Genomic DNA, 56,379 nt, shown 5'->3' with positions numbered 1-56,379 from the left:
CAGTACCAGCCGGCGTACTCGTTGAAGCTGGCCAGGTCGAGCTTGTCGGCCAGCGGATCTTCGACCACCACTTCCTTGCCCTCGCGGTGCACCTCGAGCGCGGCGGCCACCAGCCGGGTGTCGTCCAGCTTGCGCACCGTGTCGGCCAGCCGGCCCATGAAGAGGTTGCGCGGCTCGCTCACCGGCGTCTCGTTACCGATCGACCACACGATCACGCTGGCGCGGTTCTTGTCGCGCACCACCAGGTCGGTGAGCTGCGCGCTGGCGTTGCGGTAGGTGTCCGGATTGGTCCACGAGATGGTCCAGTAGACCGGCACCTCGGCCCAGACCAGCAGGCCCATCTCGTCGGCCAGGCGCACCATCCGCTCGCTGTGCGGGTAGTGGGCCAGGCGCACGTAGTTGGCGTTCAGTTCCTTGGCCCATTGCAGCATCATGCGCATGTCGCCTTCGCCGCGCAGGCGGCCCGCGATCAAGGGGTTCTCGTCGTGCAGCGAGATCCCGCGCAGGAAGATCGACTTCCCGTTCAGCAGGATGTCCTTGCCGCGGGTCTCGATGGTGCGAAAGCCCACTTTGTCGTCCACGCTGTCCGGGCCGGCCGCGATCCGCACGCCGTAGAGCTTGGGGTCGTCCGGCGACCAGTAGCGCAGCGTCGACACCGGAATGCTGATCGCGGCGCGCCCGCCGGCGTCGGTCCTGACCGTGGTGCTGATCTTCGCTTCCGGGATCGTCACGCTCACGCTTTGCTGGGGCTGGGCGCCGGCCAGCTGGACGTAGCCCTCGATGCGCTTGAGGTCTCCCTTGGCGAGCTGCAGCTTGTAGTCGGCGATGTAGGTCGCCGGCAGCTCGGCCAGCAGCACGTCGCGCGTGATGCCGCCGTAGTTCCACCAGTCGGTGTTCACGGTCGGGATCTCGTCCTGCCTGCGGGTGTTGTCGGCCTTGACCACGACGAAGTTGCGGCCCTTGTTCAACTTGCCGGTGACGTCGAACTGGAAAGGCGTGAAGCCGCCCTTGTGCACGCCCAGCTTCTTGCCGTTCAGGTAGACGTGGGCCTCGTAGTTGACGGCGCCGAAGTAGAGGATGTAATTGCTGCCCGCCTTGGGCTCGGCCTGGAAGACCTGGCGCATCCACACCGTGCCCTCGTAGAAGGAAAGCCTCTCGGCCTGGGAGTTCCAGTCACCCGGCACCTGGAGCGTGGGCGAGAGGTCGAAGTCGTACTCCACCCATTCGCTCTTGTTCCTGGGCTTGAGATCCTCGTAGAAGCCGCCCTTGCCGCTCGGGGACTTGTCGAAGGGCTCGCGCCGGTAGTCGTAGAAGCCGGTCTCGTAGGGGTCGATGATGTAGTTCCAGCGGCCGTTGAGGCTCAGGTGCTGGCGGCCATGGACGTTTTGCAGCAACGGCATGCCCGGCGCAGGCGCGGCCTGCGCCGCAGGGGCGGCTTGAGCGCCGGACTGCTGCGCCGCCGCCGGCGGGCACCAGGACAAGGCCGCCACGCACAATGCACCAAGCGCACCACCTAGCGCACCACCGAGCGCCCCACCGAGCGCCTTCCCGAACAGCTCCATTCTCGTCTCCTTGTGCCGGTGCCAGCCGACGCGGGCAAGCGCTTGGTACCGGTATCATTATCGAGCGTTCATGCTAGACCGAGCTTATCTGCTTGTCAATCCGGCCTGCATGCGCCCCAAGGGGCGATGGATCAGCTGAACCAGGCTTCCGAGGCGAAGGTGATGGCGACGATCATCACCAGCGCCGCAGCCAGCACGATCAGGAGCCGGCCGAACTTGGGAGCGTCATCGCCGCCGGACGGCGGCGGCCCCTCGTCTCCGCGGGTGTCCCTCATGGCAGCAGCACCGTCGAACCGGTGGTGCGGCGCGCTTCGAGGGCGCGATGGGCTTCGGCCACCTGGGCCAGCGGGAAGGTCTGGCGCACCTCGACCTTGATCTTGCCGCTGCCGACCATGTCGAACAGGTCGGCAGCCATGGCTTCCAGCTCCTCGCGGGTGGATGCGTAGGCGCCCAGGGTCGGCCGGGTCAGGTAGAGCGAGCCGCGCTTGGCCAGTTCGTTGGGCGCGAAGGGCTCGACCGCGCCCGAGGAATTGCCGAAGCTGACCATCAGGCCGCGCGGCCGCAGGCAGTCGAGCGAGCGGAAGAAGGTGTCCTTGCCCACCGAGTCGTAGACCACCGGCACGCCGGCGCCGCCGGTCAGCTCGCGCACGCGGGCCACGATGTCTTCCTCGTTGTAGTTGATGACGTGGGATGCCCCGTGCGCCAGCGCCAGCTCGCCCTTTTCCTTCGAGCCCACGGTGCCGATCAGGTTCACGCCGAGGGCGCGCGCCCACTGGCAGGCGATCAGGCCGACGCCGCCGGCCGCCGCGTGGAACAGGATGGTCTCGCCGCCCTTGAGCGGGTAGGTGCTGCGGAACAGGTATTGCACGGTCAGGCCCTGCAGCAGCATGGCGGCGGCGGTCTCGAAGGACACCGCATCCGGCAGCTTGACCAGCTGCCCGGCCGGCACATTGCGCAGCTCGGCGTAGGCGCCCGGCGCCCCGCCCGCATAGGCCACACGGTCGCCCGGCCGCAGGTGGCCGACGCCCTCGCCCACCGCCTCGACCACGCCGGCCGCTTCCTGGCCCAGCCCGCCCGGCAGCGGCTGCGGATACAGGCCGGTGCGGAAGTACACGTCGATGTAGTTCAGGCCGATCGCGTGCTGGCGCACCAGGGCTTCGCCCGGCGCCGGCTGGCCCACCTCGACGTCGACATATTCCATCACTTCGGGGCCGCCGTGGGCGGCGATCCGAATCGCTTTGGCGCGCATGAGGGCCTCCTTATTGCTGAGCGTTGGACGCATGGGTGCGCCGGAGTTCCGACAGCACCAGGCGCGCGGTCGAGACGTTGGTGGCGCAGGCGACGTTGTGCACGTCGCAGGCGCGCACCAGGGCATTGATGTCGGGCTCGTGGGGCTGGGGCGTCATCGGGTCGCGCAGGAAGATCACGCAGTCGATCTCGCCGTCGACCAGCTGGGCGCCGATCTGCAGGTCGCCGCCCACCGGGCCGGAGTGCTTGCGCTCGACGGTGAGTCCGAGCTCGTTGGCGAGGCGCCCGCCGGTGGTGCCGGTGGCCGACAGGATGCAGGTCTCCAGGAACTCGCGGAACTCGCCCGCGAGCGTGATCATGTCGTCTTTCTTCTTGTCGTGCGCGATGAGCGCGATTCTGGGTGCGTTCTGTGCTGCGTTGGTCAGGGTCGGTTTCGTCATTTTTTTAGCGACAGCAGATAAATCCCCACAAGCACGAGCGCGGTGCCGGCCAGCTGCACCGCCGTGATCGGCTCCCCGAGGATGAGGGCGCCGAGGAAGAGCGTCGACACCGGCCCGATCATGCCTGCCTGCGAGGCGGTCGCCGCGCCGATGCGCTGCACCGCGACCATGGTCATAAACACGGGGAAGATGGTACAGAATACCGCATTCACGAGCGAGAGCCAGTAAACGGGCGCCGGCTGCACCAGCATCGAGGCCGGGCGCAGCAGGAAGAACTGCAGGATGCAGGCCGCGCTCGACACGCACATCGCATACGCGACCAGGCGCAGCGAGCCGATGCGGCGCACCATCTCGCCCGAGCCGAGCAGGTAGATCGCATACGAGACCGCCGAGCCCAGCACGCACAGGGAACCGAGCACCGTGCTGCCGGAGCCGCCCTCCAGGTCGTGCACGAAGACCAGCACGATGCCGCAATAGGCCAGCAGCAGCGCCGCCCACTCGACCGGCGCGATGCGGCGCTTGAAGAAGATGGCGTTGATGGCCAGGACGAAGGTCGGCGTCAGGAACAGGATCAGGCGCTCGAGGCCGGCCGTGATGTGCTGCAGGCCGAGGAAGTCGAGATAGCTCGACAGGTAGTAGCCGACCAGGCCCAGGCCCGCCAGGCGCCAGCGGTCGCCGGGCGAGAGCGCCGGCCCGGTGCGCATCTTCCACAGCGCGACCGCGGCGAACACGGGCAGCGAGAACAGCATCCTGAACGCGATCAGGGTGACCGCGTCGATGTGGTACCTGTAGAGCAGCTTGGCGACGATGGCCTTGGTGGAAAACAGGATCGCGCCGCCGATCGCGATCGACAGGCCGGCGATCAGGACCGGGCGTGGCAGGGAAGAGGCGGAATGGGGGGCGGCGCTTTGGTTCATCCGTCGATTGTAGAACGGCTGGGCGAAGCGCGCTGACGGGGCCGCCGAACGTCGGCCGCGCTTCCTGGTCGAACTGTCGAGATCAACGACAGGAGCCCGCCATCATGCCTTCCCTTAGCTTGGTCTTCGCCCTGTGGGCCGGCATCTGCACCGCCGTGATGCTGCCGCTGTCGAGCCGCGCCACCCTGGTGTTCGCGCGCATGCTGCAGCGGCGCGCCCTCGACTGGCGCGGCCTGCGCACCCTGCTGTTCGTGCTCGGCCACGTGCTGGTGTGCGCGGCCTTCGCCGGCTCGCTCGCGCTGCTGCACTGGTCCCTGCACCGCGCCGGCCTGCTCGACGATGCGCTCGCCCTCGACCACCCCGCCGCGGTCGGCCTGGCCCTGGTGGTGGCCGGGGTCTACCAGTGGCTGCCGGCCAAGCATGCCTGCCTCGAGCACTGCCGCGCGCCGATGCCGGGCCTGCTGGCCGGCTGGCGCGACGGCTTTCTGGGCGCGCTCGGCCGGGGCATGCTGCACGCGCGCCTCAGCCTGGGCTGCTTCGGCCTGCTGATGCTGCTGCCGCTGGCTGCGGGCCCCGCCAACCCGGTGGCGCTGGCCGCGATCCTGCTGCTGGCGCCGGTCGAACTGCGCGCCGACAGCGGGCACTGGATCGCCTGCGCGGGCGGGCTCGCGCTGCTGGCCTGGGGCACCCGTTTGTTGTTTCCGTGAGTCGGCTCCGCCATTTTGGGGAGGGGGGCCTATGTTAGAATGTCGGCCATTCTTGCAATCCCTCTAAGGAATTCTCGACATGGCTGGACACAGCAAATGGGCCAACATCAAGCATAAGAAGGCCGCCACCGACGCCAAGCGCGGCAAGATCTGGACGCGCCTGATCAAGGAAATCACCGTGGCCGCGCGCATGGGCGGCGGCGACGTCAACGCCAACCCGCGCCTGCGCCTGGCGGTGGAAAAGGCGGCCGATGCGAATATGCCGAAGGATAACGTCAACCGTGCGATCCAGCGCGGTTCGGGCGGCCTCGAAGGCGCCAACTACGAGGAAGTGCGCTACGAAGGCTACGGCATCGGCGGCGCGGCGATCATCGTCGACTGCATGACCGACAACCGCGTGCGCACCGTGGCCGAAGTGCGCCACGCCTTCAGCAAATACGGCGGCAACATGGGCACCGAAGGCTCGGTGGCCTTCATGTTCAAGCACACCGGCCAGTTCCTGTTCGCCCCCGGCGTCGAAGAGGACAAGCTGATGGAAGCCGCGCTCGAAGCCGGCGCCGACGATGTGGTGCAGGACGAAGAAGGCGGCTTTGAAGTGCTGTGCGACCCGCACGCCTTCGCCGGCGTGAAGGAAGCGCTGGAAAAGGCCGGCTTCAAGGCCGAGGTGGCCGAAGTCATCATGAAGCCGGCGACCGAGACCGTGTTCACCGGCGAAGACGCGCTCAAGATGCAGAAGCTGCTCGACGCGCTGGAGAACCTGGACGACGTCCAGGAGGTGTACACCAACGCCGTGATCGAAGAATAACCCGGACCACCCCATGAAAATCCTCGTCATCGGCTCGGGCGGCCGCGAACACGCCCTGGCCTGGAAACTGGCCCAATCGGAACGCGTCCAGACCGTGTTCGTCGCGCCGGGCAACGGCGGCACCGCGGTCGACCCGCGCCTGGTGAACATCGAGATCACCGATCCCGCCGCCCTTGCCGACTTCGTGGTGGCCGAGAACGTGGGCCTGACCCTGGTCGGCCCGGAAGCCCCGCTGGCGGCCGGCATCGTCAACCTGTTCCGCGCGCGCGGCCTGAAGATCTTCGGCCCGACCCGCGAAGCGGCCCAGCTGGAGAGCTCGAAGGACTTCGCCAAGGCCTTCATGCAGCGCCACGGGATCCCGACCGCCAAGTACCAGAGCTTCTCGGACGCCGCCCAGGCCCACGCCTACGTCGACGCCAACGGCGCGCCGATCGTGATCAAGGCCGACGGCCTGGCCGCCGGCAAGGGCGTGGTGGTGGCGATGACGCTGGAAGAAGCGCATGCCGCGGTCGACCACATGCTGTCGGATAACGCCTTCGGCGACGCCGGCGCGCGCATCGTGATCGAGGAATTCCTGGCCGGCGAAGAAGCCAGCTTCATCGTCATGTGCGACGGCAAGAACGTGCTGGCCCTGGCGACCAGCCAGGACCACAAGCGCCTGAAGGACCATGACCAGGGCCCGAACACGGGCGGCATGGGCGCCTACTCCCCTGCCCCGATCGTGACCCCGTCGATGCACGCGCGCGTGATGCGCGAGATCATCCACCCGACCATCCAGGGCATGGCCAAGGACGGCATCAACTACACCGGCTTCCTGTACGCCGGCCTGATGATCGACGCCGAGGGCAACCCGAAGACGCTGGAATTCAACTGCCGCATGGGCGACCCGGAGACCCAGCCGATCATGGCGCGCCTGAAGAGCGACTTCCTGAGCGTGGTCGACCACGCCTGCAGCGGCACCCTGGACGCGGTGGAGCTCGAATGGGACCGCCGCACCGCCGTGGGCGTGGTGATGGCGGCCGAAGGCTACCCGAACAACCCGCGCAAGGGCGACATCATCGACGGCATCCCAGCCGAGACGCCGGAGTGCGTGACCTTCCATGCGGGCACCCGCCTGGTGGGAGGCACCCTGCAGACCAACGGCGGGCGCGTGCTGTGCGTGGTGGGGCTGGGCGACAGCGTCAAGATGGCGCAGAAGCAGGCGTACGAGTCCGTGGAGAAGATTCACTTCAATGGGGCGCAGTATCGGCGGGATATTGGGTGGCGTGGGGTGAAGTAAGTTTGCTGGCGGCGCTGCTGCGGGACGCGGTGGCGGTGTGCATGCAAACTTGGGTTCCGGCCTGCGCCGGAACGACGGTTTTGAGGCAGTTGGTGAGAAATCGGTATCAATGATCTCGGCCTCGTTCTTCAACCCGTCGTTCCGGCGCAGGCCGGAACCCAAGTTCTACGACCCACCACCAACGCAAAACCCCGCACCAATAGTTACCCCAACCCACCCGCAGGTGTACAATCTGCCCACTTTTTCCGCTTCCCGACCCAGATCCGCATGTCCACACCCTCCCCAGCCGCCGTCAAAGCCTGGCTGCTCGACCTCCAATCCCGCATCGTGCAAGCCCTCGAAGAAGTCGACGGCAAGCCCTTCCTGCGCGATACCTGGGAGCGTCCGGAAGGCGGCGGCGGCATTTCGCGCCTGATCGAGGAAGGCAATGTGATCGAGCGCGGCGGGGTGAACTTCTCGCACGTGATGGGCGCCAGCCTCCCGCCCTCGGCCATGGCCGCGCGCCCGGAACTGGCGGGCCGGGCCTGGGAAGCGATGGGCGTATCGCTGGTGCTGCACCCGCGTAACCCCTACGCCCCGACCGTGCACATGAACGTGCGCTTCTTCGAGGCGACCGCGGAAGGCAAGGACCCGGTCTGGTGGTTCGGCGGCGGCATGGACCTGACGCCCTACTACGGCAACGCGGACGACGCGCGCCACTTCCACCAGGTCTGCCACGACGCCCTGGCGCCTTTCGGAAGCAGCCTGCACCAGCGCTTCAAGACCTGGTGCGACGAGTACTTCTATCTCAAGCACCGCAAGGAGCCGCGCGGCGTGGGCGGCATCTTCTTCGACGACTTCAACGAAGCGGGCTTCGAGCAGTCGTTCGCGATGGTGCGCAGCGTGGGCGACGGCTTCCTCGACGCCTACCTGCCTATCCTGAAGGCGCGCAAGGACCAGCCCTACGGCGAACGCGAGCGCGACTTCCAGGCCTACCGGCGCGGACGCTACGTCGAGTTCAACCTGGTGTGGGACCGCGGCACCCTGTTCGGCCTGCAATCGGGCGGGCGCACCGAAGCGATCCTGATGTCGATGCCACCGATCGTGAAATGGCGCTACGACTGGCATCCGGAACCCGGCAGCGCGGAAGCCGCGCTGACCACCGACTTCCTGGTCCACAAGGACTGGCTGGCGCCGTGACCATCTGCGTCGCCTTGCTGGGAGGGAGTTTCGACCCAGTGCATGTCGGCCACGTCGCACTGGCCGAGCTGTTCGTCCATTTGCTGCACCCGGACCAGTTGCGCATCCTGCCCGCCCGCCCCTGGCAAAAGGGTGCGCTGCAGGCCAGCGACGCCGACCGCATCGCCATGCTCGACCTTGCCTTCGCCGGCAAGCCCTTCCAGGTGATCATCGACCTGCAAGAGATCGAGCGCGGCACGCCGACCTATACGGTCGACACCCTGCGCGGCCTGCGCGCCGAGCTTGGCGAGGAGGCTTCGATCGTGTTCCTGATGGGCGCCGACCAGTTGCAGAAACTCGACACTTGGCGCGACTGGCGCGAGCTGTTCACCCTGGCCAACCTCGGGGTCGCGGCGCGCCCCGGCTATGCGCTGGCCAGCGACCAGCTGCCGGAAGCGGTCGCCAAAGAATTGTCCGCGCGGCTTGCAACGCCGGACGCAGTGCGGAATACGCCGCACGGAAAAGTTTGTCTCGCACACACGCTGGCGGTCGACGTATCGGCCACGCAAATCCGCGATGCCCTGCGCAGCAGCCTAGATGCGGGCGCAGACGCAGGCGCGCTGGTGGTGCCGCAAGTGCTAGACTATATTCAACAACACAACCTGTATAAAACTTAATGGATATCAAGAAACTGCAAACGGTCGTCGTGGACGCCCTCGAAGACGTCAAGGGCCAGGACATCGTCCTGTTCGACACGACCCACCTGACCAGCCTGTTCGATCGCATCGCCGTGGCTTCGGGTACCTCGAATCGCCAGACCAAGGCGCTGGCCGCCTCGGTGCGCGACAAGGTCAAGGAAGCAGGCGGCGAAGTGGTCGGCCTGGAAGGAGAAGACACCGGCGAATGGGTGCTGGTGGACCTGGGCGACATGATCGTCCACATCATGCAGCCGGCGATCCGCCAGTACTACCGCCTGGAAGAAATCTGGGGCGACAAACCGGTGAAGCTGGGCGCGGCCAAGCGCAAGTCGACGCCGGAAGCGGCGGAAGCGGCCGAGCCGAAGACCAAATCGAAGCACCTGGCCGCCAACCAGGAGCAGCCGGAAGCCAAGCCGGTGCGCGAGCGCAAGCCGGCGGCCAAGAAGGCTGACGCCGCCGCTCCCGCCAAGAAGGCCGCGGCCAAGAAGGCCCCGGTCGGCAAAACCGTGAAGGTGGCGCCGTCCAAGAGCGAAACCGCAGCCGTCGAAGCGACCAAGGCCAAGCCGAAGCGCGCGGTGAAGGCCGCCGCCCCGGCCGACGCCGCACCGGTCAAGAAGGTGATCCGCCGCATCAAGAAGGACACCGAGTAATCCTCGATGCAGCTGCTCATTGTCGCGGTCGGGCACAAGATGCCGGCCTGGATCGAAACCGGCTACGCCGAGTACGTCAAGCGCATGCCGCCCGAGCTGCGCATCGTGCTCAAGGAAGTCAAGCCGGTCGAGCGTTCCGGCAGCAAGACCGCGGCCACCGCGATGGCGCTCGAACGCGAGCGCATCGAAGCGGTGCTGCCGAAAAGCGTGCGCATCATCGCGCTGGACGAGCGCGGCAAGGACCTGACCAGCGTCGGCCTGTCGCAGCAGCTCGAGTCCTGGCAGCAGGACGGGCGCGACACCGCCTTCCTGATCGGCGGGGCCGACGGGCTCGATCCGGCCCTGAAGGCGCGCGCCGAAGGCCTGATCCGCATCTCCAGCATGACGCTGCCGCACGGAATCGTGCGCGTCATGCTGGCCGAACAGTTGTACCGTGCCTGGACCATCACCCAGAACCATCCGTACCACCGCGTCTGACCGCCATGTTCACGAGACCCAACGACAAGAAGATCTATCTCGCTTCAAAGAGCCCGCGCCGCCGCGAACTGCTGCGTCAGATCGGCGTCGATTTCGAACTGCTGGCATTGCGCAACGACCCGGTGCGCGGCATCGACGTCAGCGAAGAGGTGCTGCCGGGCGAGGACCCGATGGACTACGTGGCCCGCGTGGCGCGCGAAAAAGGCGCCTGCGGCTGGAAGATGCTGCTCTCGCGCCGCCAGCCGCTGCGTCCCGTGCTGTCGGCCGACACCACCGTCACCATCGATGGCGAGATCCTCGGCAAGCCGGCCAGCAACCGCGAGGCGGTGGCCATGCTCGAACGCCTGTCGGGCCGCACCCACCAGGTGCTGACCTCGATCGCCGTGCACGGCCTCGACATCGCCGAGCAGATCACCCAGGTCTCGCACGTGCGCTTCGCCACCCTCAGCCCCGAGCAGATCCGCGCCTACTGCGCCAGCCAGGAGCCCTACGACAAGGCGGGCGGCTACGGCATCCAGGGCGCGGCGGCGGTCTTCATCGAGCACATCGAGGGCAGCCATTCCGGCATCATGGGCCTGCCGCTGTTCGAGACCGCCACCCTGCTGCGCAAGGCCGGGTTCCCGATCTAGGCCCCTCAGGCGCTCAAGCCGCCGTCCACCGTCAACTCGACGCCGCCCACGAAGCGGCTTTCCTCGCTGGCCAGGAACAGGGCCGCATCCGCCACCTCCTCCGGCCGCGCGAAGCGCTTGAGCGGCGAGCGCGCCGCCATCGTCTCGCGCACGTCAAGGCTCACGGCGTCGAACATCGGCGTGTCGGTCGGACCCGGGCTCAGGGTGTTGACGCGGATGCCGCGCGGCGCCAGCTCCACCGTCCAGGTGCGCGCATACGAACGCACCGCCGCCTTGGTGGCGGAATAGGTGCCATAGCCCGGATTGGCCATCGATCCGGCGATCGAGCCGACCAGCACGATAGCCCCGCCCTCCCGCATGAACGGCAGCGCGCCGGTCACGGTCTGCACCATGCCGAACACGTTCAGGCCGAAGCTGCGCGCGAGGTGCTCGTCGGTGGTGTCGGCCAGGTGGGAGAACTCGGCCACGCCGGCCGAATACACGAGGATGTCGAGCCGGCCGACGATATCCCCGAGCGTCGCGATCATGCGCTCGACGTCGGCCTTGCGGGTCAGGTCGGCGGCGATCGCGGTGGCCGCCGGGCCGATCCCGGCCACGGCCGCGTCGAGCTGGGCCTGGCGGCGTCCGGTGATGACGACGCGCGCGCCTTCGGCCGCGAAGCGGCGCGCGATCGCCAGGCCGATGCCGCTGTTCCCGCCCGTGACCAGGGCGGTCTTGCCTTCAAGTTTCAACATGGGGTGTCCTTTCAGATGAATGGACGGCTGATGATACATTTTGTATACTTGGTGTCAATTACGCACCAAGTCTAGACTAGATATCTAAAAGGAAACCACATGGCTGTCGATCTCGAGACCGTCCTCACCGAAATCAACGGCACCCGCCCGGTGCTGGAGCAGATCGCCAACAAGTGGTCGGTGCTGATCCTGGCCGTGCTGTGCACCCACCCCTTGCGCTTCAACGCGATCAAGCGCCGTCTCGATCCGATCACGCAAAAGGCGCTGACCGAAGCCTTGCGGCGCCTGGAGCGCAATGGGCTGGTGCGGCGGCACGTGATCTCTTCCTCGCCGATCGCGGTCGAGTATTCGATCACGCCGCTGGGCGAAACCCTGCGTGATCCCTTCACCGTCCTGATCGCGTGGGCCAAGGCGCACGGCCAGGAAGTCGGGCGTGCGCAGGCGGCCTTCGACGCGCTTGCGCCGGAGGTGGCGCAGGACGAAGCGCGGCGCAGCGCGGCGGCTTGAAAACGGCGGCGCTACGGTCCCTCCGCCCGCCTGACCACCGTGTATGATGTCGCTCTGAACATCACTGCACGGCTGGCCATGAACGAAGACATCCTCATCAACATCACACCGCAGGAGACGCGCGTCGCGCTGGTCCTGCAGGGCGCGGTACAGGAGCTGCACATCGAGCGCACGCTCACGCGCGGGTTGGCGGGGAATATCTACCTGGGCAAGGTGGTGCGGGTGCTGCCGGGCATGCAGTCGGCCTTCATCGACATCGGCCTGGAGCGGGCGGCCTTCCTGCACGTGGCCGACATCTGGGAGGCGCGCAGCCACGAAGGCAACGGCACGCCGCCCACGCCCATCGAGAAGCTGCTGTTCGACGGCCAGGTGCTGACCGTGCAGGTAATAAAGGACCCGATCGGCACCAAGGGCGCGCGCCTGTCGACCCAGATCTCGATCGCCGGGCGCATGCTGGTCTACCTGCCCCAGGACAACCACATCGGCATCTCGCAGAAGATCGAGAAGGAAGCCGACCGCGAACTGCTGCGCACCCGCATGCAGAACCTGCTGCCGGCCGACGAGAAAGGCGGCTACATCGTGCGCACCCAGGCCGAGGAAGCCTCGGACGAGGACCTGAAGGCCGACATCGACTACCTGCGCAAGACCTGGGGCGCGATCCAGCAGGGCGCACGCACGCGCCCGCCGACCACCCTGCTCTACCAGGACCTGAGCCTGGCCCAGCGCGTGCTGCGCGACTTCGTGCACGAGGAAACCGCCACCATCCAGGTCGACTCGCGCGAGAACTACCTGAGGTTGGTCGACTTCGCGCAGGTGTACACGCCGAGCGTGCTGTCGCGCCTGACGCACTACACCGGCGAGCGTCCGCTGTTCGACCTGTACGGCGTGGAAGAAGAGATCCTGCGCGCGCTGGGGCGGCGGGTCGACTTGAAATCGGGCGGCTACCTGATCGTCGACCAGACCGAGGCGATGACCACCATCGACGTCAATACGGGCGGCTTCGTCGGCGGGCGCAACTTCGCCGACACCATCTTCAAGACCAACCTGGAGGCGGCGCACGCGATCGCACGCCAGCTACGGCTGAGAAACCTGGGCGGCATCATCATCCTCGACTTCATCGACATGGAGAACAACGAGCACCGCAACGCGGTGCTGGCCGAGCTGAAGAAGACCCTGGCGCGCGACCGCACCAAGGTCTCGGTGAGCGGCTTCTCGGCGCTCGGCCTGGTCGAGATGACCAGGAAGCGCACGCGCGAATCGCTGGCCCACATCCTGTGCGAGCCCTGCCCGGCCTGCAGCGGCAAGGGCCAGGTCAAGACCTCGCGCACGATCTGCTACGAGATCCTGCGCGAGCTGCTGCGCGAAGCCAAGCAGTTCAACCCGCGAGAATTCCGCATCGTCGCCTCGCAGGAGGTGGTGGACCTGTTCCTGGAAGAGGAATCCCAGCACCTGGCGATGCTGGGCGACTTCATCGGCAAGCGCATCTCGCTGCAGGTCGAGAAGGGCTACCACCAGGAGCAGTACGACGTGATCCTGATGTGATGGACGTGCTGGCGGCGCACTGGAATGCAAGCTGGAAGCGGCTCGGATCGAGCGCCCCGGCCGGCCTGCTCGAGGCGCTGCTGGCCGCCTACCGCGAACCGCAGCGGCACTACCACACGCTGCAGCATCTGGAAGAATGCCTGCGGCTTGCCGATGAGTACGCGGAACAGGCCGAGCACCCGGCCGAGCCGGAGCTCGCCCTGTGGTTCCACGACGCCGTCTACGAGGTCCGCGCCCACGACAACGAGGAACGCTCGGCCCAGTGGGCCGTAAGCTCCCTGCGCGAGGCTGGCCTCGCCGCGGAGGCCTGCGAGCGCATCCACGCCCTGATCATGGCGACCCGCCACAACGCCCTGCCCGCCACGCTCGACGCCGCCCTGCTGACCGACATCGACCTGGCGATACTGGGCGCCCCGCCAGCGCGCTTTGCCGAATACGAGCGCCAGATCCGCGCCGAATACGCCTGGGTCCCGCCCGAGGTCTATGCCGACAAGCGCCGCAGCGTGCTGCTCGCTTTCTTCCAGCGCGAGCACATCTACGCCACACCTTCGCTGCGCGCCCGCTTCGAAGCCCCCGCCCGCGCCAACCTCCAGCGCGCCACCACCTCCTGATCCCCCTCGCTTTCCGTCCCCAAGAAAACTGGGGTCGGAGTCGAATTCTTTGACAACTTTGAGGAATTGCCCAAAAAGTCGACTCCGACCCTATTTTTTTGCTGTCCAAGCGGAAAATGAAAAGCGGTGAGCCTGACGGTAGATCAAGTCGAGTTTTCTTGCATCCGTCGAGTCCTGTGCTTCGGCGAACTCAGCAAGGTCAGAAAAAATAGGGTCGGAGTCGAATTGTTTGACAACTTTGGGGAATTGCCCAAAAAGTCGACTCTGACCCTAGTTGTATGCCTTGGGAGAATGGAGTGTTTAGTGGGCGGAGGGAAAGAACAATTGTTCGCCGGTGGGTTTGAAGGCGGCGATTCGGGATTGGCCTTCGGGGGAGGTGAGCCAGTCGATAAGCTGCTTCGCGCCCTTGTAGTTCGCTTTTGGGTGTTTTGCCGGGTTCACGGCGATGATGCCGTAGGGGTTGAACATGCGCTTGTCGCCCTCGACGACGATCGCCAGGCCGGTCCTGGCCTTGTAGGAGCCGTAGGTGGCGCGGTCGGTCAGGGTATAGGCGCGCATTTCGGCGGCCATGTTCAGGACCTCGCCCATGCCCAGGCCGGCGGAGACGTAGTTGGCACCGGCCGGCTTCACGCCGGCTTGCTGCCAGTAGCTTCTCTCCATGACGTCGGTGCCGGAGTTGTCGCCGCGCGAGATGAACTTCACGCCGGCGGCCGCGATGCGCTTGAAGGCGGCGATCACGTCCTTCGTGCCCTTCAGCTTCGCCGGGTCGCTGTCCGGACCGACCACGATGAAATCGTTGTACATCACGTCGCGGCGGTCGATGCCCCAGCCCTCGGCGACGAACTGGTCTTCCTGTTTGCGCGCATGGATTAGGGTCAGGTCGACGTCGCCATTCTTCGCCAGCTCGAGCGCCTTGCCGGTGCCGACCGAGATCACGTGGACTTTCGTCCCTGTCTTCGCCTCGAAGGCCGGCAGCAGCGCCTTGAGCAGGCCCGAGTTCTCGGTGCTGGTGGTGGTCGACAGGCGGATCACGTCCTGGGCGAGCGCCAGCGGCGCGGCCAGGACGGTGGACATCAACATCGCGAACAGGCTGCGGCGGCGCATGGCTACTCCTTGAGGCTTATCGGTGTTCGAGGTGGCCGTCGCGCAGCTTCAGGCGCTGCACGCCCGGCAGGCCGATCAGGTCGCGGTCGTGGCAGGCCATGATCACGCTGCCGCCCTCTTCCAGCAGGGTCGGGATCAGCGCGATCACCTGCTCGCGCGCGGGGCCGTCCAGGTTGGCGGTCGGTTCGTCCAGCAGCAGCAGGCGCGGGCGCAGCACCCGGGCGCGCGCCAGCGCCACGCGCTGCTTCTCGCCGCCCGACAGGCGTGTGGGGTCGGCGTCGCACAAATGGGCCACGCCGGCCCAGGCCATCGCCTCTTGCACCAGGCCGCGCACCTTGCGCCGGTCCTCGCCGCGCGCCAGCAGGCCGTAGGCGATGTTGTGCCCGACGCTGGGCGAGAACAGGATCGGATGCTGGTGCACGTAGACGATGGCTTCCCGCAGCGCCGTCGGATACGGATACAGCTTTAGCCGCCGCCCCTCGACCTCCACCGAGCAGGCGTCGCAGCGCTCCAGCCCGCCCAGCATGCGCAGCAGGGTGCTCTTGCCCGCCCCGTTCACGCCGGTCAGCACGTAGGCGCTGGCGGCCGCGATGTCGAGCCGGTCGATGTCGAACAGGACGCGCTCGCCATGCCGCCGGCGCAGGTCGTGCACGCTCAGGAGCAGCGTCATGCCCGCACTCCCGGCATGCGCGCCTCTCCCTGCAGCAGCACCAGCGCGCCGTTCATCAGGAGGGCCAAGGCCACCAGCACGATGCCCAGCGCGATCCCCTGCGCGAACTCGCCCTTGCTGGTCTCCAGCGCGATCGCGGTGGTGATGGTGCGCGTCTCGCCCTCGATGTTCCCGCCCACCATGAGGGCGCAGCCGACTTCCGAGATCACCCGCCCGAAGCCGCTGATCACGGCCGCCATCACGCCGTAGCGCGCCTCGTGCAGCACCGTGGTCATGACCTTGAAGCGCGAGGCGCCATGCGCAATCGCGGTCTCCGCATAGCGCGGATCGAGCGCCTGCACCGCCGCCAGCGTGAAGGCTAGCAGCACCGGCAACCCGATCACGAACTGCCCGAGCACCACGCCGGTCTGGGTGAACAGCCATTCCAGGTCGCCCATCGGGCCGCGGCGCGACAGCATCAAATAGAGCAGCAGGCCGATCAGCACCGTGGGCAGCGAGAGCGCGGCCTGGGCCAGCCAGATGGCGATGCGGCGGCCCGGGAAGCGGTGCATGGCGATGGCGTAGCCGAGCAGCACGGCCGGCGGCGTGGCCAGCAGCAGGCCGAGCATACTGGTCTTGACCGAGACCCAGACGATGCGCCACAACGCCGGGTCGCCGCTGAGCAGCAGCGAGAAGGCGTGCGAGGTGGCGTCCAGCAGGGACATCAGGCCAGGCGCGGCGCGCCGAGTGGTTCCAGCAGGTCCGGCTCGAACACCAGCCGATCCTGCCCTGCCAGCAGCAGGAAGTGCTTGCCGGTGCAGCGCGCCAGCAGCGACATGCCGACCCGCTCGGCCACCATGTGCCCCATCTGGGTGGTGCCGGAACGCGACAGCAGGAAGGGAATGCCCATCTGTGCGCCCTTGATCACCATTTCGGAGGTCAGGCGCCCGGTGGTGTAGAACACCTTGTCGGCCCCTTCCATCCCGTCCAGCCACATCAGCCCGGCGATGGCGTCCACGGCATTGTGGCGGCCCACGTCCTCCACGAAATAGAGCAGCTCGCCGGTGTTCGAGAACAGCGCGCACCCGTGCACCGAACCGGCCTGCTTGTAGATCGACTGCTGGGTGCGGATGGTTTCGACGATGCGGTAGACGACCGATTGCGGCAGGCGCGCGTCCGGCGGCAGGGCGATCCGGTCGACCTCGTCCATCAGCCCGCCGAACACCGAGCCCTGGCCGCAGCCGGTGGTCACCACCTTCTTGGCGGTGCGCTCCTCGACGTCGGCGATGCCGCTCCTGGTCACCACCGCCACCGCGTCCACCGACCAGTCCACCTGCACCGAGACGATGTCCTCGAGCGTACGCACCAGGCGCTGGTTGCGCAGATAGCCCAGGGTCAGGGCCTCGGGAGCGCCGCCCAGGGTCATCAGGGTGACCAGCTCGCGCTTGTCGACGTAGACCGTGAGCGGGCGCTCGGCCGGAATCGAGATCGTCGAACGCCGGCCGCGCTCGTCCAGCGCCGTCACCTCCTGGGTCAGGCTGGCGGCGGCGCTGGAGAGCTCTGGACGGTAGCGGGCTGGTTCAAGACGGTTCATGCTGGCAATTGTGCCATGCCGGCCAGGATTTGGCCGCCACCGTAACTCCCCTGCGGTGCCGGCACGCCGCCCGGCGCCACCTTCACCGCGCAGTACTTGAACTCCGGGATCTTGCCGAAGGGGTCGAGCGCGGCATTGGTGAGGCGGTTGATCGCCGCTTCGTAGTAGCAGAAGGCGACGAACACCGCGCCCACCGGCGAGCTGTCGTCGGCGCGCGCGTACAGCACCACTTCGCCGCGGCGCGAGGCGATCGTGATGGGCTGGCCGGGCTGGATGCTAAGGCGTTCCATGTCGAGCGGGTGCACCAGCGCCACCGGGTCGGGCTCGATGGCGTCCAGCACCGTCGCGCGCCGGGTCATGCTGCCGGTATGCCAGTGCTCGAGCTGGCGGCCGGTGATCAGGACCATCGGGTACTCGGCGTCGGGACGCTCGTCGGCCGGGATGATGTCGGCCGGGACGAAGCGCGCCTTGCCGCCCTCGCGCGGGAACAGCTCGGTGAACACCACCGGCTGGCCGACGTCGCCCTCGTTCATGCAGGGGTAGACCACGGCGCCGTGGCGCTCCAGTCGATCCCAGGTGATGCCGCCGATGCTGGCCATGTTGCGGCGCATCTCGTCGAACACTTCCGACACGTGCCCGTAGTTCCACGGCAGGCCAAGGCGGTTCGCCATCTGCTGGATGATCCACAGGTCCTGCTTCGCCTCGCCCGGCGGGTCGATGGCTTGGCGGCCCAGCTGGACCAGGCGGTCGGTGTTGGTGAAGGTGCCGGTCTTCTCGGGGAAGGCGGAAGCCGGCAGGATGACGTCGGCCAGGTAGGCGGTCTCGGTCAGGAAGATGTCCTGCACCACCAGGTGCTCGAGCGCGGCCAGCGCGGCGCGCGCGTGGTTGACGTCGGGGTCGGACATGGCCGGGTTCTCGCCCATGATGTACATGCCGCGGATCTGGCCGGCGTCGATGGCGTGCATGATCTCGACCACGGTCAGGCCGGGCTTGGGATCGAGGGTCGCGCCCCAGGCCTGCTCGAAGCGGGCGCGCGCGGCCGGGTTGTCGACCCGCTGGTAGTCCGGCAGCATCATCGGGATCAGGCCGGCGTCGGAAGCGCCCTGCACGTTGTTCTGCCCGCGCAGCGGATGCAGGCCGGTGCCGGGGCGGCCGATCTGGCCTGTCATGAGGCTGAGCGCGATCAGGCAGCGCGCGTTGTCGGTGCCGTGCACGTGCTGGGACACGCCCATGCCCCACAGGATCATCGAGGCGCGCGAGCTGGCGTACAGGCGCGCCACGTAGCGGATGGTGTCGGCGTCGATGCCGCAGATCGGGGCCATGGCTTCCGGGCTGTACTCGGCCACGTTGGCTTCCAGCTCGGCATAGCCGACCGTGCGGCCGGCGATGAAGTCGGCGTCCACCAGCTTCTCGTGCACGATCACGTGCATCATGGCGTTGAGCAGGGCAACGTCGGTGTCGGGCTTGAACTGCAGGTAGCGGTGGGCGTGGCGCGCCAGGTCGGAGCGGCGCGGGTCCATCAGGACCAGCTTGGTGCCGCCCTTGACCGCGTTCTTGATCCAGGTGGCGGCCACCGGGTGGTTCACGGTCGGGTTGGCGCCGATCACGATGACGACTTCGGCGCGGGTCACGTCCATCACCGGGTTCGACACCGCGCCCGAACCGATGCCTTCCAGCAGGGCCGAGACCGAGGAGGCGTGGCACAGGCGGGTGCAGTGGTCGACGTTGTTGGTGCCGAAGCCGGTGCGCACCAGCTTCTGGAACAGGTAGGCTTCCTCGTTGCTGCCCTTGGCCGAGCCGAAGCCCGCCAGCGCCTTGCCGCCGTGCTGGTCGCGGATCTGCGCCAGCTTGCCGCCGGCCAGGGCCAGCGCCTCTTCCCAGCTCGCCTCGCGGAACACTTCCATCACGCGGCTTGGGTCCATGGTGAAGTCGCCGCTCTTGGGCGCGCCCTCGCGCCGGATCAGCGGCTTGGTCAGGCGGTGCGGGTGGTGGGCGTAGTCGAAGCCGTAGCGGCCCTTGACGCACAGGCGGCCCAGGTTGGCCGGGCCCTGGCGTCCTTCGACGAACAGGATCTTGTTGTCCTTGACGTTGTAGGTCAGCTGGCAGCCAACGCCGCAATACGGGCAAACCGAGTCGACCTGCTTGTCCGGCGCCTGCAGCGCCACCTCACGCGCCGGCATCAGGGCGCCGGTCGGGCAGGCCTGCACGCATTCGCCGCAGGCCACGCAGGTGGAGCCGCCCATCGGGTCGTCCTGGTCGAACACGATCTTGGCGTCCTGGCCGCGGAAGGCCAGGCCGATCACGTCGTTGACCTGCTCGTCGCGGCAGGCGCGCACGCAGCGCGTGCACTGGATGCAGGCGTCGAGGTTGACCGTGATCGCGGCGTGGGTGGCGTCGCGCGCTGGCTGGGCGCGGGTGGCGGCGAAGCGCGGCTTGCCGACGCCGAGCTTGCCGGCCCAGTCATCGACTTCGTTCTTGCGGGTGTAGCCGGTCTCGGGCATGTCCGACAGCAGCAGCTCGAGCACCATCTTCTGGGCGGCGACCGCGCGCGGGCTGTCGGTGCTGACCTTCATGCCGGCGGAAGGGTGGCGGCAGCACGAGGGGGCGAGCACGCGCTCGCCGTCGATCTCGACCATGCAGGAGCGGCAGTTGCCGACGGCCTCCATGCCTTCCATGTAGCACAGGCGCGGGACCTCGATGCCCTCGCGCTGGGCGACCTCGATCAGGGTCTCGCTCGGCAGCGCCTCGACCTGGCGGCCGTTCAGTTCAAAGGATACGGTGGGGAGCGGCGCATTCATGATTTCACCACGCTGTTCGTGAGTTCGTCCGGGAAGTACTTGATGACGCAGTCGATCGGGTTGGGCGCGGCCTGGCCCAGGCCGCAGATCGAGGCGTCGCGCATCACCTGCGAGAGCTCGGCCAGCAGGCCGGTGTCCCAGGCCGGTTGGCGGATCAGGTCGAGCGCCTTGGCGGTGCCGTTGCGGCAGGGCGTGCACTGGCCGCAGGACTCGTCCTTGAAGAAGGCCAGGGTGTTGCGCGCGGCGGCCACGGCGCTGTCCTGGTCGGACAGGATCACCACGGCGGCCGAGCCGATGAAGCAGCCGTAGGGCTGCAGGGTGTCGAAGTCGAGCGGGATGTCGCCCATGGAGGCCGGCAGGATGCCGCCCGAGGCGCCGCCCGGCAGGTAGGCGTAGAAGGCGTGGCCGTCCTGCATGCCGCCGCAGTATTCGTCGATCAGTTCGCGCACCGTGATGCCGGCCGGGGCCAGCTTGACGCCCGGCTCGCGCACCCGGCCCGAGACCGAGAACGAGCGCAGCCCGCGCCGGCCGTGACGGCCCTGGGAGGCGAACCAGTCGGCGCCGCGCTCGAGGATCTCGCGCACCCAGTGCAGCGATTCGAAGTTGTGCTCGAGGGTCGGGCGGCCGAACAGGCCGACCTGGGCCACGTAGGGCGGACGCAGGCGCGGCATGCCGCGCTTGCCCTCGATCGATTCGATCATGGCCGATTCCTCGCCGCAGATGTAGGCGCCGGCGCCGCGGCGCAGGTGGATCGGCGGCATGCCCTGCACCGGCGGGTCGGCGCGCAGTTTTTCCAGTTCGGCTTCCAGCATGGCGCGGCAGCCGTGGTATTCGTCGCGCAGGTAAATGTAGATGGCCTCGATGCCGACCGCCCAGGCGGCGATCAGCGCGCCTTCCAGGAAGCGGTGCGGGTCGCGCTCGAGGTAGACGCGGTCCTTGAAGGTGCCCGGCTCGCCTTCGTCGATGTTGATCGCCATTAGGCGCGGGCCAGCCTCGGCGCGCACCAGGCGCCATTTGCGGCCGAGCGGGAAGCCCGCCCCGCCCAGGCCGCGCAGGCCGGAGGCTTCCAGCGTCGTGATGACCTGTTCCGCATCGTGCTTGCCGGCCACGCAGTCGCGCAGCAGCGCGTAGCCGCCGGCGGCGCGGTAGGCCGCGTAATCGGCGTGGCCGCTGACGCTGTCGGTGGTCTGGCCGCTGCTGGCCAGCGCCAGCACCTGTTCGGCGCGCGCCACCGGCACCGGACGCTGGCCGACCACGGCGACCGGGGCCTGCTCGCAACGTCCCACGCAGGGCGCTTCCAGCACCCGGACCTCGCGCCCGAGCAGGGCCGGCAGCTTGTCCAGCAGCTCGCGCGCGCCCGCCATCTCGCAGGACAGGCCGGCGCACACGCGCACCGTGAGCGCGGCGGGCGCCGCCTCCCCTTCCTTCACCACGTCGAAGTGGTGGTAGAAGGTGGCGACTTCGTAGACCTCGGCCTGGGCCAGGCGCATTTCCTGCGCCAGCGCAGCCAGGTGGCGGCTGGACAGGCAGCCGAAATGGTCCTGGATCTTGTGCAGGTGCTCGATCAGGAGGTCGCGCTGGCGCGAGGCCGCGCCCAGCAGGGCCTGCACCTCGGCCAGCGCCTGCGGCTCGACGCGGCGGCCCTTTGGGGCTTCGCGCTTGCGCTGGCGGCTGGCGCCGGCGACGGCAATCGGGATGGTCGGATGGTTCATGATGGGTCCGAGTGTGAGTCCGTGTGCAATGGGTCTGAATCGCGTTGACCGCGCGGACGGCTTTGCCATCCGCGCGGCCGGGGGCTTACTGGAACAGCACCACCGCCTTCTGCAGCGTGATCCACACGCCGATCAGGAGGGGGATGCCGACCGCGGCCCAGGCGAAGGCGGCCATGGCCGGGTTGCCGGCGACGGCCGCGCCGCCGCCGCTGCGTCCCACGCTGGCGGAAGCGACGTCCTTTTCCTGGGCCAGCTTCTTCTCGGCCGCCAGTTCGGCGTCGGTCATGAAGTGCTTGTCGGCCAGCGGACGGATCATCGAGTTGAGCACGATGCCGATCACCACCAGCCCAGCCAGCACGTACATGGTCACGTCGTAGGCCTGGGCCTTCGGCACGCCATTGGCGATCTGGTATTCGCGGATGTAGTTGATCAGGATCGGGCCGAGCACGCCGGCGGCGGCCCAGGCGGTCAGCAGGCGGCCGTGGATCGCGCCCACCATCTGGGTGCCGAACAGGTCGGCCAGGTAGGCCGGCACGGTGGCGAAGCCGCCGCCGTACATCGACAGGATGATGCAGATGAAGGCGACGAACAGCGCCAGCTGGCCCGAGTGCGCCAGCGACGGAATCGAGGCGTAGAGCACGAAGCCGAGGATCAGGAACACGAAATAGGTCGCCTTGCGGCCGATATAGTCCGAGCACGAGGCCCAGGCGAAGCGGCCGCCGATGTTGAACAGCGACAGCAGGCCGGTGAAGCCGGCGGCGATGGCCGCGATCTGGCCCTTCTGGGCCGCGTCAAGCTCGTTGAAGCCGAGGTCCACGCCGATCAGGCGGCCACCGAAGACTTCCTGCAGCAGGGGCGAAGCCATGCCCAGGATGCCGATGCCGGCCGAGACGTTCAGGAACAGCACGCCCCAGATCAGCCAGAACTGGGGAATGCCCCAGACGCGGCTGGCATGCACGTGGCGCGCGGTGATCATGGTGTTGGCGGCCTTGGCCGGGGGGTTCCAGCCTTCCGGTTTCCAGCCGGTGGCCGGCACGCGGTAGGTCAGCGCGCCCGCGACCATGAACACGAAGTAGATCGCGGCCAGGGCCAGGAAGGTTTCCCACACGCCGACCGAGGTCGGGGTGGCGAAGTGCTTCATCAGGCGGTCGGCCAGCGGCGCGCCGATCATGGCGCCGCCGCCGAAGCCCATGATGGCCATGCCGGTCGCCATGCCGCGCCGGTCGGGGAACCACTTGATGAGCGTGGACACCGGCGAGATATAGCCGAGCCCCAGGCCGATGCCGCCGATGACGCCCGAGCCGAGCCACATCAGCCAGATCTGGTGGGTGTAGATGCCCAGTGCCGAGATCACCAGGCCGCCGCACCAGCACAGGGCGGACACCAGGCCGGCCTTGCGCGGGCCGGCGTGCTCGAGCCAGCCGCCAAACAGCCAGGCGGCCAGGCCGAGGAAGACGAAGAACAGGGTGTACATCCAGCCCAGCATCGAGATCTTCCAGTCGCAGGTGGTGGCGAACACCTGGGCCATGAAGCTCATGTCGGCCGGGCAGGCCAGCGATTCGGTGATGCCGATCGCTTTCGACAGCGGCAGCCAGAACACCGAGAATCCATAGGCCATGCCGATGCAAAGGTGGATGGCGAGGGCCGCCGGCGGCACCAGCCAGCGGTTGAAGCCCGCCCCGGCGATGGTGTGTTCCTTATCCAAAAAACTGAGTAGTGCCATGTCTCCTCCATGAATCGTCAGGTTTATAATATGCTTTAAAAAGCATATTGTTTTATCTATTTTTCTTGTTTCGCGGAGCGTAACATGGACTTTTCTGGCTAGAAATAGGCTATTTTTAGCATATGCTCAAAGTCCATATTCGCCCCCACTGGGAAATCAGCATCAAGGGACAGGAACCGCTCGACACCGCGGACCTGCTCGGTTTGCTGCTCGCGATCCAGGACACGGGCTCGATCGCCCAGGCCGCGAAATCGGTCAAGCTGTCCTACCGTTATGCCTGGGGCTTGCTGCGCACGGCCGAAGGCCTGTTCGGCCAGCAGCTGCTGCAGACCGGGCGCGGACGCGGCACCCAGCTCACGCCGCTGGCGCAAAAGCTGGTGTGGGCCGACCGCCGCATCGCCGCGCGCCTCTCGCCTACCCTGCAGAGCCTCGCTTCGGAGCTGGAGGTGGAGCTGGAAAGGATCACGGCCGGTCACGCGCGCCGGCTGCGTCTGGACGCCAGCCACGGCTTCGCGGTGGCGGCGCTGATGGGCTACATCGACCGCGACGCCCTGCCGGTCGATTCACGCTACCGCACCAGCACCGACGCCGTGGTGGCGCTGGCGCGGCGCGAGTGCGACCTGGCGGGCTTTCACATTCCGCTCGGGCGCTTCCAGGCCCAGACCGCGGCCTGGTACCTGCGCTGGCTCGATCCGCAGCAGCATTGCCTGGTGAAGGTCGCGGGGCGCGAGCAGGGCCTGATCACGGCGCGCGGCAACCCGCTCGGCCTGCGCAGCCTGGCCGACCTGGCCTCGCCCGGCGTGCGCTTCGTGAACCGGCAGGCGGGATCGGGCACGCGCATGCTGCTCGAGATGATGCTGGAGGCGGACGGGCCGGGCTTCGAGAGCATCAACGGTTTTCACAGCGCGGAGTTCACGCATTCGGCGGTGGCGGCCTACATCGCCAGCGGCATGGCCGACGCCGGCTTCGGGATGCGCGCGGCGGCGGCGCAGTTCAAGCTCGATTTCACGCCGCTGGTGCGCGAGGTGTACTACTTCGCGCTGCGCCGCGAGGCCCTCGAGGAGCCGGCCATGGGGCAGTTGCTGGCCTTGATGCGCACGCCGGCCTACCGGCAGCTGGTGGCGGGGCTGCCGGGGTATGACGCGGACGGGACGGGAGACGTGGTGGGGATCGAGGAAGCGTTCACGCCGGCGGGGTGACCTTCGGCCTGCGGCGCCAGCACGTCGCACCGGCGAAGGCCGGTGCCCAAGTTCGTGGAGCAGCCGCATGCTCGCAAAGCCAGCCGCATGCTCGCAAAGCCAGCCGCATGCTCGCAAAGCCAGCCGCAAGCTCGCAAAGCCAGTACGTCGCACCGGCGAAGGCCGGTGCCCAAGTTCGTAGAGCAGCCGCATGCTCGCGAAGCTAGTACGTCGCACCGGCGAAGGCCGGTGCCCAAGTTGGTTCAGCAGGTGGTGTGCGTGCAAACTTGGGTTCCGGCCTGCGCCGGAAGTCGTTGCCGACAGTGTCGGGAACGACGGTTTGAGGGCTAACAAATATGGGGGCGATACAGGCGGCACCATTCACCAGCAGCCCTCATCTGCGCCGCTTCTTCCAGTTGTAATCCGGCCCCGTCACATCCACACCCGGATGCCCCACCACGTCCGGGTGCTCCGAGCACATCGTGATGAAGCGCACGCCTTCCCCTGCGCGCTGGCGCCGGCGCAGCTCCTCCATGAACTGCATCGCGGCCACCATCTCGCTCGTGTCGAACGGCTTCGACTCCGGATAGGCCCCGTCCTTCTCGACCTCGGTCCAGTACACCATGTACATCACGCTCTCCTGCATATAGCTGCTCCCGATTGTCCACGGATCGTCCCTCCGCCGGCGCACACGCGCCCCGGCACAAGGTGTATGTCCGCAGGTTGGCCGGAATTAGCTCCTGAACGGTGAAAAATGCTTACAGAAAGTAGGAATTGTCCGAAAAACAGCTTTTATGTGGGCTACTTCACACAAGCGCCAAAAGTGCGCCTATAGGCTGGAGCCTGTCTTCACAAAGCAGGTATATTCCTCATGATTCCACATATTACTTCCCAGCCGGAAATTTCCCCGGAGCTGGCGCTTTGGGGCGGACTCGAGTGCACGGTCAACCGCGTACGCGACGAATACTTCAGCCAGATGGACCGCAACGGCCATGCCGAGCGTCTTCAGGACATCGAACGTTTCGCTTCCCTCGGCATCAAGGCCATCCGCTACCCCGTCCTGTGGGAGCGCACCGCGCCCGACGGCATCGAATCGGCCGACTGGTCCTGGCCCGATGAGCGGCTGCCTGCCCTGCAGCAGCTGGGCGTCACGCCGATCGTCGGCCTGATCCACCATGGCAGCGGCCCGCGCCATACCAGCCTGGTCGACCCAGCCTTCCCCGACAAGCTCGCCGAGTACGCCGGCGCGGTAGCCCGGCGCTACCCCTGGGTCGAGTACTACACCCCGGTCAACGAACCCCTGACCACGGCGCGCTTCTCAGGACTGGCAGGCGTCTGGTACCCGCACGGCAGCGACGAGGCAACCTTCATCCGCGCCCTGCTCACCCAGTGCCGCGCCACCATGCTGGCAATGCGCGCGATCCGCGCCGTCAATCCGCAGGCCAAGCTGGTCCAGACCGACGACCTGTCGAAGACCTATGGCACGCCGGAGATGGAAGAGATCACCAGTTTCTTCAACGACCGCCGCTGGCTGGGCTGGGATCTGTTGTGCGGCAAGGTCGACCAGCAACATAACCTTTGGGGTTTCCTGACCACGGAAGGAGGAGCTACCGAAGACGAGCTGCTCTGGTTCCGCGACAACCCCTGTCCGCCCGACGTCATTGGCGTGAACTACTACGCCACCAGCGAGCGCTGGCTCGACCACCGGCCGGAGCGCTATCCGGAAAATCGCTGCCATACCTACCGCGGCATCCATCACGCCGACATCGAAACCCCGCGCGTGCTGGCGACGCCGACCCCGGGCATCGCACCGCTGCTGATGGAAACCTGGGAACGCTACGGCCTGCCGATCGCGATCACCGAGGCCCACATCGACGCCAATCGTGAAGACCAGCTGCGCTGGCTACTTGAAATCTGGAACGCGGCCCAGAAGGCGCGCGGCCAGGGCGCCGACGTGCGCGCCGTCACGGTCTGGGCCCTGCTCGGCTCCTTCGACTGGAACTGCCTGGTGACCGAATGCCGCGGCTATTACGAGCCGGGCCCCTTCGACGTGCGCGGCGGCGAGCCACGCCCGACCGCAGTCGCCACCCTGATGCGCGAACTGTCCTCCGGCCGGCCGCTGTCCAATCCGGTGCTGCAGGGCGAAGGCTGGTGGCGCCGTCCGGGACGCTTCCTGGCCAAGCCGGTCGCCACCCGCACCGCGGTGGCCGACATCGCCGTGCGCGGCCAGTTCAAGTCGGCCCACGTGCAGCCGATCCTGATCACCGGCGCCACCGGCACCCTGGGTTCGGCTTTCGCCCGCATCTGCGAGAAGCGCAACCTGGCCTATCACGTGCTCACGCGCCAGGAGATGGACATCACCGACCCGGCCTCGGTCGAGGCGGCGATCCAGCGCTTCAAGCCCTGGGCCATCATCAACGCCGGCGGCTACGTGCGGGTCGACGACGCCGAGCGCGAGGCCGAGCGCTGCATGCGCGAGAACACGCTGGGGCCGACCATCCTGTCCCTGGCCTGCATCCGCCACAACCTGCGCTTCATGACCTTCTCCACCGACCTAGTGTTCGACGGGACCAAGGGCCAGCCGTACGTGGAGTCCGACCCGGTCAACCCGCTGGGAGTGTACGGCCGCAGCAAGGCCGAGGCCGAACAGCGGGTGCTGGACGCCGACCCGCAGGCCCTGGTGATCCGCACCAGCGCCTTCTTCGGCCCCTGGGACCAGCACAACTTCGTCACGCTGGCGCTCAACAATCTCGAAGCGGGCCTGCCCTTCCAGGCGGCGCGCGACATGGTGGTCTCGCCGACCTACGTGCCGGACCTGGTGAACGTGTCGCTCGACCTGCTGATCGACCGCGAGCGCGGCGTCTGGCACCTGACCAATGCGGAAAGCGTGAGCTGGGCCGAGCTGGCCAAGCGCGCCTGCGCGGCGGCCGGGGTCGACCCGGGCGGGCTGGAGGAAGTGTCGGCGGAGGCCTGCGGCCATGTCGCGCGGCGGCCGGAAAACAGCGCGCTGAGCAGCGAACGCGCGCTCCTGATGCCCTCGCTGGACGATGCGCTCAAGCGCTACGTGGAGGCGGTGCAGGAACGCGCCCATGGGGTGGAGGAAGAGCTGCCGGGAGAAGCGGCGCACTACGCCAGCTGAGCGCACCATAGAGTTCTGCCAAGTTGCCGCGTCCTTCCTTCGGGGAGGCGCGGTTTTTTTCTTGTTCCTTACCCCAGCTGAACCGCCGTCGCTGCAAGCCTGGGCGTCAGCATCAACGCGTCATTCCATCCGTTAGGATCAGGACGTCATTCCATCCGTCAGCATCAGCACGTCATTCTATCCGTTAGCATCAGCACGTCATTCCATCCGTTAGCATCAGCACGTCATTCCCGCGGAGGCGGGAATCCAAGTTTGTGTGCGAGGTGTTAGCGGATCGCCCGTCCGTTCAAGCGAACTTGGATTCCCGCCTTCGCGGGAATGACGTGGTGGTGGACGGGAATGACGTGGTGGTGGGCGGGAATGAAGTGGTGGTGGGCGAGAGTGACGTGGTGGTGGGCGAGAATGACGTGGTGGGCTGTGTGACGTAGTGGTGGCGGCAGTGACGTAGTCGTGGCAGGAATGACGTGGCTGTGGCGGGAATGGCATAGTGGTGACCGGGAATGACGGGCATATTGCCCGGTCAGCTCAAGCATCGGCGAACTGCAGGCGATACAGGTTGGCGTACATGCCCTCGCGCGCCAGCAGTTCCTCGTGCGTGCCCTGCTCGACGATGCGGCCGTGCTCCATCACCACGATGCGGTCGGCCCGCTCGATGGTCGACAACCGGTGCGCGATCACGATCGTGGTGCGCCCCGCCATCAGCGTGTCGAGCGCCGCCTGCACCGCGCGTTCGGACTCGTTGTCCAGCGCCGACGTGGCTTCGTCCAGGATCAGGATCGGCGCGTCCTTGTAGATCGCGCGCGCGATCGCCACGCGCTGGCGCTGGCCGCCCGACAGGCGCGAGCCGTTCTCGCCGATGCGCGTCTCCACGCCTTCCGGCAGGCGCGCCACCACGTCGCCCAGGTGGGCCGCCTTCACCGCCGCGGCCAGGCGCTCGTAGTCGATCTTGTCCACGCCGTAGGCGATGTTGGCAGCCAGCGTGTCGTCGAACAGCACCACGTTCTGGCTCACCATGGCCAGCTGCGCGCGCAAGCTGGCCAGGCGGATGTCGGGATACGGCACGCCGTCCAGCAGCAGGCGCCCGCCCTCGGGGTCGTAGAAGCGCGTCACCAGGTTGACGAAGGTCGACTTGCCGCCGCCCGACACCCCCACCAGCGCCACGGTCTGCCCCGGCTGGATCTCGAGCGACACCTCGTTGAGCGCGAGGTTGGCCGCGTTCGGGTAGCGGAAGGACACGCGCTCGAACACCAGATGCCCCTTGGCGCGTCCCAGCTCGCGGCTGCCGGTGTCGACCTCGCCCGGCGCGTCGATCATCTCGAACACGGTCTCGGCGGCCGCGATGCCGCGCTGCATCGGGCCGTTGACCTCGGCCAGCGACTTCAGGGGCGTGAGCAGCATCAGCATCATGGTGACGAAGTTGGTGAACTCGCCCACCGTCATCTGGGCCCGGATCGCCAGCACGATCACCAGCGACAGCGCCAGCGAGGTGGCGATCTGGGTCACCGGGGTGGTGGCGGCGAAGGCCACCGTCATGCGCTGCGAAAAGCCGCGCAGGGCTTCGCTGCGGGCGTGGAAGCGCGCGCGCTCGTAGCGCTCGCCGGAGAACACGCGGATCACCTGGTGGCCGCGCGCGGCTTCCTCGACCACGCCGGTCATCTCGGCGGTCACGCGCTGGCTCTCGCGGTTCAGGCGGCGCAGGCGGCCGGTGGTGGTGCGCACGATCACGGCGGTGAGCGGCACCACGACGATCGCGACCAGGGTCAGCTTCCAGTTCAGGTAGAGCAGCGCGCCCAGCAGGCCGATCACCACCAGCACGTCGCGCACGCAGGCCACGAACACCGACTGGATCATGTCCACCACCTGGCGCACGTCGTTGACCACGGTGTTGATGATCTTGCCGGTGGTCTCCTCCTGGAAGCGCGCCACCGGCAGGCGCAGCACGCGCTCGAAGGCCATGGCGCGCAGGTCGTTGAGCACGCGCGAGATCACCCAGTTGTTCAGGTAGGCGGTCGAGAAGGTGCCGATCCCGCGCAGCACGAAGATCGAGACCAGCACGCCCGGGATCCACCACAGGCTGAACGGGACCTTGTCCTTGAAGCCGCGGTCGAGCAGCAGCTCCAGGGCCTTGCCCAGCAAAGGCTGGGTGGCGGCGGTGAGGGCCATCGCCAGCAGCGACATCCAGGCCCGCGCCTGATAGGGTTTGACGACCGCCAGCAGGCGTTTGACGATGACTTTAGTATCCACGTTGTTCTTTCGCATTCAGGCAGAAGCCCATGAGCAGGAAGATCATCAGCGCATAGAACATGCTGCCCTTGAGCGACCAGAAGATCACTTCGGTCAGGCCGAAGCTGAAGTAACACAACACCACCAGCATGCCGGCCAGCGCCGGCGCCAGCTGCGGCATGCCCCCGCCCGCCGCCTTCCCCAGCGCGCGGGAGAAGAACAGGAAGGGCGCCAGCAGGATGCCGGCCCAGGCCAGTAGGCCGAAGATGCCGCCGGTGGCCAGCCCCTGCAGGGCGTCATTATGCAGGTGTTCGAGCGGGAGGATGGCCGGATCGAGCTGGCCCGCCTCGACCAGCCCGCGCAGTTCGCCGCGCAGGGTGGCCGGGTCGCGGCCGAACAGCGGGCGTTGCGGGATCAGGACCTGGGCCCCTTTCCACAATTCGAGGCGGGTGCCGACGTTGCTGAAGGCGCTGCCGCCGTCCATCCAGGTGCGGACCTCGTCGATGCCCTGCAGCGCGCGCTGCTGCATGCCGGTGGCGGGCACGAAGAAGGCGGCACCCACCAGGGCGAAGCTGCCCGCCACCAGCAGGCGCAGGCGCCGGCTGCTCAGCAGCCGGGCATAGCTCAGGAACAGCAGCGCGGCCAGGGCCAGCGCCACCCAGCCGCCGCGGCTGCCGGTGGCGAGCGAAGCGGCCAGGCCGGCCAGCGCGCCGGCCGCCGGCAGCAAGGCCTTGCGGGTGCTGTGGCGGTAGTCGATGGCCCCGGCCAGCGCTAGCAGGGCCAGGCAGATCGCCAGGTCGCCGAAGGTGATCGCGTTCAGGAAGCCGCCCGGGCGCTCCATCTCCAGGCCGATGCGCTGCCACAGGATGAAGGGCAGCGCGGCGACCGCGCCGGCCACCACGCCCCACCATAGCACGGCGCGCGGCGGACGCGCCAGGAGCACCAGGGCGGTGGCGCTCACCGCCAGTAGCATGCGCAAGGGCTTGTCGAGATAGGAAGGGCTGGTTTCCGGCCGCAGCAGCACGCAGGCCACCGCCAGCAGCGCGTTGAAGGCGAAGGCGGCCAGGACCCAGCGGATCTCCTTCCAGTGCGGCGCCAGCGCGGCCAGGCTCCGGCGCGGCATGCACAGCGCCGTCAGCAGGAGCAGGATGCTGGAAAAGCCGATGCCGGACGGGGTGATGAGACTCAGGAAGGGAAAAAGGAAGACCTGGAAGCCGATCCACCACAGCATCGGATCCCGGGACGTCGTCTGCTTATTGTTCATTCACGTTCTTGTGGGTATTCTTGCGAGCTTTAGCGAGCGCTTATACTAGAGATTCAGTCCAGAGGGACTTGAGACAAGGGACACCATGCAGCAAGCACCGACGATCTCGGTCGTGATCACCACCTATAACCGGCCGGATGCGCTGTCGGCGGTCGTGGAAGCCTGTTTTTTACAGGACGACAAGAATTTTGAAATCATTATCGCTGATGATGGCTCCACTGCCAACACGCGGGAGACCATCGACCGCCTGCGGGAACGCTCGCCGGTGCCGCTCAAGCACGTGTGGCAGCCGGACGAAGGCTTCCGCGCCGCCATGGCGCGCAACCGCGGCACCCTGGCCGCAACCGGCGACTATATCATTTTCCTCGACGGCGACTGCATTCCGCAGCGCGACTTCATCGCCCGCCACCGTGCGCTGGCGCGGCCGGGCTTCCTGGTGTCGGGCAGCCGCATCCTCCTGAGCCAGGCCCTGACCGAGAAAGTGCTGGCCGAGGGCATCGACCTGCCGGCCCTCGGCGTCGCGGACAAGCTGCGCTACCGCCTGCGCGGCGACATGAACAAGGTGCTGCAGCTCCTGCTGCGCTGGCCCGACCTGGGCCGGGTGCGCCGCAAGTTCAGCTGGCGCCGCATCAAGAGCTGCAACCTGGCGGTCTGGCGCGCCGACCTGGACAAGGTGAACGGCTTCGACGAGAGCTTCGTCGGCTGGGGCCACGAGGATTCCGACCTGGTGGTGCGTTTGTTCCACGCCGGCGTGCTGCGCAAGGACGGCGCCTTCGCCACCGAGGTGCTGCACCTGTGGCACCGCGAGGCCAAGCGCGACGAGGAATCGAGCAACCGCCGCGTGGTGCTGGAGCGCGCGGCGAACAAGACCACCCAGGCCGTGCGCGGCCTGCGCGAGCACGGCGCGGACCGCGACCACGCGGCGCTCGGCTGACCGCGGTCCGAGCGTGAATACGCGTCCTTCCCGCTTGCCGTTCTGGGTGCGCCGCACCCACAAATGGCTGTCGCTCGTGGTGGGCATCCAGGCCGTGCTGTGGGTGCTGGGCGGCCTCTACATGGTGGTGGTGCCCCTCACCAAGGTGCACGGCGACCACCTCGCCAGCGGCGAACGCGCCCCGCTCACGGCATCCGCCGCGCGGCTCGATCCGGACGTTCTGGCGGCGCGCCATCCCGGCATGACCGGCTTCACCTACAAGATGCTGGGCGGGCGCGAGGTGGTCGAAGTCCGCCAGGGCAAGCAGGCCACCCTGCTGGACGCCGCCAGCGGCGCGCCCCTGGGGCGGCTGGACCGCGCCCAGGTCGAGGCGCTGGCGCGCGCGGCCTACACCGGCGAGGGCCGCATCCGCGCCATCGAATGGCTGGACAGGACCCCGCACGAAGCGGGCAGCCGTCCGGCGCCGCTGTGGGCGGTGCACTTCGACGACGCGGTGGCGACCACCCTCTACTACTCGCCCGTGAGCGGCGAGCTGCTGACGCGCAGGAGCGCCCTGTGGCGCTGGTTCGACTTCGCCTGGATGCTGCACATCATGGATTACGAGGAACGCGAGGACATCAACAACGGCCTGCTGCAGGCCAGTTCACTGCTCGCCTTCGTGCTGTCGGCGAGCGGGGCCTGGCTGCTGGTGCTGTGGCTGCGCAGGAGGTTCAGGCGATGAAACGGCTGCTGCGCAGCACCCACACCTGGCTGGGCCTCCTCATCGGATTGCAGTTCCTGCTCTGGGTGGGCAGCGGGCTGGTCATGAGCTTGCTCGATGCGCACAAGGTGCACGGCCAGAGCAGCCGCGCTGCCGCGCCCGCGCCGCGCGCCTGGATCGCCGGGGCGGCGCCGCTCGGCCAGGTGCTGGCGGCCAGCGGGCCGGTGGACCGCGTCGCGAGCGGCTGGGTGGACGATGTGCCGGTTTATCGTCTCATGCGCGGCAAGGACAGCTGGCTGGTCGACGCCCGCGACGGACGACGCTTCGCCGTCGACGCGGCGCTGGCGGGCAGGCTGGCGAAGGCCTCGTACAAGGGCGACGCGCCGATGACCAGGGCGAGGCTGCTGGCGTATTCGCCGGAAGTGCGGCCCCAGGTCGGGAACGTATGGCGGATCGACGTGCTGGACCGGGATGCGACCACGATCTACGTGGCCCAGCGGAGCGGCGAAGTGCTGGCGCACCGGAATTCCACGTGGAGGCTGTTCGACTTCGTGTGGATGCTGCACATCATGGATTACCGGGAGAGGACGGATTTCAATCATCCGCTCGTGGTGGGCAGTGCGGGGGTGGGGGCGCTGTTCGTGCTGGGGGGATTGTGGTTGCTGGGGGCGACCTTCAGGCTGAAGGAATTCGTGCCGCGCCTGGGGGGTGCACGGTCGCGTTAGTGGCTGCGCTGCGAAACTTGGGTCCCCGCCTGCGCGGGGACGACGTGTCAGCGTGCGTGTCCGGAATGAGGTACGAGTCCGAAGTCGAGGTGCTGCCACTTCCGCGCCATCAACCAGCGTCGTCCCCGCGCAGGCGGGGACCCAAGTTTGCCCGCCCTACGCCGCCGCCAGCGCCGGCCGCGTGCTCCGTCCAACCCGCGCCGGAGCCGCAGCAGCGGACGCATCCTCCACCCTGAACACGCTCACCACCTGCGCCAGCTGCGCCGCCTGATGCTGCATGGTCTCCGACGCCGCCGCCGCTTCCTCGACCAGCGAGGCGTTCTGCTGCGTCACCTGGTCCATCTGGCTGATCGCCTGGTTGATCTGCTCGATCCCCACGGTCTGCTCCTGGGTCGCCACCATGATCTCGCCGATGATGGTGGTCACCCGCTCCACGCTGTCCACGATGTCCTTCATGGTCGCGCCGGCCTGGTCGACCAGCTTGGCGCCGTCGTCCACCTTGGCCACCGAATCGCTGATCAGGGCCTTGATCTCCTTGGCCGCCGCCGCCGAGCGCTGCGCCAGGTTGCGCACTTCGGTTGCGACCACCGCGAAGCCCCTGCCCTGCTCGCCCGCCCGCGCCGCCTCCACCGCAGCGTTCAGCGCCAGGATGTTGGTTTGGAAGGCGATGCCGTCGATGACGCCGATGATGTCGACGATCTTCTTGGACGACTCGTTGATCGAAGCCATGGTGTGCACCACCTCGGTCACCACCTCGCCGCCGCGTCCCGCCACTTCCGAGGCCGACAGCGCCAGCGCGTTTGCCTGGCGCGCATTGTCGGCGCTCTGCTTGACGGTCGAAGTCAGCTCTTCCATCGACGATGCGGTTTCCTCCAGCGACGACGCCTGCTCCTCGGTGCGCGAGGACAGGTCCTGGTTGCCCGCCGCGATCTGGCAGGAGGCGGTCGCGATGGTGTCGGTGCCGGCGCGCACCTGGCCCACGATGCCGGCCAGCGAGTCGCGCATGCGTTTCATGGCGAACATCAGGCTGCGCTCGTCGCCCGCACGGGTCGTCACCTCCACGCTCAGGTCGCCCGCGGCGATGCGGCGCGCGGCTTCGGCCGCCGCTTCCGGCTCGCCGCCCACGGCGCGCTCGATGTTGCGCACGACGGCCAGCACCACGGCGGTCAGCGCCAGGCCGATCACGCCCAGCAGGATCACCGAGGTGATCACCGAACGCTTGAAGGCGGCGTCCACGTCGTCCACGTACAGACCGGTCATAATGACCCAGTTCCAGGGCTGGTACTGAACGTTGAAGGCGATCTTGGGCTCGGACTCCTTGGCGCCCGGCTTGGGCCACACGAACTGGGTGTAGCCGCGGCCCTCGCCCTGGATCGCCTTGAGCGCGTCGAGGTAGACGAAGCGGCCTTCGGTGTCCTTGGTCGCGTCGACCGGCTTGCCGACCAGTTCTGGCTTGATCGGGTGCATCAGCACCTGCTTGTCGTCAAAGATCAGGAGGTAGCCGCTGTCGCCATAGCGCAGGGCCCGGATGCGGGCCATCGCCTGTTTCTTCGCTTCCTCCTGGGTCAGCGCACCCGAGGACGCCAGCGCGCCATATTCCTTGGCCACCGACAGCGCCATCTCGCCGGCGCTGGCGATCAGGATCTTGCGCTCTTCCATGCGCAGTTCGCGGTCGCGCATGACGTTGAAGGACACGACCGTCAGCAGGCACAGCCAGCTGAGGATCAAGGGGATAAACAGTTTGGTTCGAAACTTCAGTTTCATGTCGCTCTCTCTCAGGATGTCGGTCTCTTGGCGGACCGGTGTCGTATTCCAGATGAATATAACGTTGAGTTGAGAAAGAACTCGATGGATAAAATTTAACGACAGAAAGTTTTTTTGTTCAGTGCGAGTATGTGTCGGCTTTTGTCGGCAACCGACGAGAGAATGTGCCGAAAAATGTAGCGTTTGCGCAACTGCGCCAGGCACTCAGCTCGGCTGGATCAGCGACAGGCGGGAGAATTCGTCCAGTGCAAAATCGACAAAAGCGCGCACGCGCGGCGCCATCTGGCGGGCGCTCGGGACGACCAGGTTGACCGGGACCGGCTCCGGCTCGTACCCGGGCAGTAGGCGCTCGAGCGCGCCGCTGGCAAGCATGGGCGCCGCCTGGTAGGAAAGCACCCGCGCGATGCCGAAACCGGCGCGCGCCGCATTCAGCACGCCCTCCGCATCGTTCACCTGCAGCCGCGGCCCGAAGCGCACGATATGTTCGCGTTCTCCGCTGCGGAAGGTCCATTGGGCCAGGCCGCGCACGGCGGTGCCGAGGATCAGTTCGTGCTGCACCAGCTCTTCCGGCGTCGCCGGCGCGCCGCGCCGCGCCAGGTAGTCGGGGCTGGCCACGGTCACGCGCCGCACGACGCCCAGCTGGCGCGCCACCAAGCCCGAGCTCTCCAGCCTGCCGATGCGCAGCGCGAGGTCGACGCCGTTTTCGATCAGGTCCATGTTGCGGTCGGCCAGCACCAGGTCGACCTGGATATCCGGGTGGCGGGCCAGGAATGCCGTCACCACCTCGGTGACGTGGCGGCGGCCAAAGACGGTCGGCGCGGTGATGCGCAGCAGGCCGCGCGGCGGCGCGCCCTCCACGGTGCCGATCGCCGCGTCGTAGTCGGCCAGCAGGCGGCGCGCATGCAGCGCCAGGCCGTGCCCCTCATTGGTGGCGGCCAGGCTGCGCGTGCTGCGCTCGAACAGCCGCATGCCCACCCTTTCTTCCAGCGCCGCCAGGCTGCGGGTGACGCTGGCGGGCGAACGCCGCAGCTTGCGCGCGGCCGCGGCCATGCCGCCGGTGTCGAAAATGGCAAGGAATACGTGCAGCTCGTCCAGGCGGTCCATGGGGATTATTGCAGATTGCGGTGGAATGAATTGCCATTATGCGTTATTCCCGAAAGCTTCGGCCGGTCTTAGGATGAGGGCGATACCAACTCATCTCCCGCCTGCCATGAGCACTCCGACCCTGATCCTGTACGGCACCGCCCTGTCCGGCCACACGCACCGCGTGGAGCTGTTCCTGAACCTGCTCGGACTGCCCTACCGCCGCATCGACATGCCGGCCGCACAGCGCAAGACGCCGAAGTTCCTGCGCCTGAATCCCCTGGGCCAGATCCCGGTGCTGCAGGACGGCGAACTGGTGCTCGCCGACAGCAACGCCATCCTGGTCTACCTGGCGCGCCGCTACGCGCCGGGCAGCGCCTGGCTGCCGGACGATCCGGTCGGAGCAGCCAGGGTGCAGCGCTGGCTGTCGCTGGCGGCCGGCGAGATCGCCTTCGGCGCGGCGCGCGCGCGCGCCACGGCGCTCTGGGGCGACCCCGGCATACCGCTCGCCCCGATGCAGCAACTGGCGGACAAGGCGCTCGGCTTGATGGAAGAGGTCCTGGCGCGGCAGCCCTTCCTCGCGGGCGACGCGCCGACCCTGGCCGACGTGGCCTGCTACGCCTATATCGCGCACGCCCCGGAAGGCGGCATCGCGCTGGAGCCCTATCCCCAGGTCGGCGCCTGGATCGCGCGCGTGCGCGCCCTGCCGGGCTTCGTCCCGATGCCGGAGAGCCGATCATGATCGAACACCGCATTCCCGAACCCTTCCATGCCGGCGAGCTGCTGGCCCAGGAGCGCGCCGGCGGCGGCCCGGCCGGCGCGCCGATCCGCAGCCGGATGCCCGAGCAGCACCGCGAATTCTTCCCGCTGCTGCCCTTCGTCGCCGTCGCCCTGCCGGATGCCGAGGGCTGGCCGATCGCGACCTTGCTCCAGGGCGCGCCGGGTTTCGCTTCCTCGCCCAGCCCGGACAGGCTGCTGCTGGACGCCGTGCCCGATCCGGACGATCCGGCGCGGGCCTTCCTGGTCGAGGGCGCGGAAATCGGCCTGCTGGGGATCGACCTGTCGACGCGGCGGCGCAACCGCGCCAACGGCCGCATCGCGCCGGCGGACGGCGGGCGGGTGCTGGTCCAGGTCGATCAATCCTTCGGCAACTGTCCGAAATACATCCGGGTGCGCCAGCTCGAACGGGTCACGCCCCAGCCCGCAACGGTCGACAGCTTCGGCGCCGAGCTGCCGCCGCGGGCAAGGGCTCTGGTGGCCGCCTGCGAGACCATGTTCGTCGCCAGCTCGAGCGGCGACGCCGCCTCGGACCGGGGGCGCGGACTGGACGTGTCGCACCGTGGCGGCGAGGCCGGTTTTTTGCGCCTGGAGGGGAACGTGATCACGGTGCCCGACTACGCGGGCAACCGCTACTTCAACACCCTGGGGAATCTGCTGCTGGAGCCGCGCGCCGCGCTGCTGCTGCTGGACTTCGCGAGCGGCGACCTGCTGCAACTGCAGGGCCGTGCGAAGGTGCGCTGGGAACAGCCGGAGCTGCCGGGACTGGTTCGCGCCGAACGCGCCTGGGAGTTCGACATCGTGCGCGGCTGGCTGCGACGTGGCGCGCTGGCCCTGCGCGAGTCCTGACCCGCGCCAGGCCGCGCTAGGCGCCCTCGCGCCGCGCGCCCTCGGGCGCCCATTGTTCCGGCGGCACCACGTGCGGATGGAGCGGCTCCTGCATGAAATGCGGCGACATGATCTGCACGCCATGCCGGTTGAAGACGTCGAGGATGTTCTGGTGCAGGTTGGTGAGCAGCTCGGCGCGGTTGCGCGGCGTGCTCAGGGCCGAACAACCCACCAGCTTGTACTCGATGTAGAAGTCGGACAGCGCGGTCTGCACCACATAAGGCCGCGGGTCGGCGGCCACGCCTTCGGTCGCGCGCGCGGCTTCCTCGAGCATCGCATGCACCTGGCGCCAGGGAGTGTCGTAGCCGATGGTCACCGTGGTGTCGAACACGTAAGCGCCCGGGACTGCGCGCGAGTAGTTGCGGATGGTATTCGAAAGGATCCAGGAGTTCGGCATCGCCACGTCCACCCCCAGGCCGGTGCGCAAGCGGGTTTCGAATACGCCTGGTTCCACCACCGTGCCCTGGACATCGCCGATGCCGACATAGTCGCCCTTGCGCAGCGAACGCGTATACATCAGGATCAGGCCGGCCGCTCCCTGCCCCACGATGCTGGAGGCGCCGATCGACACCATCAGGCCGGCCAGCACGGTGACACCCTGGAAAGCCGCGGTGTGCGAGCCGGGCAGGTAGGGATAGGCCATTGCCAGCGCGAACAGCCAGATCAGCACGGACGCCAGGCGCCGCGTCGGCACCGCCGTGTCGCGGTCGAGCCAGCCGAGGTGCAGTTCGCCGCTCTCGACACGGCGCGACACCGAGGCCAGGGTCAGCGTCGCCAGCCTGGCCAGCGCCACGATCAGCACGACCACGAGCAGGCCGGGGATGGCGTGCGCGATGCTGGTGGCGACGGCGGCGGCGGTGTCCAGCAGCAAGCCTTGCAGGCGTTCTCCCCAGGTGCGGGCCAAAGGGATGCGGGACAGGACGAAGGCCAGCCAGACGTAGGCCGCCAGCAGGCCGAGCGCCCAGGCCAGCAGGTCCGATGCGCGGCTCGCGAAGCGGATCAGGTGTTCGGCGTCCAGCACGCGGACGTTGCGCAGCCTGACCTGTTCGAGGCGCCGCGCCAGCACGACCTCCAGCCGGCGACGGATGCGGCGCCGGATCGCCCCGAGCAGGCGCAAGGCCAGCACCAGCGCGCCGGTGGCGAGCAGGCAAACGGCCAGGGACTGCGCGAGGTAGCGCGGGCTGCGCTGCTCGCGCCGCTCGCGCAGCGCCTTGGCCAGTTCAGCGGCGCTTTCCTGGGCCAGCAATTCGGTGGTGTCGCCAGCCAGGGTGTTGACGTCGCCTGGTGTGACCAGGAACAGCAGCGCTCCGTCCAGCAACACCTGGGTGCCCTCGGGGATGGAGCGGATGGTCGGCTGGTGCGGGCCATTGCGCGCCAGCGCGCGCTCGAGGCGGCGCTCGGCGGCGTCGGCACGGTCCTGCGGCGTGTAGCCGCTGAGCGGCGCGCGGAACACGAACACCGCGCGGCTGCCGAGCGCCAGGGTGGCGCTTGCCGGCCCGGCCGCGGCCGCTGGCTCCTTGACCAGCGCGGTCTGGCCCAGCGCCGGCCGGGCCCCGAACGCCGCCAGCAGCAACAGCGCCGCCGCCAGGCGCAGGAAGACGGACAAGGGACTCACCGCAGCGTCAGCTGGTAGGAGGCCTTGACGTTCTTGCGCGCGGCGTTGCGCATCAGGTAGACGCGCACCCGGTAGCTGCCCTGCTGCGCCAGTTCGCCCTCGTAGCGGCCGCCCTTGATCGAGCCGATGTGCAGGGCCTCATCCCTGCCATCCTGGAGCAGGTTGAAATAGGCCGAGGGATTGGCCGAGGTGAAGCCGATCGTGAGCGGACGACCGGCAGGCGCAATGAACACGTAGTCGGCCGTGCCGTAGCCCTGGACCGTGCCCTTGTAGACGGCGTCCTTGCCCGCCGCGGGCAGCGTGATCCTGTGCTCGGCGATCTTGTCCGCGGCCTGCGCCGCCGCGCCGCCGGCCAGGTACGCAACCAGGAAGGCGGCGATCATGCTTGCGGTTCTCATGCTGTTCCTTTCAGGTGTGGCCGTCTTTCTCGCGGCGCCATTTGATCATACACTTAAGCCTCCACCACGACACCTGCCCCCCCATGCACGCCTCGACGACAACAGCGCGACGCTTCATGCATCCCGGATGGCTGCTTCTCACCGCGGGCCTCGCCGCCAGCCTCGCCGCCGGCCCGGCCGCCGCACAGGGCGCCAAAACCTCTTCCGCCGTGGAGCTGGCGCGCCAGGCGGAGCGCCTCAAGCCGGGCCAGTGGCTATGGGCGCCACAGATCGCGCCCCGCGGCCCGATGCTGGTCTTCGTCGATCTCTCGACCCAGCGCGCCACGGTCTACCGCAACGGGGTGCGCATCGGCGTGAGCACGGTCTCGACCGGCAAGCCGGGGCATGAAACCCCGACCGGCGTCTTCACCATCCTGCAGAAGGACGCCAGGCATCGCTCCAGCACCTACAACAATGCCCCCATGCCCTTCCAGCAGCGCCTGACCTGGGACGGCGTCGCCCTGCACGCCGGCGGCCTTCCCGGCTACCCCGAAAGCCATGGCTGCGTGCACCTACCCTTCGCTTTCGCCAGGGCGCTGTTCGAGGCCACCAGCCATGCCACCACCGTGGTGATCGCCGGCGACGCCGCCCATCCGGTCGCCACCGGCGGCGGAGAGGTGCTGGCGCCGGCGCTGGCGCGGGACGCGGAGGCGGAGGCGGAGGCGGCCGCCGCGGCGCCACAAGCCGAATTCTGGGAGCCCGCGCGTTCGCCCGCGGGTCCCGTCACGATCGTCATGTCGCGCAGCGACCAGGCGGTATCGGTGCTGCGCAATGGAATCGAGATCGGTCGCGGCCAGGCCATTAACACCTCCTCCGACGACAGCACCCATGTGCTGATGCTGGGCAGCGGCAAGGACGGCGAACCGGTCTGGATCTATGCCGGCGTCTCTGGCCACGAGGACGAGCAGGGCCGCGTGCTGGACGAGGCCACCCGCAACCTGGTCCGGATCGCGCCCGACTTCTACGCGCGCGTGGCGCCGCTGCTGACGCCCGGCACCACGCTCCTGGTCACCCAGGCTTCCTTGTCGGCCGGATCGGTGGGCCAGCGGCTGACCGTCCTGAGCGGAGCGCGCTGAGGCGATCCCACGAGCATGGTCCAGGCGCGGTTCCGGGCCGGCGCTCAGAAGCGCCGGTGGCCGCTGTCCTGGTCGCACCTGCCGTTGAACTTGATCATGCCGTCGACCACGATGGTGCCGTTACGGCGGTCGATCATGATGGTCGGCCGGTTCAGGGCATTCAGGCGGAAGCGTCCCCGGATCTCGTTGTGGCCGACGATCAGGTCTTCGATGTCCCACCAGCCGTCGCTCCCGCCCGAGTTCATGGGCGGAATCAGCTGGCGCGGAATACGGATGCGGCCGCGGTCATCATGGATGGACACGTTGAGCGCGCTGTCGAAATCGCTCTTGCCCGTGGTGAGCTCCGACTTCGGCTCATAGCGGTGCTTTTCCTGGTTCCACTGGTAGCCGGTGCGGCTCTCGGCGACGATCTTCTCGGCCTGGCCGTAGCAGACCAGCTGGAGGTCTTCGCCCCGGTCGCGGTCGTCGCCGCGCCGGTCGTCGAAGCTGTCGGCGCGCGGCCGATCCCGCTCGTACTGCTGGGCGTGGACGACTCCGGCGCAAAGGACGAGGGCAAGCAGGGTCATGGTTTTCATCGTGGTCTCCCCGGCGAGGTGAACAGGGCTTGCCGCACCGGCGCCTGTCATCCGCGGATGTCCGCGCCGCATGCCGCTGGCGGTGAATGTAACATGCACCGACGACCAGTCGGGTATCACCAATGTAAGAAGAAACAATAACGGGACAGGCCCGTTTCGCCCGCCCTCCATGGCGTATGCTGGAGTACGGCGGCGCTGCACCGGCATGCCCGCGTAGCGCCGCCAGCGACGCACGAGGAGGATGCATGAACATGAGAACGATGCTTGCCGCCGCAGGTGCGGCACTGTTGGCCGGCTGCGCGGCGCAAGGGCCCACGCCGGCCAGGGCAATCGATGACGGCCTGGCGGACAGCAGCTGGCGCCTCAAGGAAATCCAGTCGATGAGCGACGAGCAGGGCACCACGCGGCCAGAGCCGGATCGAAGCTACACCCTGCGTTTCGGGGCGGACGGCCGCGCCGCCTTCCAGCTCGATTGCAATCGCGGCATGGCGAGTTACACGGCCACGCCATCCGAGCCTGGCCGCGGCGGCCTCGCTTTCGGCAATCTCGGCATGACGCGCGCGATGTGCCCGCCCGGATCGCTCGATACGCGCATCGCGCGCGACATGGCCTGGGTCCGGTCCTACAGGGTGCAAGGAGGGCAAATGTCGATGAGCCTGATGGCGGACGGCGGCATCTATATCTGGACCCGCGAACAGGCGCCCCCCCGCTGAGCCTCAGCGCAGCACTGCCTCGTCCAGGCGCGGCTTGCTCTTCTTCTGCGCGTACATCGCCACGTCGGCCGCGGCGATGGCGGCTTCGACGTCGCCGTCGACGTCCAGGCGCGACAGGCCGGCGGAAAAGCGGATCGGCGGAGTGGCCCCATCCTCGACGCCCAGTTCGGCGCGTGCAGCAGCGATGCGCGCCATCATGTCCTCGGGCCGCGCACCCGGCGCCACCACGATGAACTCATCGCCCGCATAGCGCACCAGCGTGTCGCCGGGGCGGAAGTGCGCACGCAGCACCCGGGCGAAGCGCTGCAGGCATTCGTCGCCAATCCCATGTCCCAGGCGGTCGTTGATGAGCTTGAAGTCGTTCAGGTCGAAGAACAGGATCGATGCGCCCTGCCCGCGCGCCGCCTCCAGCGCCGGCATGAGGCTGCGCCGGTTGGCCAGGCCTGTCAGCATGTCGCTTTCGGCCAGCTCGCGCATCCTCTCCTTGGCGGCGCTGATCTCGCCGTTGCTGCGCGCCAGTTCGGCCGCGATGATGCGGTACATGGTAAGCACGCAGCCGAGCACGATCATCCACTCGGCGGCGCCGTCGAAGGACGAGTGGGCCGCCAGATAGGGGCCGACGAACGTGGCCGGCAGCCACTCAATCGCGACCAGTTGCGACTGGTAGGCCAGCGCTTCCACCACGGCGAAACCGGCGCGCACCGCGAAGCCGGCCGCCAGCCAGCTCCAGCCGGGCGGGCGCAAGCGCAGGATGACGGCAACCGCGCACCACAGGATGCAGGCCGAGGCGGCGGCATTGAGCACGCCCAGCTCGTTGATCGAGCGGTAGACGGCGGCCACGAACACGCCGTAGCCCAGGCAGCCCAGCAGCACCAGTGCGGTATGCCGGCGCCGCACGATGCGGCCGGCGAAGGCCAGCACGCCGATCACCAGCAGGCAGGCGAAGGCCATCTTGAGGCCGACGTAGAAGGTGGCGATCAGCTTGCGCTGCCAGAGATGCTCGGGGCGGAAGAACCAGTAGCAGACCGTGATCGAGAGCGCCAGGAAGTTGGCGGACCAGGCCAGCACGTGCGGACGAAGTTCGGGACGTCCGACCGAGCGGTACAGGACCATCAGGAACACCATGATCATGGCGTCCGAGACCAGTTGGGCGAGCGTACTCCAGCGGTAAAGCAAAAGTTCCACGGTATCCGATGCGGCCGGCGGGCCTGTCGAGCCCGACGTTACTTGCCGAAAAGAAAACCCACAGTCTACTTGAAGACTTTACTGAAGGGCAACGTATTTACGTCGCCCGAGCCTTACTGGACCGGGCCGCGCAGCGCCACGATCAGTTGGCGCGGCTCGAAAGGCGCCGTCACATAGTCGTCCGCGCCGCTGGCCAGGCCGCTGGCGACGTCGGCGCGGCTGATGTAGGCGGCCGAGGTCTGCACCACCCGCACGTCGCGGGTGGCCGGATCGCGCTTCATGCGGCGGCACACTTCGCGGCCGTCGATGTCGGGGAGCTTGACGTCGAGGAGCACCAGTTGGGGGCACAGGCGCGAACACATGTCGAGGGCCTCGATGCCGCTGCTGGCCTCGATGACGCGAAAACCCGCATTGCGCAGCAGGCGCGTCTTGGCGTACCTGGCGGCCTCGTAGTCGTCGACATTCAGTACCGTCATTTCGGCCGCCATGGCTCCTCCTCCTCGGAAAAGCCATTGTACGCTTGATATCGCCCTTGCATAGACCCTGCGTTCAATATTCGACTGCGACGCCCTTCGCCCCCAGCGTCAGCTCGAGCGCGTGCTTGAGATGGTCCGAAGGCGCCACCCGCCAGTCGTCGCCGAGCTGCATCACGCACTCGATTCCCTGCGGCTTGATGCGCAGGCTGACCGGCAGCCCGTCCTGCACCCGGTAGGGCTGGAGCACCTCGGCCACCTTGGCCGGGTTGACGCCGCAGTCCAGGTCCATCTCCAGCTTGTGGCCGTACTGGATGCGCGAGGTGGCGATGTCGAACACCTTCTCGGCCGTGATGCGCAGGCCGCCGTTGAAGCGGTCTTCCGACACCTTGCCCACCACCAGCAGGAACTCGTCTTCCTTGAAAATGTTCTTGTTGGCCTCGAACAGCTCGCTGTAGATGGTCACCTCGACCACGCCGGTCTTGTCGTCCAGCGCCACGATCAGGATCTTGCCGCGCTGGGTCATCTGGGTGCGCACGCCGGTGATCACGCCGCACAGCATGCGCGGGTCGCGCGACGGCTCCAGGTCCTTGAGCTTGGTCTTGGCGAAGCGCCGTACCTCTTGCGCGTAGGAGTCGAACATGTGGCCCGACAGGTAGTACCCGAGCGCGATCTTCTCTTCGGCCAGCTTCTGGCGGTCGGTCCAGGGCGTGGCCTTGACGTAGTCCGGCGGGGCGACCAGGTCGGAATCGTCGCCGCCGAACAGGCTGACCTGGTTGGCCGAGGCCGCGGCCTGGTCGGCCACTTCGATGGCGAAGGGCACCGACGCGAGCAGCACCGCGCGGTCGACGCCGAAGCAGTCCATCGCGCCGGCGCGGATCAGGGATTCGATGGTGCGGCGGTTGATCTGCTTGCGGTCGACCCGCTTGCAGAAGTCGAACAGGTCCTTGAACTTGCCGCCCGATTCGCGCGCCGCGATGATGGCCTCGATCGCGCCCTGGCCCGCGCCCTTGACCCCGCCCAGGCCGTAGCGGATGTTCGAGACCTGCTTGCCGGTGACGGATGGCGGCGGGCCCTCCGGGGTGAAGCGGAACTGCGATTCGTTCACGTCCGGCGGCAGGATGGTCAGCTTGCAGACGTCGATCGAGTCCTCGACCAGGATCTTGATCTTGTCGGTGTCTTCCATGGCCAGCGACATGTTGGCTGCCATGAACGCGGCGGTGTGGTGAACCTTGAGATAGGCCGTGTGGTAGGACAGCAGCGCGTACGCGGCCGCGTGCGACTTGTTGAAGCCGTAGCCCGCGAACTTCTCCATCAGGTCGAAGATCTCGTCGGCCTTCTCCTGCGACAGGCCGTCCTTGGCCGCGCCGGCGCGGAAGATCTCGCGGTGCTGGGCCATCTCCTCGGGCTTCTTCTTGCCCATCGCGCGGCGCAGCATGTCCGCGCCGCCGAGCGAGTAGCCGCCGACGATCTGCGCCATCTGCATCACCTGCTCCTGGTAGACCATGATGCCGTAGGTCTCGGACAGGATGGACTCGGTGCGCGGGTCGGGGTAGTCGAACTTCTCGCCGTGCTTGCGCTTGCAGAAGTCGGGAATCAGGTCCATCGGGCCCGGACGGTAGAGCGCCACCAGCGCGATGATGTCCTCGAAACGGTCGGGACGCGCGTCCTTCAGCATGCCCTGCATGCCGCGCGATTCGAGCTGGAAGATCGCGACCGTCTTGGCTTCGGACAGCAGCTTGTACGAGGGCCGGTCGTTGAGCGGCAGCTTGGCCAGGTCGAAGTCGGCCATGGCCGGATCGAGGGCCTTGATGTAGTTGACCGCGCGGTCGAGGATGGTCAGGGTGGTCAGGCCCAGGAAGTCGAACTTGACCAGGCCGACCGCTTCCACGTCGTCCTTGTCGTACTGCGACACCACGCCCGAGTCGCCGGACTGGGTGTACAGGGGGCAGAAGTCGGTCAGCTTGCCGGGGGCGATCAGCACGCCGCCGGCGTGCATGCCGATGTTGCGGGTGATGCCTTCGACCTGCTGCGCCAGGTCGAGCAGCTGCTTGACCTCCTCCTCGTTCTCGAGGCGCTCCTTGAGCAGCGGTTCCTCTTCGATCGCCTCGGCGATCGAGACCTGCTTGCCGGGCTTGAACGGAATCAGCTTGGAGACGCCGTCGCAGAAGTTGTAGCCGAAATCGAGCACGCGGCCGACGTCGCGGATCGCGCCTTTCGCGGCCATGGTGCCGAAGGTGGCGATCTGCGAGACCGCGTCGCGGCCGTACAGGTCCTTCACGTGCTGGATCACCAGTTCGCGCTTTTCCTGGCAAAAGTCGATGTCGAAGTCGGGCATCGAGACGCGTTCGGGGTTCAGGAAGCGCTCGAACAGCAGGTTGTAGCGCAGCGGATCGAGGTCGGTGATCTTGAGCGCGTAGGCGACCAGCGAACCGGCGCCCGAGCCGCGGCCCGGGCCGATCGGCACGCCGTTGTTCTTGCCCCACTGGATGAACTCCGCCACGATCAGGAAGTAGCCCGGGAACTTCATCTTGATGATGGTGTCGTTCTCGAACTGCAGGCGTTCCTCGTAGCGCGGGCGTTCCTTTTCGCGCTGCACCGGGTCCGGGTAGAGCTGCTCGAGGCGTTCTTCCAGGCCCTTCTTGGTTTCGGCGACCAGGAATTCGTCGATGGTCATGCCCGGGGTCGGGAAGTTCGGCAGCTGGGGCTTGCCCAGGGTGAGGGTGACGTTGCAGCGCTTGGCGATCTCCACCGAGTTGGCGAGCGCGCCCGGGAGGTCGGCGAACAGCCGCGCCATCTCTTCCTGCGACTTGAAGCACATCTCCTCGTTGAAGCGGCGCACGCGCTTGGCGTTGGCCAGCATTTCGCCTTCGGCGATGCAGACGCGCGCCTCGTGGGCGATGAATTCGTCCTTTTGCAGGAACTGCACCGGATGGGTGGCCACCACCGGCAGGCCGAGCTCGGCCGCCAGGGCCACCGAGTGGCGCACCTGCTGCTCCTGGTTGGGCTGGCCGGCGCGCTGGATCTCGATGTAGAAATGGCCGGGGAAGATGCGCGCCCAGCGCTCGGCGGCGGCGCGCGCCTTGGCCGGGTCGCCGTCCGCGAAAGCCTGACCGATGTCGCCGAAATGGGCGCCGGACAGCACGATCAGGGCGTTCGCCTGGGGCGCGTCCGGCTCCAGGGTCGAGACGCTGGTGGCCAGGGCTTCCAGCCACTCGATGCGGATCTCCGCCCTGCCCTTGTACTGGTTGGTGAGCCAGGCCTTGGACAGCAGGTCGCACAGCTGCAGGTAGCCGGTGCGGTTCTTCGCCAGGATCAGGAGGCGGAAGGGCTTGTCGCGGTTATCCTCGTTGGTGATCCAGGCGTCCACGCCCACGATCGGCTTGATCCCCTTGCCGCGCGCCGCCTTGTAGAAACGGACCAGGCAGAACATGTTGGCCAGGTCGGTGACGGCCAGCGCCGGCTGCCCGTCCTTGGCGGCCTCCTTGACGAGGTCGTCGATGCGGACGAGGCCGTCGACGATCGAGTATTCGGAGTGGACGCGCAGGTGGGTGAAGATCGGGGAAGTCATCCGGACATTTTACATCGGCCGGGGGGATGGCAAGAAGTTGCCGGGGGTATGGTGTTGCTAGTTGGCAAAGACAGCCCTACTCTCCGGCGGCCTTCCGGCCTGGTCTCCGGCGACGCCGGGGACCAGGCCGGGCGAGGCTCAGGCGCGCTTGCGGCGCAGCGTGGCGACGCCGGCCAGGGCCAGGCCGAACAGCGCCAGCGTGCCCGGCTCCGGCACGGCGCGCACGTTCAGGTCGCTCACGCGCATGGTGATCGTGCTGTCGACGCCGTAGCTGCGGAAACCGATCAGGTCGATGGCGCTGACATTCGCCTTGCCGGTGGCGTGGGCATCCGGATTGCTGAGTGAGGCGATCTCGGCGGCGGTCGGGTTCAGCCAGGCGTCGAAGCTGTCGTAGAACTTGGTGCTGCCGGTCTTGTAGAGGTGGCCCATCAGGTGGTATTTCTGGCCCTGCACCAGGTTGCTGTCCTTGATGTAGAAGCCATCGGTGCCGCCCAGGCGCACGAAGACGTCATCCTTGCACGAGCCTTTGGGGCCGCAATTGGCCTTGAAACCGATGTTCGGGCCATCGGAATCCTTCAGCTTGTCGGTCGAGTTGGCCAGCCACAAGCCGAGGAAGTCGTTGTTGTCCACCCGGCCGCTGTACTCGAACCAGAAATCGACCACGATCCCGGTATTCGCGCTCTGGGGCTTGCCCAGTTTGCGGACGCTGGCGTCGTCGGAGCTGGAGGTGAATTTCAGCGTATTGCCGTTTTCGGCCGTGGCCGCGGCATTGTTTTTCCAGCCGGCAGTCCACGGCTGGGTGATGGCGATCGGCGCGGCCTGGGCGGCGCCGGCGGCGAGGGTGAGGGCAAGGAAGGCGGAGCGGATAAGCATGTCGAGAGATCCCGTAACAAAAGTGGAAGATAGGTCCCGATCATGCAAGTTTGATGCCATCAAGACATTACTCTTGCAAAACAATAACTTAAATTTCTCAAGGGAATATTATGTTTGCGCGACGTCAAGTTTTCCGACACAGGGATTGTGAACTTTTCCGGGCCGTCCCAAGGGAAGCTCCGCAATAGCGGGTCCCCACGGCGAATGATGCTGTCAAATTTTCCGACAAGCCTCAGAGCTGCGCCACTGGCGCCGGGCTGCGGGCCGCGCCGTAGTTCCGCCGCATCCGCAGGAATGGCTCCTCGATCACGTTGTAGCTGAGCGTCGCCAGCACCCAGGTGATCGCGTAGCTTGCGCCCACCATGATGACGGCATCCAGCCACGGGATCCCGCTGGGCCGCACCAGGCCCACGCCCTGGGCCAGCAGGTGCAGCAGTCCCATGTGCAGCAGGTAGAACGAGAAGCTGATCTTGCCGCCGTGGTTCATCAGGCGCTCCACCCCGCCCGGCAGGCGAGGACGGAAGGCCACCCAGCCGAGGATGAACAGGGCCCAGCCGCCGCTCTCGATCATCGACCACAGGATCCAGAAGGGCGAGCGCGGCACGCTGAGGAAGCTGGCGACGCGGTGCATCAGGGCCGTGTCGACCACCACCAGCACGCCGGCCGCCAGCACCAGCAAGGGCGCCCAGCGCTGCAGCGCGCCGGCCCGGCGCGCGTAGAACATGGCGGCCATCATGCCGATCAGGAACTGGTCGAAGCGACCGACAAAGGTGCTGAAATACATCAGCGTGCTGTTGGTATTGACCGTATAGGCGGCGGCCTTGAAGAACAGCAGCAGCACCAGCCAGCCGGCCAGGTAGCGCATGCCCCGCTCCATCGCGAAGCGCGCCAGGAAGGGGAACACCATGTAGAACAGGAATTCGAGCGAGATGGTCCAGGCCGCGCCGGTGATCACGCTGCCCGAGGTTGGCGCCAGGCCGAGGTTGGACACGAACAGGTAGAGCAGGTCCTGGGGCTGGAATTTGTCGCGCCCGATCGAGGTGGCGACCAGGAAAACCAAAAGATACAGCGGCACGATGCGCAGGATGCGGTTGCGCAGGAAGTCGCGGTAGACGATCTGCCGCTGGTGCAGCGCGATCTGCATGAACAGGAAGCCGGACAGCGTGAAGAACAGGCCGACCCCGGTATGCCCTTCGATGATCAGCGCCGCCCAGGGAGAACTCAGGCCCCCCGCGCCCAGGCCGCGGTATTCGAGGTGGAAATGGAACAGGAAGACCAGCGTCGCCGCCAACCAGCGCAGCTGGTCGAGCCGGGGGTTGTACTGGATGTTCAGGGAATGCATGGGCGCTCGCGGGCGGTGTCCGAAACCGAGCATTGTAGCGTTAGCGCTGCGCTAACGGACTGTTTTTATAGGGTATTTACATTCAGGGGGCGCGCCTGACTTATAATACCGCCCTGACTTTTCTTTGTTACCGCCATGACTTCCGCAACACAGCACGTCAATATCGCCGCCTACAAGTTCGTCACCCTCGACAATCTCGAAGAACTGCGTCCGCAATACCAGGCGCTGTGCAACGAGCTGGGGCTGAAGGGTACGGTCCTGCTGACGCCGGAGGGCATCAACATGTTCGTCTCCGGTCCGCGTTCGCACATCGACCAGTACCTGGCCTGGGTGCGCAGCGACGCCCGCCTGGCCGACCTGGAGTGGAAGGAAAGCTATTCGGTCGAGCAGTCGCACCGCCGCATGCTGGTGAAGATCAAGAAGGAGATCATCACCATGCGCATGCCGCTGATCAAACCGGAACTCGGCCGTGCGCCGGCGGTCGACGCCAAGACGCTCAAGCGCTGGCTCGACCAGGGCCACGACGACGAGGGCGTGCCCGTGGTGATGATGGAAACCCGCAACGCCTTCGAGGTCGACGTGGGCACCTTCAACAACACCCTCGATTATCGCATCGAGAAGTTCAGCGAGTTTCCGGAAGTGGTGGCCGAGCACAAGGATGAGCTGGCCGGCAAGACGGTCGTGACCTTCTGCACCGGCGGCATCCGCTGCGAAAAGGCCGCGATCCACATGAAGAACATCGGCTACGAGCGCGTGTACCAGCTCGAAGGCGGCATCCTGAAGTACTTCGAGGAAGTCGGCGGCGAGCATTACACCGGCGACTGCTTCGTGTTCGACTACCGCACCGCGCTCAACCCCAAGCTCGAGCCGACCGAAACCAAGCAGTGCTTCGCCTGCCGCGCCGTGGTCACGCCGCGCCAGCAGCTCTCACCGGAGTATGTGCCGGGCGTGTCCTGCCCGCACTGCGTAGGCGGAAAAGAGAAGGCGGCCAACTCGGCCGCCGCATCTCCCGCACTCTGAGTATCCTGTCGCGCGCCGCGCTCGCGGCGCGCATTCCTTGCCGGACCGGCGTCCCGCCTGGTGCGACCTGCACCCTGCTCCGGCGGCTGCGCCGCATCGCCAGTCCTCGCCGCGCCAACTTCACTCCAGCGAGCCCTGACCGGGGAAGATCTCAGGCCATGCCCATGTCGAAGTCGCTGAAACCGCTCGGGGTGCCGACGATCTTGGCGATGGCCTCATCGATCAAACCCGGCTGCGAGTATCGGGCGCCGCTATCCAGGTCCTTGACGTTGGCCACGTAGTCGATGGCGATCTTGTTCGCGACGGAGCCGCTGTAGGCGGCTTTCTCCGCATCGGTATCGATCCGGTTGGTGAAGGCGGTCGAGACCCCGACCTTGCCGTTGTAGGCGATGCGGTCATTGCCCTGGGCGCCGGCGGCGATCTGGGTGACGACGTTATCGATGGTCATGGCGCCGTTGTTCAGTGCATTGGCCCAGAAGTCGACGCCTGCGGCTTCGGCCGGGCGGCCGAACAGGTTGTCGTAGACCTCGGCGACCACGGCGCGGTTGTCCATACCGCCGTAGGTGGCGCGATACTCGGCCGAGGTTGAGAAAGCGGCGGAGATGTTCTGGTAGCCGTTCGGATTGGTTTGAAGCTGGTTCGCCCAGAAGGACAGGCCGGCCGGATCCGCGGGACGGCTGAAATATGCCACGTACAGTTTCTGCACTTCATTGATGTAGTCAGTTGCCATCTTGGCCTCCATATAATTTGTTCAAAAAGTACAGGGTCGAGGAAATCGGCGGCGCTCGACAGTGAGCAGTCCGCAACAAATTTCCTCAATGAAATCAATTACCTATAGGAATTCGATCGTCCCTGAGTACGGCTTCTGACAAGCTAATGGAGACTCATCCGTTACGACTGTTAAGTGCTTCACCGATGAATTGAAATGGCGATGGAAATGGGCAGCGGAGATGAGAAAACGACGAAAATCGCACAGAGAGCTTTGCCGCCAGTCATCTTTTCGATAATCCGAAAGCGGACTCATCGCTACGCGCGCAAGATCGTCGCTTCCGGCAATGCCGGAAACGACTCCTTTCGAAGGCGGGGACCCTGGTTCTAGTAGAGCTGTCGAAACGCTGACAAACCTGGATCACCGCGGAGGCGGAGACAAAGGCCGGGGAAGAGGTAGAAAAGTGGCGCCAGGCGAGGTTCAAGCCTTAGGCGTGGCGACACCCAAAGTCGCGGAAGGCGACTCCGGGTAGTCTGAGATAGCGGCGGAAGAAAGCCGGCTGCGCTGACCGGGCTCCGCTCAGCGGAAGTAGGCGGCCACCTGGCGCACGACGCTTTCGTCCAGCATGCCGGCTGCAGCACGCAGGCGCAGCACGCCGATCAGGTAGCCGTAGCGCGCCTGGGCCAGGTCGCGCTGCGCGGTGAACAGCTGGTCCTGGGCATTGAGCAGGTCGAGGTTGATGCGCACGCCGCCCTTGATGCTCTGTTCGGTCGCCGTCATCAGGAGCTTGGCCGACTCCACCGCCTTGACCAGGGCGTCGATCTTGCGCGAACTGCTTTGCACGATGCTGTGCGCCTTGCGCAGCTCGACCAGCACGTCGTTGGTGCGCACGTCGCGCTCGGCCTGGGCGCGCGCATAGGTCGCGGCGGCCTGGCGGGTCGAGGCGTTGATCGCGCCGCCGGAGTAGATCGGCACGTTCAGTTGCACGCCCAGCTGGCGATTGGTCGACACCGTGCCGAACTGGTTCAGCGATTCGTTGTCGCCCTTGTTATAGGAGGCGATGAAGTCGAGCCGGGGCGCATGGCCGGCCCGGTTGCGCCCGATTTCCAGGCGCGCGTTCTCGACCGCCAGGCGCGAGGCGGCAAGGGTGTTGTTACGCTCCAGCGCCAGCTTTTCCCATTCCTCGAAGGAGCCCGGGCTCAGATCGAGCGGGCGGAAGTTCTCGCCCAGTTGGTCGAGGTTGCCCGGATCCATGCCAATCACGCCCTGCAAGGTGTCGCGCGCGGCAACCAGGTTGTCCTCGGCTTCGATCAGCTGGGCCTCGGCCAGGTCGTAGCGGGCCTGGGTCTCGAGCATGTCGGTGCGGGTGCCCTCGCCTTTCTCGAACAGGCGCTGGTTGACCGCCCTGTGCTCCCTGTACATGTCGCGTTGCACGCGCGAGAGGGCCACCTGGTCCTGGGCGAACAGCACGTCCATGTAGGCGCGCGCCACGCGCAGCGCCACCTCGTCGGTGCCGGCCTCCAGGGCCTCGCCGCTCTGCTGCGCCTGGACCTTGCCCTGGCGGTAGCGGTAATAGGCGTCGAGGTTCAGGATCGGCTGGCGCAGTTGCACCGTGGTCGAGCGGCTGAGATAGCGCGGGTGCGTGGTCTGGGTGACGATGGAGCCCGGAATCGGTCCGGCGCGCTGCGTTTCCTGGTCGGCCACGTTGCGGCTGAACGAATGGCTGGCCGAGACGTTCGGCAGCAACCCGGCGCGGGCCACGATGGCCTGCTCCTTGCTGGCCATGTTTTCCTCGATCCGCATGCGGTAGGTCGGGTCGTTGCGCAGCGCCGCTTCATAGGCCTGTTGCAGCGACAGCGCCTGGGCCGGCAGCGCGAACGCGAGTCCGATGGCGGCGCCGAGCGCCGCGCGCAGGGGAATCCGTGCCCGCATCAGTCTCCTCCCATCGCCGCCTGCACGCGGTCCAAGATCGGACGCAGCAGGTAGTTCATCATGGTGCGCTCGCCGGTCTTGACGAACAGCTCCACCGGCATGCCCGGACGGATGTCGAGCTTGTGCTTGGCCACCTCGCGCGCGCCCGCTTCGGACACCTTCACACGTACCACGTAATAGGGCGTGCCGGTGCGCTCATCGACTGTCCGGTCGGCCGCCACGGTGACCACCTCGCCCGGGATATGCGGCGTCTTGGTCTGGTTGAAGGCCGAGAAGATCAGCTCGACCGGCAGGCCCGCATGCACCTTGTCGACCAGGTTCACCGGCAGCTGCCCTTCGACGATCAGCGGGTCGCCCTTCGGGACGATGTCCATCATGCGAAAGCCCGACGGGATCACGCCGCCGTTGGTGAACACGGCCAGCCCCACCACGGTGCCGCTGGCCGGCGCCTTGACGTCGACGTTCGCCAATTCGAAGCGCTGGGCCACCAGGCGCGCGTGCTGGGCGTCGGCCTCGCGCTGGAACTCGGTCATCTGGGTCCGCACTTCCTTCTGGTATTCCTGCACGCGCTGCGACTTGCGCAGGGTCAGTTCGATGACCTGGCGCTGCGAGCGGCCGATGTTGCCGATGTCTTCCGAGATCGAGCCGTTCAACTGGGCGTAGGTGCGCTCCAGGTCGAGCAGCCGGTTGCGCGCCACATAGCCTTCCTTGGCCAGGTCGCGCATGCCGCCCAGCTGTTCCTTGAGCATGGTGACCTGTTCCTTCTTGCTGTCGCGCGATTCCTGCAGGCCCTGGATCTGCAGCTTGAGGCCGGCGATGCTCTCGTCCGAGGCGGCCAGTTCGCTCTGCAGCGCGTTCTGGCGCGACATCAGCAACTGGTTCTGCTGGGCGATCAGCTCGGCGACACGCGGTTCGCTGCGGCGCTGTTCGAGCTCGGGCGGGAAGACGATGGTCTTTTTGCCGTCGCGCTCGGCGCTCAGGCGCGCCAGGTTGGCCAGGGCCGACAGGTACTGGGCGTCGGTGACCTCGACGTTCGACTTGGCGACGACCGAATTCATGCGCGCCACGACCTGGCCGGCTTCGACGTGGTCGCCGTCGCGCACCAGGATTTCCTGGACCGTGCCGCCGCTCTGGTGCTGCACCGCCTGCCGGTTCGACTGCTTGGCCACGGTGCCGCTCATCGGCACACCCTTGTCGAGCGGCGCCAGCAGCGCCCACAGCATGAAACCACCGAAACCGACCAGCACCACCAGCCAGCCGAGCCGGCTCCACTTGCTGGCATCAGTATCGACCTCGAGTGGCTCGACCGGATGCGCCAGCACCTCGGAGGTCGCGTTGTCCTTCTTCACTAGCTTCATTATTTCCCCTGCTCCGACACCGCGGCCGCGCCGCGTTCCTGCCCTGGGGCCGCGCCGCCGGCCGCCGCGGCGGCCGCCTTCTGCGCGGCCTTCTGGGCCTGCAACTGTTTTTGATTGGCTTCGTTGAGCGCCTCGAGCACCTTGGCGGTCGGCCCGAACATGCCCACCTGGCCATCGCGCATCAGCAGCAGTTTGCTGGTGATGCCGATCGCGCTGGTGCGGTGGGTGATCAGGACGATGGTCTTGCCGCGTTCACGCAGGTCCTTCACCGCCTGCACCAGGGCCGCCTCGCCCGCGTCGTCGAGATTCGAGTTCGGTTCGTCGAGCACCAGCAGCGCAGGGTCGCCATACATGGCGCGCGCCAGGCCCAGGCGTTGCTTCTGGCCGCCGGACAGGCCGGCGCCGCCATCGCCCAGGCGGGTGTCATAGCCGTCCGGCATGTGCAGGATCATGTCGTGCACGCCGGCGCGCTTGGCCGCCAGCACCACCTGCTCGGCATCGACGTCGCCGAAGCGGGCGATGTTCTCGGCAATGGTGCCGGCGAACAGTTCGATGTCCTGCGGCAGGTAGCCCAGGTGGGGGCCGAGCTCGCTCTTGTTCCAGTGGTAGATGTCCGCGCCGTCCAGGCGCACCTTGCCCATCATCGCCGGCCAGACGCCGATCAACAGGCGCGCCAGGGTCGACTTGCCCGAGCCGCTGGGGCCGATGATGCCCAGCACGTCGCCGGGCGCGATGGCGAAGCTGACGTTGCGCACCACCGGGTTCTTGACGTTCGGCGGCGCGGCCGTGACGCCGTCCACGATCAGGGCGCCGCTCGGCTTGGGCAGGGCCATGCCGGCCTCGCGCGCCGGGTTCGCTTCCAGCAGGGTCGTCAGGCGCTCGTAGGCGCTGCGGGTGCTGCTGACGCTCTTCCAGACGCCGATCACCTGCTGCACCGGCTGCATGGCGCGGCCGACCAGAATCGAGGCCGCGATCATCATACCGCCGGACATCTTGCCTTCAATGACGAGCACGGCACCCAGACCCAGCACCAGCGATTGCAGCGAAAGCTGCACGAACTTGGTGGCCGAGGACACGATGCCGGCCTTGTGGCTGGCGTCGGCCTGCAGGTTGAGGAACTTGCTGTGCAGCTTGAACCAGCGGCGCATCAGGTTGGGCAGCATGCCCATCGATTCGATGACTTCGGCGTTGCGCAGGTTGTTGGTGGCGAGGGTATTGGCCTCGATCGCCATCGAGTTGGCTTCGCCCAGCGGCTTGCGGGTGATGCGTTCGTTGGTCACC

51 protein-coding genes (2 of these 51 running past the window's edge) are annotated in these 56,379 nt (G+C 67.3%); 21 read left to right on the top strand and 30 right to left on the bottom strand.

All coding sequences use genetic code 11. The annotated features are described in order from the left end of the window. From B0920_RS17780 to B0920_RS17765, 5 genes are all read right to left on the bottom strand, one after another. Positions 1-1,562, bottom strand: partial view of a glycoside hydrolase family 2 protein gene (locus B0920_RS17780; protein ID WP_229455713.1) — the 5' portion only. 358 nt of this gene lie to the left of the window's left edge; 1,562 of the gene's 1,920 nt are visible here — the first part of the coding sequence; it begins with the start codon at positions 1,560-1,562; the stop codon falls past the left edge of the window. 131 nt (positions 1,563-1,693) lie between these two features. Further along, positions 1,694-1,837 (bottom strand): hypothetical protein, encoded by a 144-nt coding sequence (locus B0920_RS26030; RefSeq protein WP_179119215.1) that lies wholly within the window; start codon positions 1,835-1,837, stop codon positions 1,694-1,696. After that, positions 1,834-2,811, bottom strand: coding sequence for a quinone oxidoreductase (locus tag B0920_RS17775; RefSeq protein ID WP_078033987.1), 978 nt, complete (start codon positions 2,809-2,811; stop codon positions 1,834-1,836). Before B0920_RS17775 ends, B0920_RS26030 begins: the two co-directional genes overlap by 4 nt. Positions 2,812-2,821: 10 nt before the next feature. Then, positions 2,822-3,250, bottom strand: a complete 429-nt coding sequence (locus B0920_RS17770) for a methylglyoxal synthase (protein ID WP_078033986.1) — start codon at positions 3,248-3,250, stop codon at positions 2,822-2,824. Continuing rightward, complete coding sequence (locus tag B0920_RS17765) at positions 3,247-4,167, bottom strand: DMT family transporter (RefSeq protein WP_078033985.1); 921 nt, start codon at positions 4,165-4,167, stop codon at positions 3,247-3,249. The genes B0920_RS17770 and B0920_RS17765 overlap by 4 nt, the downstream gene beginning before the upstream one ends. A 104-nt stretch (positions 4,168-4,271) precedes the next feature. On the opposite strand from B0920_RS17765, the gene B0920_RS17760 reads away from it, so the two are divergent. The 8 genes from B0920_RS17760 (at position 4,272) to B0920_RS17725 (ending at position 10,570) form a co-directional block, all read left to right on the top strand. Further along, positions 4,272-4,874, top strand: a complete 603-nt coding sequence (locus B0920_RS17760; RefSeq protein ID WP_078033984.1) for a DUF2182 domain-containing protein — start codon at positions 4,272-4,274, stop codon at positions 4,872-4,874. A 79-nt stretch (positions 4,875-4,953) separates the two neighbouring features. Continuing rightward, positions 4,954-5,679, top strand: coding sequence for a YebC/PmpR family DNA-binding transcriptional regulator (locus B0920_RS17755; protein ID WP_078033983.1), 726 nt, complete (start codon positions 4,954-4,956; stop codon positions 5,677-5,679). A gap of 13 nt (positions 5,680-5,692) precedes the next feature. Continuing rightward, entirely contained in the window at positions 5,693-6,958 is a 1,266-nt protein-coding gene (gene purD / locus B0920_RS17750) for a phosphoribosylamine--glycine ligase (RefSeq protein WP_078033982.1), read from the top strand. A 267-nt stretch (positions 6,959-7,225) separates the two neighbouring features. Then, positions 7,226-8,137, top strand: a complete 912-nt coding sequence (hemF, locus tag B0920_RS17745) for an oxygen-dependent coproporphyrinogen oxidase (RefSeq protein ID WP_078033981.1) — start codon at positions 7,226-7,228, stop codon at positions 8,135-8,137. Next, positions 8,134-8,793 carry a nicotinate-nucleotide adenylyltransferase gene (locus B0920_RS17740; protein WP_229455708.1) on the top strand — a complete coding sequence of 220 codons (660 nt, stop codon included), beginning with the start codon at positions 8,134-8,136 and terminating at the stop codon, positions 8,791-8,793. Before hemF ends, B0920_RS17740 begins: the two co-directional genes overlap by 4 nt. Next, positions 8,793-9,464, top strand: coding sequence for a ribosome silencing factor (gene rsfS, locus B0920_RS17735; RefSeq protein ID WP_078033979.1), 672 nt, complete (start codon positions 8,793-8,795; stop codon positions 9,462-9,464). Before B0920_RS17740 ends, rsfS begins: the two co-directional genes overlap by 1 nt. 6 nt (positions 9,465-9,470) lie before the next feature. Further along, entirely contained in the window at positions 9,471-9,941 is a 471-nt protein-coding gene (rlmH, locus tag B0920_RS17730) for a 23S rRNA (pseudouridine(1915)-N(3))-methyltransferase RlmH (RefSeq protein WP_078033978.1), read from the top strand. Positions 9,942-9,946: 5 nt separating this feature from the next. Further along, positions 9,947-10,570 carry a nucleoside triphosphate pyrophosphatase gene (locus B0920_RS17725; RefSeq protein WP_078033977.1) on the top strand — a complete coding sequence of 208 codons (624 nt, stop codon included), beginning with the start codon at positions 9,947-9,949 and terminating at the stop codon, positions 10,568-10,570. Positions 10,571-10,575: 5 nt separating this feature from the next. Here the strand turns inward: B0920_RS17725 and B0920_RS17720 are convergent, their stop codons facing one another. Then, positions 10,576-11,304: an SDR family NAD(P)-dependent oxidoreductase gene (locus B0920_RS17720; protein WP_078033976.1), complete on the bottom strand. Its 729-nt coding sequence runs from the start codon at positions 11,302-11,304 to the stop codon at positions 10,576-10,578. 99 nt (positions 11,305-11,403) lie between these two features. On the opposite strand from B0920_RS17720, the gene B0920_RS17715 reads away from it, so the two are divergent. The 3 genes from B0920_RS17715 to B0920_RS17705 all read left to right on the top strand — a co-directional run bounded on the left by B0920_RS17715 (position 11,404) and on the right by B0920_RS17705 (position 13,964). Beyond that, positions 11,404-11,811 (top strand): helix-turn-helix domain-containing protein, encoded by a 408-nt coding sequence (locus B0920_RS17715; protein ID WP_078033975.1) that lies wholly within the window; start codon positions 11,404-11,406, stop codon positions 11,809-11,811. Between the two features lie 78 nt (positions 11,812-11,889). After that, complete coding sequence (rng, locus tag B0920_RS17710; RefSeq protein WP_078033974.1) at positions 11,890-13,353, top strand: ribonuclease G; 1,464 nt, start codon at positions 11,890-11,892, stop codon at positions 13,351-13,353. Further along, positions 13,353-13,964: an N-methyl-D-aspartate receptor NMDAR2C subunit gene (locus B0920_RS17705; RefSeq protein WP_078033973.1), complete on the top strand. Its 612-nt coding sequence runs from the start codon at positions 13,353-13,355 to the stop codon at positions 13,962-13,964. Before rng ends, B0920_RS17705 begins: the two co-directional genes overlap by 1 nt. A 300-nt stretch (positions 13,965-14,264) precedes the next feature. Here B0920_RS17705 and B0920_RS17700 read toward each other — a convergent pair whose 3' ends face one another. The 7 genes from B0920_RS17700 to B0920_RS17670 all read right to left on the bottom strand — a co-directional run bounded on the left by B0920_RS17700 (position 14,265) and on the right by B0920_RS17670 (position 23,544). After that, entirely contained in the window at positions 14,265-15,068 is an 804-nt protein-coding gene (locus B0920_RS17700; RefSeq protein ID WP_078033972.1) for an extracellular solute-binding protein, read from the bottom strand. A 16-nt stretch (positions 15,069-15,084) separates the two neighbouring features. Then, positions 15,085-15,738, bottom strand: coding sequence for an energy-coupling factor ABC transporter ATP-binding protein (locus B0920_RS17695; protein WP_078033971.1), 654 nt, complete (start codon positions 15,736-15,738; stop codon positions 15,085-15,087). Next, the gene (locus tag B0920_RS17690; RefSeq protein ID WP_078033970.1) at positions 15,735-16,442 is read right to left on the bottom strand and encodes an ABC transporter permease; all 708 of its coding nucleotides are present in this window, start codon (positions 16,440-16,442) and stop codon (positions 15,735-15,737) included. The genes B0920_RS17695 and B0920_RS17690 overlap by 4 nt, the downstream gene beginning before the upstream one ends. Beyond that, the gene (locus tag B0920_RS17685) at positions 16,442-17,311 is read right to left on the bottom strand and encodes a formate dehydrogenase accessory sulfurtransferase FdhD (RefSeq protein WP_078033969.1); all 870 of its coding nucleotides are present in this window, start codon (positions 17,309-17,311) and stop codon (positions 16,442-16,444) included. The genes B0920_RS17690 and B0920_RS17685 overlap by 1 nt, the downstream gene beginning before the upstream one ends. Then, positions 17,308-20,109 (bottom strand): formate dehydrogenase subunit alpha, encoded by a 2,802-nt coding sequence (gene fdhF / locus B0920_RS17680; protein WP_078033968.1) that lies wholly within the window; start codon positions 20,107-20,109, stop codon positions 17,308-17,310. The genes B0920_RS17685 and fdhF overlap by 4 nt, the downstream gene beginning before the upstream one ends. Next, on the bottom strand, positions 20,106-21,821 hold the full coding sequence (locus tag B0920_RS17675; protein ID WP_078033967.1) for an NAD(P)H-dependent oxidoreductase subunit E: 1,716 nt from the start codon (positions 21,819-21,821) through the stop codon (positions 20,106-20,108). The genes fdhF and B0920_RS17675 overlap by 4 nt, the downstream gene beginning before the upstream one ends. Before the next feature lie 85 nt (positions 21,822-21,906). Next, positions 21,907-23,544, bottom strand: a complete 1,638-nt coding sequence (locus tag B0920_RS17670; protein ID WP_078033966.1) for an OFA family MFS transporter — start codon at positions 23,542-23,544, stop codon at positions 21,907-21,909. 122 nt (positions 23,545-23,666) lie between these two features. Between B0920_RS17670 and B0920_RS17665 the strand changes: the two genes are divergently transcribed. Next, on the top strand, positions 23,667-24,743 hold the full coding sequence (locus tag B0920_RS17665; protein ID WP_078033965.1) for a substrate-binding domain-containing protein: 1,077 nt from the start codon (positions 23,667-23,669) through the stop codon (positions 24,741-24,743). Positions 24,744-25,116: 373 nt separating this feature from the next. Here the strand turns inward: B0920_RS17665 and B0920_RS17660 are convergent, their stop codons facing one another. Further along, positions 25,117-25,353 (bottom strand): hypothetical protein, encoded by a 237-nt coding sequence (locus B0920_RS17660; protein ID WP_078033964.1) that lies wholly within the window; start codon positions 25,351-25,353, stop codon positions 25,117-25,119. A gap of 240 nt (positions 25,354-25,593) precedes the next feature. Between B0920_RS17660 and B0920_RS17655 the strand changes: the two genes are divergently transcribed. Then, positions 25,594-27,861: a family 1 glycosylhydrolase gene (locus B0920_RS17655; protein WP_078033963.1), complete on the top strand. Its 2,268-nt coding sequence runs from the start codon at positions 25,594-25,596 to the stop codon at positions 27,859-27,861. A 525-nt stretch (positions 27,862-28,386) separates the two neighbouring features. Here the strand turns inward: B0920_RS17655 and msbA are convergent. Then, the gene (msbA, locus tag B0920_RS17650; protein ID WP_267873381.1) at positions 28,387-30,105 is read right to left on the bottom strand and encodes a lipid A export permease/ATP-binding protein MsbA; all 1,719 of its coding nucleotides are present in this window, start codon (positions 30,103-30,105) and stop codon (positions 28,387-28,389) included. Continuing rightward, complete coding sequence (locus B0920_RS17645) at positions 30,095-31,348, bottom strand: O-antigen ligase (protein WP_078033961.1); 1,254 nt, start codon at positions 31,346-31,348, stop codon at positions 30,095-30,097. The genes msbA and B0920_RS17645 overlap by 11 nt, the downstream gene beginning before the upstream one ends. An 85-nt stretch (positions 31,349-31,433) precedes the next feature. Between B0920_RS17645 and B0920_RS17640 the strand changes: the two genes are divergently transcribed. From B0920_RS17640 to B0920_RS17630, 3 genes are read left to right on the top strand one after another with little or no spacing between them, the layout of a single operon-like run. Then, a complete protein-coding gene (locus B0920_RS17640; protein WP_078033960.1) occupies positions 31,434-32,282 on the top strand; it encodes a glycosyltransferase family 2 protein in 849 nt (282 codons plus the stop codon). A gap of 13 nt (positions 32,283-32,295) precedes the next feature. Further along, positions 32,296-33,003 (top strand): hypothetical protein, encoded by a 708-nt coding sequence (locus tag B0920_RS17635; RefSeq protein ID WP_078033959.1) that lies wholly within the window; start codon positions 32,296-32,298, stop codon positions 33,001-33,003. Next, on the top strand, positions 33,000-33,707 hold the full coding sequence (locus tag B0920_RS17630) for a hypothetical protein (protein ID WP_078033958.1): 708 nt from the start codon (positions 33,000-33,002) through the stop codon (positions 33,705-33,707). Before B0920_RS17635 ends, B0920_RS17630 begins: the two co-directional genes overlap by 4 nt. 156 nt (positions 33,708-33,863) lie before the next feature. On the opposite strand, the gene B0920_RS17625 is transcribed toward B0920_RS17630, so the two are convergent. After that, positions 33,864-35,471 (bottom strand): methyl-accepting chemotaxis protein, encoded by a 1,608-nt coding sequence (locus B0920_RS17625; RefSeq protein WP_078033957.1) that lies wholly within the window; start codon positions 35,469-35,471, stop codon positions 33,864-33,866. Between the two features lie 204 nt (positions 35,472-35,675). Continuing rightward, complete coding sequence (locus B0920_RS17620) at positions 35,676-36,575, bottom strand: LysR family transcriptional regulator (protein ID WP_078033956.1); 900 nt, start codon at positions 36,573-36,575, stop codon at positions 35,676-35,678. A gap of 82 nt (positions 36,576-36,657) precedes the next feature. On the opposite strand from B0920_RS17620, the gene B0920_RS17615 reads away from it, so the two are divergent. Both B0920_RS17615 and B0920_RS17610 read left to right on the top strand, forming a co-directional pair. After that, the gene (locus tag B0920_RS17615; RefSeq protein ID WP_373887907.1) at positions 36,658-37,296 is read left to right on the top strand and encodes a glutathione S-transferase family protein; all 639 of its coding nucleotides are present in this window, start codon (positions 36,658-36,660) and stop codon (positions 37,294-37,296) included. Continuing rightward, a complete protein-coding gene (locus tag B0920_RS17610; RefSeq protein WP_078033954.1) occupies positions 37,293-38,180 on the top strand; it encodes a pyridoxamine 5'-phosphate oxidase family protein in 888 nt (295 codons plus the stop codon). The genes B0920_RS17615 and B0920_RS17610 overlap by 4 nt, the downstream gene beginning before the upstream one ends. A 16-nt stretch (positions 38,181-38,196) precedes the next feature. Here the strand turns inward: B0920_RS17610 and B0920_RS17605 are convergent, their stop codons facing one another. Next, positions 38,197-39,825, bottom strand: coding sequence for a mechanosensitive ion channel family protein (locus tag B0920_RS17605; RefSeq protein WP_078033953.1), 1,629 nt, complete (start codon positions 39,823-39,825; stop codon positions 38,197-38,199). Between the two features lie 5 nt (positions 39,826-39,830). Next, positions 39,831-40,232 carry a hypothetical protein gene (locus B0920_RS17600; RefSeq protein ID WP_143745823.1) on the bottom strand — a complete coding sequence of 134 codons (402 nt, stop codon included), beginning with the start codon at positions 40,230-40,232 and terminating at the stop codon, positions 39,831-39,833. A gap of 116 nt (positions 40,233-40,348) precedes the next feature. On the opposite strand from B0920_RS17600, the gene B0920_RS17595 reads away from it, so the two are divergent. Then, positions 40,349-41,347 (top strand): L,D-transpeptidase family protein, encoded by a 999-nt coding sequence (locus tag B0920_RS17595; RefSeq protein ID WP_078033951.1) that lies wholly within the window; start codon positions 40,349-40,351, stop codon positions 41,345-41,347. Between the two features lie 44 nt (positions 41,348-41,391). Here the strand turns inward: B0920_RS17595 and B0920_RS17590 are convergent, their stop codons facing one another. Further along, positions 41,392-41,922, bottom strand: coding sequence for a hypothetical protein (locus B0920_RS17590; protein WP_078033950.1), 531 nt, complete (start codon positions 41,920-41,922; stop codon positions 41,392-41,394). Between the two features lie 245 nt (positions 41,923-42,167). Here B0920_RS17590 and B0920_RS17585 point away from each other — a divergent pair, with 245 nt between their 5' ends. Beyond that, complete coding sequence (locus B0920_RS17585) at positions 42,168-42,635, top strand: META domain-containing protein (RefSeq protein ID WP_179119214.1); 468 nt, start codon at positions 42,168-42,170, stop codon at positions 42,633-42,635. Positions 42,636-42,638: 3 nt separating this feature from the next. Here the strand turns inward: B0920_RS17585 and B0920_RS17580 are convergent, their stop codons facing one another. The 5 genes from B0920_RS17580 to B0920_RS17560 form a co-directional block, all read right to left on the bottom strand. Next, positions 42,639-43,820, bottom strand: coding sequence for a GGDEF domain-containing protein (locus B0920_RS17580; protein WP_143745822.1), 1,182 nt, complete (start codon positions 43,818-43,820; stop codon positions 42,639-42,641). Positions 43,821-43,933: 113 nt separating this feature from the next. Continuing rightward, entirely contained in the window at positions 43,934-44,296 is a 363-nt protein-coding gene (locus B0920_RS17575) for a two-component system response regulator (RefSeq protein ID WP_179119213.1), read from the bottom strand. 73 nt (positions 44,297-44,369) lie between these two features. Beyond that, positions 44,370-47,864: a DNA polymerase III subunit alpha gene (gene dnaE / locus B0920_RS17570; RefSeq protein WP_078033946.1), complete on the bottom strand. Its 3,495-nt coding sequence runs from the start codon at positions 47,862-47,864 to the stop codon at positions 44,370-44,372. Positions 47,865-48,002: 138 nt separating this feature from the next. Beyond that, a complete protein-coding gene (locus B0920_RS17565; RefSeq protein ID WP_143745821.1) occupies positions 48,003-48,737 on the bottom strand; it encodes a PEP-CTERM sorting domain-containing protein in 735 nt (244 codons plus the stop codon). Positions 48,738-48,969: 232 nt separating this feature from the next. Continuing rightward, positions 48,970-50,079 (bottom strand): acyltransferase, encoded by a 1,110-nt coding sequence (locus B0920_RS17560; RefSeq protein ID WP_179119212.1) that lies wholly within the window; start codon positions 50,077-50,079, stop codon positions 48,970-48,972. A 135-nt stretch (positions 50,080-50,214) separates the two neighbouring features. On the opposite strand from B0920_RS17560, the gene B0920_RS17555 reads away from it, so the two are divergent. Then, positions 50,215-51,099: a sulfurtransferase gene (locus B0920_RS17555; RefSeq protein ID WP_078033943.1), complete on the top strand. Its 885-nt coding sequence runs from the start codon at positions 50,215-50,217 to the stop codon at positions 51,097-51,099. Positions 51,100-51,250: 151 nt separating this feature from the next. On the opposite strand, the gene B0920_RS17550 is transcribed toward B0920_RS17555, so the two are convergent. From B0920_RS17550 to B0920_RS17535, 4 genes are all read right to left on the bottom strand, one after another. Next, positions 51,251-51,829, bottom strand: coding sequence for a DUF4214 domain-containing protein (locus B0920_RS17550; RefSeq protein WP_179119211.1), 579 nt, complete (start codon positions 51,827-51,829; stop codon positions 51,251-51,253). Between the two features lie 558 nt (positions 51,830-52,387). Then, positions 52,388-53,740, bottom strand: a complete 1,353-nt coding sequence (locus B0920_RS17545) for a TolC family outer membrane protein (RefSeq protein ID WP_078033941.1) — start codon at positions 53,738-53,740, stop codon at positions 52,388-52,390. Further along, positions 53,740-55,098: an HlyD family type I secretion periplasmic adaptor subunit gene (locus B0920_RS17540; protein WP_078033940.1), complete on the bottom strand. Its 1,359-nt coding sequence runs from the start codon at positions 55,096-55,098 to the stop codon at positions 53,740-53,742. Before B0920_RS17540 ends, B0920_RS17545 begins: the two co-directional genes overlap by 1 nt. Further along, positions 55,098-56,379, bottom strand: the 3' portion of a protein-coding gene (locus B0920_RS17535) for a type I secretion system permease/ATPase (RefSeq protein WP_078033939.1). It continues 518 nt past the right edge of the window; 1,282 of the gene's 1,800 nt are visible here — the last part of the coding sequence; its start codon lies beyond the right edge, outside the window — the gene reads right to left on this strand; its stop codon occupies positions 55,098-55,100. Before B0920_RS17535 ends, B0920_RS17540 begins: the two co-directional genes overlap by 1 nt.

Source organism: Massilia sp. KIM, assembly GCF_002007115.1.
In the GTDB taxonomy this organism is placed as follows: domain Bacteria; phylum Pseudomonadota; class Gammaproteobacteria; order Burkholderiales; family Burkholderiaceae_D; genus Telluria.
The sequence above is the reverse complement of the archived record's forward strand: the minus strand, read 5'-3'. Positions and strand labels throughout refer to the sequence as shown.

Excerpts from the sequence above, each read along its gene's own strand:
- B0920_RS17665 (WP_078033965.1), top strand. The coding sequence starts at position 23,667 with ATGCTCAAAGTCCATATTCGCCCCCACTGGGAAATCAGCATCAAGGGA.
- B0920_RS17640 (WP_078033960.1), top strand. The coding sequence starts at position 31,434 with ATGCAGCAAGCACCGACGATCTCGGTCGTGATCACCACCTATAACCGG.
- B0920_RS17550 (WP_179119211.1), bottom strand. The coding sequence starts at position 51,829 with ATGGCAACTGACTACATCAATGAAGTGCAGAAACTGTACGTGGCATAT.
- B0920_RS17600 (WP_143745823.1), bottom strand. The coding sequence starts at position 40,232 with ATGAGAACCGCAAGCATGATCGCCGCCTTCCTGGTTGCGTACCTGGCC.
- B0920_RS17555 (WP_078033943.1), top strand. The coding sequence starts at position 50,215 with ATGACTTCCGCAACACAGCACGTCAATATCGCCGCCTACAAGTTCGTC.
- B0920_RS17725 (WP_078033977.1), top strand. The coding sequence starts at position 9,947 with ATGTTCACGAGACCCAACGACAAGAAGATCTATCTCGCTTCAAAGAGC.
- B0920_RS17565 (WP_143745821.1), bottom strand. The coding sequence starts at position 48,737 with ATGCTTATCCGCTCCGCCTTCCTTGCCCTCACCCTCGCCGCCGGCGCC.
- B0920_RS17620 (WP_078033956.1), bottom strand. The coding sequence starts at position 36,575 with ATGGACCGCCTGGACGAGCTGCACGTATTCCTTGCCATTTTCGACACC.
- B0920_RS17770 (WP_078033986.1), bottom strand. The coding sequence starts at position 3,250 with ATGACGAAACCGACCCTGACCAACGCAGCACAGAACGCACCCAGAATC.
- B0920_RS17590 (WP_078033950.1), bottom strand. The coding sequence starts at position 41,922 with ATGAAAACCATGACCCTGCTTGCCCTCGTCCTTTGCGCCGGAGTCGTC.
- B0920_RS17610 (WP_078033954.1), top strand. The coding sequence starts at position 37,293 with ATGATCGAACACCGCATTCCCGAACCCTTCCATGCCGGCGAGCTGCTG.
- B0920_RS17775 (WP_078033987.1), bottom strand. The coding sequence starts at position 2,811 with ATGCGCGCCAAAGCGATTCGGATCGCCGCCCACGGCGGCCCCGAAGTG.
- B0920_RS17755 (WP_078033983.1), top strand. The coding sequence starts at position 4,954 with ATGGCTGGACACAGCAAATGGGCCAACATCAAGCATAAGAAGGCCGCC.
- B0920_RS17675 (WP_078033967.1), bottom strand. The coding sequence starts at position 21,821 with ATGAACCATCCGACCATCCCGATTGCCGTCGCCGGCGCCAGCCGCCAG.
- B0920_RS17630 (WP_078033958.1), top strand. The coding sequence starts at position 33,000 with ATGAAACGGCTGCTGCGCAGCACCCACACCTGGCTGGGCCTCCTCATC.
- fdhF (WP_078033968.1), bottom strand. The coding sequence starts at position 20,109 with ATGAATGCGCCGCTCCCCACCGTATCCTTTGAACTGAACGGCCGCCAG.
- B0920_RS17560 (WP_179119212.1), bottom strand. The coding sequence starts at position 50,079 with ATGCATTCCCTGAACATCCAGTACAACCCCCGGCTCGACCAGCTGCGC.
- B0920_RS17655 (WP_078033963.1), top strand. The coding sequence starts at position 25,594 with ATGATTCCACATATTACTTCCCAGCCGGAAATTTCCCCGGAGCTGGCG.
- B0920_RS17695 (WP_078033971.1), bottom strand. The coding sequence starts at position 15,738 with ATGACGCTGCTCCTGAGCGTGCACGACCTGCGCCGGCGGCATGGCGAG.
- B0920_RS26030 (WP_179119215.1), bottom strand. The coding sequence starts at position 1,837 with ATGAGGGACACCCGCGGAGACGAGGGGCCGCCGCCGTCCGGCGGCGAT.
- B0920_RS17685 (WP_078033969.1), bottom strand. The coding sequence starts at position 17,311 with ATGAACCGTCTTGAACCAGCCCGCTACCGTCCAGAGCTCTCCAGCGCC.
- rng (WP_078033974.1), top strand. The coding sequence starts at position 11,890 with ATGAACGAAGACATCCTCATCAACATCACACCGCAGGAGACGCGCGTC.
- rlmH (WP_078033978.1), top strand. The coding sequence starts at position 9,471 with ATGCAGCTGCTCATTGTCGCGGTCGGGCACAAGATGCCGGCCTGGATC.
- hemF (WP_078033981.1), top strand. The coding sequence starts at position 7,226 with ATGTCCACACCCTCCCCAGCCGCCGTCAAAGCCTGGCTGCTCGACCTC.
- purD (WP_078033982.1), top strand. The coding sequence starts at position 5,693 with ATGAAAATCCTCGTCATCGGCTCGGGCGGCCGCGAACACGCCCTGGCC.
- B0920_RS17760 (WP_078033984.1), top strand. The coding sequence starts at position 4,272 with ATGCCTTCCCTTAGCTTGGTCTTCGCCCTGTGGGCCGGCATCTGCACC.
- B0920_RS17670 (WP_078033966.1), bottom strand. The coding sequence starts at position 23,544 with ATGGCACTACTCAGTTTTTTGGATAAGGAACACACCATCGCCGGGGCG.
- B0920_RS17690 (WP_078033970.1), bottom strand. The coding sequence starts at position 16,442 with ATGTCCCTGCTGGACGCCACCTCGCACGCCTTCTCGCTGCTGCTCAGC.
- B0920_RS17715 (WP_078033975.1), top strand. The coding sequence starts at position 11,404 with ATGGCTGTCGATCTCGAGACCGTCCTCACCGAAATCAACGGCACCCGC.
- B0920_RS17700 (WP_078033972.1), bottom strand. The coding sequence starts at position 15,068 with ATGCGCCGCCGCAGCCTGTTCGCGATGTTGATGTCCACCGTCCTGGCC.
- B0920_RS17645 (WP_078033961.1), bottom strand. The coding sequence starts at position 31,348 with ATGAACAATAAGCAGACGACGTCCCGGGATCCGATGCTGTGGTGGATC.
- B0920_RS17585 (WP_179119214.1), top strand. The coding sequence starts at position 42,168 with ATGAACATGAGAACGATGCTTGCCGCCGCAGGTGCGGCACTGTTGGCC.
- rsfS (WP_078033979.1), top strand. The coding sequence starts at position 8,793 with ATGGATATCAAGAAACTGCAAACGGTCGTCGTGGACGCCCTCGAAGAC.
- B0920_RS17720 (WP_078033976.1), bottom strand. The coding sequence starts at position 11,304 with ATGTTGAAACTTGAAGGCAAGACCGCCCTGGTCACGGGCGGGAACAGC.
- B0920_RS17545 (WP_078033941.1), bottom strand. The coding sequence starts at position 53,740 with ATGCGGGCACGGATTCCCCTGCGCGCGGCGCTCGGCGCCGCCATCGGA.
- dnaE (WP_078033946.1), bottom strand. The coding sequence starts at position 47,864 with ATGACTTCCCCGATCTTCACCCACCTGCGCGTCCACTCCGAATACTCG.
- B0920_RS17575 (WP_179119213.1), bottom strand. The coding sequence starts at position 44,296 with ATGACGGTACTGAATGTCGACGACTACGAGGCCGCCAGGTACGCCAAG.
- B0920_RS17660 (WP_078033964.1), bottom strand. The coding sequence starts at position 25,353 with ATGTACATGGTGTACTGGACCGAGGTCGAGAAGGACGGGGCCTATCCG.
- B0920_RS17595 (WP_078033951.1), top strand. The coding sequence starts at position 40,349 with ATGCATCCCGGATGGCTGCTTCTCACCGCGGGCCTCGCCGCCAGCCTC.
- B0920_RS17625 (WP_078033957.1), bottom strand. The coding sequence starts at position 35,471 with ATGAAACTGAAGTTTCGAACCAAACTGTTTATCCCCTTGATCCTCAGC.
- B0920_RS17705 (WP_078033973.1), top strand. The coding sequence starts at position 13,353 with ATGGACGTGCTGGCGGCGCACTGGAATGCAAGCTGGAAGCGGCTCGGA.
- B0920_RS17540 (WP_078033940.1), bottom strand. The coding sequence starts at position 55,098 with ATGAAGCTAGTGAAGAAGGACAACGCGACCTCCGAGGTGCTGGCGCAT.
- B0920_RS17765 (WP_078033985.1), bottom strand. The coding sequence starts at position 4,167 with ATGAACCAAAGCGCCGCCCCCCATTCCGCCTCTTCCCTGCCACGCCCG.